This is a genomic window from Acinetobacter sp. SwsAc2 (assembly GCF_013391465.1).
GTDB lineage: Bacteria > Pseudomonadota > Gammaproteobacteria > Pseudomonadales > Moraxellaceae > Acinetobacter > Acinetobacter johnsonii.
In genome coordinates, this window is the sequence record NZ_JACBEZ010000012.1 from 1 (window position 1) to 57,671 (window position 57,671).

The window sequence follows — 57,671 nt, forward strand, 5'->3', positions numbered from 1 at the left end:
GCCACCGAATTTCTTCGCACATACAGTTGCAATTGCAGCTGTTAAAGTTGTTTTACCATGGTCAACGTGACCGATTGTGCCCACGTTAACGTGTGGCTTATTACGTTCAAACTTAGCCTTAGCCATGTTCATCTTCCTCGTTTACGTCGAACACAGGTATAAACAACTCAGTATCGACACATCGCCTAAAAAATCAAACACCAAATACTTGAAAAGCAGACTAATAAGCCTGCTTCTTTAAAAATTTGTAGAATTTCTACTAAACTGTAATCTGGAGCTCTTATCGAGATTTGAACTCGAGACCTCTCCCTTACCAAGGGAGTGCTCTACCACTGAGCTATAAGAGCAAATATAAAACTTCAAATGGAGCGGGAGACGAGGGTCGAACTCGCGACATGTAGCTTGGAAGGCTACCGCTCTACCAACTGAGCTACTCCCGCACGATGTTGGTACAAAGACCACTTTCTTGAAGTCTTAAAATTGGTGGTGAGGGAAGGATTCGAACCTTCGAAACTTTCGTAGCGGAGTTACAGTCCGCCCCCTTTGACCGCTCGGGAACCTCACCATTTTACACTTACTTCAGTGTCGCTCTTTACTTAACTCACTCAACCCCCTAAGATGGTGCCGGCACACGGATTCGAACTGTGGACCTACTGATTACAAGTCAGTTGCTCTACCAACTGAGCTATGCCGGCGTTTCTTAGTGTTTCGTACGTTTCGTATCGGAACGGTGTGCAGTTTAGCAAAACTCAAAATCCTTGCAAGTGTTTTTTTCAAAAAAAACGTCAAAAACTCACAAAATCAATCCGTTTGACGATAATTCAACCGCTTTGATCACTGCGCGAGCTTTTATTTGGGTTTCATTCCACTCAGATTCAGGATTTGAGTCATAAACAAGCCCCGCTCCTGCCTGAACATAGACCTTATTTTCACGAATAACGCAGGTACGAATCGCAATCGACATGTCCATTTCGCCATGCCAGCCTAAATAACCAACAGCACCACCAAAAATTCCACGTTTTACGGGCTCAACTTGATCAATAATTTCCATCGCACGGATTTTTGGCGCACCTGAAAGTGTGCCTGCAGGGAAAGTTGCTTTAAAAACATCCAATGCATCCACATCATCACGAACTTCACCTTGCACATTGGAAACAATATGCATGACATGCGAATAACGTTCGATCACCATTTGATCAGTCACTTGCACTTTGCCAATTTTCGAGACACGACCGACATCATTTCGACCCAAGTCAATCAGCATTAAATGTTCAGCAATCTCTTTTTCATCCGACAGCAAGTCTTGTTCAAGCGCTAAATCTTCTTCTTTGGTTTTACCACGTGGACGTGTTCCTGCCAGCGGACGTACGGTTGCAATCCCATTTTCAAGGCGAGATAAAATTTCAGGGGAAGAACCGACAATATGAAAAGGCTGATTATTTTCCAAAGTTTGCCCTTGTACCAAGAACAAATAAGGCGATGGGTTCAAATGACGTAGCGCACGATAGACTTGTAAAGGCTCACCATCAAAGTCAGAGACCATGCGATGCCCTGGTACCACCTGCATCACATCGCCCGCACGGATGTATTCTTTCACCGTTTCAATCGATTCTAAGAATTTTGCTTTGCCCGTGAGTGACTCAAAATGCGGTGCAGTATGCGGCGTGGCTTTTAGACTAATTGGCGTTGCGAGTAAATCTTCCAATGCATCCAGTTGCTGCTGGGCTTGGCTATACGCATCCGCGTCAACCACATCGGCATGCACGATCAGGAATAGCGTATCTTTTAAGTTATCAAACACAATCACTGTTTTAGACAGCATCATCCAAATATCAGGTAAACCCACTGGATCTGCTTCTGGCGCGTTGTTTAAACGCGGTTCAATATAACGTACCGCATCATAACCAAAGTAGCCCACCAAGCCCCCTGTAAAGCTTGGCAGAGCAGGTAAATCAGCTTGAGTAGGTACTTTATACCGCGACTGAAAATCCCGGATGAATTGAAACGGATCTGTACAAGGTTGTTTTTCTATGGTGCCGTCGGCTTGTTGAATGGTTAGCTCACCCGCGTTGCATGAGAACACGGTAGATTCACCTAAACCAATAATAGAATAGCGTGCCCAATTCTCCCCACCTTCCACAGATTCAAACAAATAGGCTTGCTTATGCTCTTTTAGGCGCGCAAAGACGGACAATGGTGTCTCAGTATCGGCTAAGCGCTGACGATAGACAGGAATCAGGTTATAACCCGCTGTTTTGAGTTGATCGAATTGAGTTTGCGTTGTCATGAGTGTTCTCTATTTTTTCAATATGGCGTGATCAGTTTTTAAAATTAGTGCTTGGAGTTTCGCCATCGAAAAGTCATATGTTTACTCATGTTCATTCCTTCGTTTGCAAAGTTACCCGATCAGTTCACACAGATTATCCACTACTTGCTGTGGCTGACAGTCTAAAATATTTTCACCATGATTATAGCCATAGCTGACCACAACACAATCAATACCCGCACGGCGTGCAGCCTCAACATCATTGGATGAGTCCCCAATCATTAAGACCTGATCTTTGCTTTGCGCATATTGCTCAACACAATGTAACAATTGGCGCGGATGCGGTTTGCGCTCTTCGAAACGATCGCCGCCGATGACATCCGCAAAATAATGGGCCATGCCTAAATGATCGACAATGGCGCGTGCAGGCAATTCAGGTTTATTGGTCACGCAAATCATGGTTTTCTTTTGTGCCAAGCCCCATTCTAAAAACTCCAGAATGCCATCAAAAGGCTGAGTTTCCACACATGGGTCGGCATTATAAATTTTTAAAAACGTCTCCAACAATTGTTGTTGCTGAGCAGGATCGACTTTACCCGTTAAATGTTGCAAGGTACTTTGACAAAATAGCGCCGTTCCCTTACCAACCCAGACCCGCACCTGCGCTTCAGTAACGGTAGGCAGTTGCAAAGCATTCAGGCTCATATTCATGGCACGATGCAAATCTGTTGCTGAATCCACCAAGGTTCCATCTAGATCGAAAAGTAAAACCTCTCGCTGTGCCACATTTGCAATATTCATTCACCCTCACCCATTTTTATCGTGTACTGCCCAAAAACAATCAAGGCATGCTTGTGCATGCCTTGATTGTAGTGTGATCTGCGTTTTATTTGAACATCAGCCAAGCAATAATCGCTAAAATAATCAAGACAATAATCGAGATTAACCCGAGCGAGGCATTTTTCTGAGTTTCCACCTCTTGCTCAACCTGTACTTTTGAAGCCTCGTTGTTCTCAACCTGAGGTACGCTAGGCGCATTCAAATCCACCCCTGCAGGAATAGGAGCGGGTTTCGGAATACCGACATTTTGCGGCATCCCGTCACGCGTTAAACTCACATTACCATCGCGTTCTTTTAGCTCAGGCATGCCCTGATCGCTCATATGCTGAGCTGCCGTTTTCGGCAGTTCTGGCTCAACAACAGGCGCATCAGCACTCACTTCCGCTTGAGCCGTTTCTGAAGCAGCTACTGCTTCAGATGGCTGGCTAATCGATGTTTCAACCACAGCCGCGCCCAAAGTTGCAGCCTCTACCGATTCCACCACATCTTCTAACGCTTTAGCAGGCTCAAAGACCGAAAACTTTAAGCTTGCAAACTGGACGATATCACCCTGCTTCAACAACGTTTCTGCCGCAATTTGCACATCATTTACATACGTGCCGTTTGAAGAACCCAAGTCTTGTAGCCACAAAGCCTGTTCTTTCAGTAAAAAGGCCGCATGTTTACGCGAAATTTCAGATTGTTGTAATAAAATATCCGCTGCTTGATGACGACCGACCAACATATCACGATCAATGCTTATTTCCTGACCAGTTAATTCGCCAGTAATTGCTTGTATTTTCCAAGTCATGACTTATCTCTCTATGTGCTGATTTATGATAACACAGAGAATATTCTTTACCATTTCACCTTCCCTCACAGATGAATAGTAGGACAGCTAGGCTGAACCTATCGAGACATTCTCAGTATATCGCTCAGGGATGGAATAGCTTGTCGATACCGCCTGTGCCGTGTGTGCCACGCGAGCACCTTGAACATTTTCCATTAGGTTCAAGCCAATATAAGGGTGACCCGTTGGGTATAACTGACGCGAGGTGGTATTTTTAGGAACATTAGCAATCGGCTGTTTACGAATCGCAGGTTCAATAGCCACAGGCGTTGTTTCAACCATCGGTTGCGTTGTGGTTGGACTGCTTGGCACCTGTTGATACGATTGTGGCAAGGTCGGTTTGGTTGATGTCACAGGCAAGCGCTGTTGGAAGACATCATCGACATTTTCAGGCAACTTGGCAAAGCTACCATCTTTATCCATGGCCAACTGCAAGCTATAAAGCTGACTGTAGCGCTGCTGAGAAAGGCGACGTGCAGACTCTCCATCCCCCACAATCGTCGGATGAATGAAAACCAGCAAATTGCGTTTCTGATCCGACTTACCATCTGAGCGGAATAAACGCCCCAACCCCGGTATTGCACCAAGACCTGGGATCGATTGGCGTGAATAAGACGTATTATCCGAAATCAAGCCACCTAAAACGATGGTATTGCCATGTTCCGCCAAGACCGAGGTTTTAATCGCACGCTTACTGGTGACCAAATCCTGCGCTTCACCTTTATTGGTTTTGACATCCGAGACTTCTTGTTCAATCTCTAAGCGGATGGTGCCACCTTCACCAATATGCGGCACCACCTTAAGCGTCACCCCTACATCTTTACGTTCAATGGTGGTGTAAGGGTTGGCTGTACCTGAAGAGGTCGTAGAAACTGAGCCTGTTACAAAGGGCACATTTTCACCCACGACGATATAGGCCTCTTCATTGTCCATGGTGACAATCGATGGTGTAGACAGCAAATTCGACTTGGTATTACTTTTTAATGCTTGGATCATCGCGCCATATAACTGACGCGAGCCATCACTGCCTTCTTTATAATCCCCAAGGATTAACGAACCACCCGCGCCAATTGCACTTGCAGCCCCCGCACCGCCACCCGTTAAATAGTTTGCAGCAATACTTTTGAGACTCGAACCAATATTGTCAAAATTGATAATCCCAACACCACTACTTAAATCACCCATCGCCCATTGCACGCCCAACTGGTCGGCATCATTGCCTTCCACCTCGAGAATAGTCGCCTCAATCAGGACTTGCTGGCGACGGGTATCCAACTGCTGAATAGCAGACTCGATTTCACGCATCAATTGAGGGTCAGCCTTGACCACCAACGCATTTTGCGAACTATCGGCAATAATACTGACCCCATTACTGTTAAAGCTGGTGATGTTGTTCTGATTGCGATTGGACTGGCTGTTTAAGTTAATACTTGGGGTGGAAATCTGTGAAGATGAACCTTCACTCACGCTATTATTTTGGTTATAGCTGGAATTACTATTGTTATTGCTGTCGTTAGACTCGCTAGAATTAACAGCCTGCCCTGAGACCAAACCTTGTAAAATTTCGGATAAGCTTTTAGCGCTGGCATATTTTAAGCGGAACACTTTCAATCCGCCTAGACGCTCCGCAGCAGGTACATCCAGCATCTCGATCATTTGGCGAATACGTTTACGCGTCGCGGTATCCCCTTTTAGAATAATCCGATTGGTACGGTTATCTGCAATGATTCGTATTCTGGAACCCTTTAAATCTTTGATCGAGCCTGTTCCGCTCATACTTTCCAACAACCCAATCATTTCCTCAGCCTGACTCGACTGCAACGACACCGCTTCGATGTCATTTTGTCCCGTCCCATCCAAGTTACGGATGATGGTCTCAAGCTGATAAATATTGCTGGCGCGATCTGACACAATCAGTGCATTGGTGCCATTCACTGCAGATAAATGCGCAAACTGCGGCATCAATGGACGCAGTGCAGGAATCAAGTCATTGGCATTGGTGTTTTCCAGCCAAATCACCCGCGTCACAACCTGATCGCCTGTGGCACGGTGACGAACATCATAGGGAATGCCTGAACTTTTAACATTACTGTCAGGCACAATTTTAATGGTCCGCCCAGAAGGAATCGCAACCACACCATTGACATTCAAGACCCCTAAGAACAAGTCGTAGACTTCTTGCTTATTCAACGCTTTGTTTGAAATCACCGTGACATTGCCGCGTACCCGTGGATCAACTGCAAAGTTTTTCCCCGTAATATCGGCAACTTCATTAATAAATGCAGTTAAGTCCGCATCGCGCAGATTAATTTTCCACGTTTGTGCATAGCTGGCTGTACTCACCATGGCAAGCAAAGGCGCTGCGATTGTCAGTGCCCAAGCAGGGCGGTGATTCAATAAAGCCATAAATCCAAGTCATTCCTAACTAATATTGGTGATGTTCGATCACTGAAAATTCTGTTGTACCGTAATGATACGATCACCACGTTTCACTTCTATTTTTACTTGTCCTTCACGGCGCGCACGTTCTAACAACTGCGCGTCGTTTTGCCCCTGTCCGATCGTTTGACCATTTAAAGACATAATCTGATCCCCTGCCTGTAAGCCTAAACGGCTTCGCAGTGCAGCTGGTGTTTGCTCAGTGACTTGATAACCTTGCCCTGTATTACTGGTATTTACACCCAAATCTTTTAAATATTGCTCACGATCTTGTTGTAAGTTCTGTACTGCTTGGCCTAATGCTTGCTGCTCTTGACTCACAGCAGGCGCTGCAACGGGTGCTGTTGCTGGGGGCACAATTTGCTGATCTAAATTATCAATCCCTTGAAAAAACAATTCTCGGGTTTGCCCACTGTTATTTTTGAGAATCACGCGATCCCAATACACCTCTGACAAATAATAAGCGCTGCCTTCGATGTTTTCCCCCACCCGATAGCGCTCTGCTACATTATTTGCCTTAATCACAGCAGATGAGAACTGACTGGGTTGTCCAACCACCACCCCTTGTAGCTGTAAATTGAGCTGATCATCTGCGGGATTCTTACTTTGCTCTGCAAATAACGCAAAATTGGTAATATTCGGAACTTGAGGTTGCTGCGAACCCAATTCAACGCGTGGCATTTGCATGACTTGTGGTGGCGCCACCCAAAGCCAAAATAAGCCAGCCAACTTCCAGCATAGTGCTAAGATCAAAAGCATTAAGCACAGTGGTGCTATACGTTCAAACTGTTTGAGATTTAGCTCTGGTAATTTTTGCAGATCAAAACCCATTAAAAGCCCCCACTAAGCAAAGGCTGACGTGAACTCACCACATAACTATCTAGGCCTGCTTTGCCTTGATATGACGGGACATTCAACATGAGACGCTGGGTTAATTGCACATCTAACATCAGACTTGGGTCGATGGTCAGGTTCATCAGTTTTTGTTGTCGTTGATCGCGTAAATCGACTATCAGCTTATTTTGCTCCTGCGACAAACGACCCGCCAACGATGGAATCTGCATTTGTTGTGGGCGCTGCGCAAAGATATACATGAGTTCGCCGCCTGCCCATTGTACCCCCCCATCCACTTGGTCAAATCCCTGCTCTTTTTTATAATTAAAATCAATTTCTTGTAACTGAACCGCATTACTCGGCCATTGCCAATTGGCCAACGACTTTAACGTTTCTGGTGCAATTTGTCCGTTTAAATCACGCACCATTATTTTTTTTCCAAACCCATAGGCCAAAACGCCTTCAAGCTTGGTATTGCCACTATAAATTTCGAGATTGGCACCTGCACGAAGGAGCAGTAAATCTAAAGGTCGGGTGGTCCAAAGCACCGTCCCGCGCAATTTTCCAGTTTGCCAATCAGCCTGTCCATGCCAAATATTACCGCTGACGTTATGTAAAACTTGGTTGTTTTTATAAAATTTTGCAATGAGCCATGCCGCAGGAATTTGCAGCAAAACAAAAATTAAAAACGCAACGACTGCAAACATCCACCACGTGATGTATTTAGGTTTTGTGATTCTCCCACCACGAACTTTCAATTATTCTTCCTTGCTTCATTTCTTGTCTTTCTTTGATAGACATTATGCATAATTTTACAACAACACCAAACTTTAACTATAAAAAAAACCAAGCAGATAATGCTTGGTTTTTTGAGCTTATGTCACATCTGTGACAAGGTGATGACTTAGATTAAAAAATCTTCAAGCTTCGCACCTTTTTCTAACTGAGCCACCAACCAACGTGGTTGCTTACCACGGCCAGTCCATGTCTCAGCAGCATTGCCTTTGTTACGGTAACGCGGTTCAACCGACTTACGTGTACCTTTTTTACGCTTAGTCGCGCCAAACTCTAAAATTTGTTCAATGCTTAAGCCTACATTTTCCGCAATCGCGTTAATTTGGGTATAGGCATCTTCAATTGCTTGATCTTTTTTAGATGCAATTAAAGCTTCCGCTTCGATTTGTAGACGCTTTAACTCTTCTACGGATAAATTACTAATATCTGGCATTACATTAACTCCATTAACCAACATTTTATTTACTGAGTCTATTTAATAATATTTTGATTAGACCAAAGACTCAACTCATCCATGACTTAAACAACAATACTTAGACAGTATTTATATAGTCTAGCGACTTTTAAAATAAATAAAAAGATATTTATATTTGATGACCGACCGTTAACTCAAATTCTTTGAGTTTTTGACGCACCAGTTCAGGAATTAATGTTTTCTGCATATTGGTTTTATCGACACAAACAATGACCGCTTCTGCTTCTGCAACTAATGCTTGTTGCTGTTCACTCCATAATAAATAGTGCATACGAAATGCACTATTTCTGAGTTCTTCAATACGTGCACTAATTTTTAATTGGTCTGGATAAAATACTGGTTTTAAATATTTGCACTGATTTGATGCAACAACAGTTAGTACATCCGCAGATAAAATACCCGTATGTTCAATATACGCCAAACGCGCACTTTCAACATAACGATAATACATGACATTATTAACATGACCAAAGGCATCCATATCTCCCCAAGCCACGTGTTGAGTATAAACCAATGGGTAATCTAAAACGCTCTGCATTATGCACCTATATTTTCATTTCTACAAAATTTGCATTATTTTCAAAAATTAAATTTAACTGTTTAATTAAATCTTCATCACCATTTAAGGTCGATTTGACTCTTAAATAGTTCATTAATACATTATCTGGATATAAACTTAATAACGCATCTGCCTGCTCTTGCATGCCTAAAGCAGTATAAATATGCCACTTGGCAAAACTCAAAACCGGCACACTCGTATACTTCGCTTCCCATGCTTCAATGTGTTGCTGCAAGTCCACATAATCGGGTTGCTGTTTCAAAAGTTGCTGCTGGAACCACAAATAAAATACTTCGGAATTAAACTGCTGATTGAGCAAATAAATCGACAAGTGTTCGTGCTGTTCACTCATGTCTGGCATACGTGCTAATAACTTAAGCCACAGCAGTTGAACATCATAACTGCGGCTGAAAATCTGATCAGACAAGTCTAAATAACGTTGTTTTAAATCCTCTAAATTTTCATAATTGGCTTGATCAAATTTTATCAACAAACGCTTCAGCCATGCTTTTTTCACATCTTGATCTAAATGACCATATTGAGTTGAGCGTAAATAAAGCCATGGAAACTGAATCGCAAAACGCCCCCATAGCTCTTTTAAACACGCTTCATAAGCGGTTTGCACATCTTTAAGCCAAGGTGAAAGTTCATGTTGATTGAGAAACTCTAGATGGGTTAAAGCCTGTTCTGCATCTTCTTGTGCTAAAAACAGTTCAATACGCTGCAGTTCCGCCAACTCAAAAGCCATGGCATTGCTTTGGCTCAAGGCGCTTAAGGCTTCAGGGAACTGCTCCTGCATCAAATATAAACGTGCATCGATAATACTTTTGAGCAAGCCCGACTGCGCGAAGGCATTTTGAATAAAGGCTTGTTGATCTCGGCCTGCATCCAACAACCAAATCACAGCCAGTTGTTCATAAGGATGCAAACTTTTAAAATCAAAAACAGTTTCCGCTTTGCGTTTTTCTCGACTGAGATACCGTTTTAGCCCCAACCAAACCAAATGCAAGCTAAAACTAAGCAGTGCTAGCGCAATAAATACGATCCAGAGATTGGTTTGTAACTGCCAGTCATGCCAAAACACGTAGACATAACCCGCACCATGCCCATAACTCAAGACACTCAACACAGCAATTGCAATTAAACTCACCAAACCATAAGCAATCAGTATTTGTTTCATTCCATTACCCCAACAACGCACGCGTACTTAAAATAGGCGTTGGGACAACCACCAATGTTTTCAGCTTATTCAGCTGTTTCAGCAGCTCTTTGGCTTTAGGGTCTGGAAGTTGCTGGATCAACAGCATTACTTCGGTTAAGTCTTTTTGGTATTCGGTATATTGCCCTGCAGCTAAGGCTTGGCGTGCCAACAATAAGCGTAACTGGGCTTCTTTAAGCACGATTTGTCGTTGCATTAGCGCTGTTGCAGGTGCTTGCGCAGGTTCGAGCCTCAACCATTGCTTCCAAAAGGATTCGGACGTATCGCGCGTGGTGTTTAACTGAGGTTGTTGTATTTCTCGACTTAAAGCCTGATCAATCTGTTGCAGCTGGCGGTTAATCAGCGCTTGCTGCTCATTGCGCTCAGCCACAAACTTATGAATGGTTTGCATATCTCGCGCTATGACCTGATGCAAACTTTGCTTCAACGCCACAGCCAAGTTATATTTTTCCAGCTGCATATCTAAAAAAGCCAACTTATCGGTGGCCACCACATACTGCTGTTGCTTTAAGGCAAACTCAACCAAGTCCAACTGTTGCTTAATAAACAAAATTGGATCAATACCCTCAATCACCAATTCGGCAGGTTGGCTACTCATCGTATTCACTGTTGCAGGGTTTTGTTTCAAAGTTTCTTTTTGACGCTGCATAGCCACGACTTGATCGTTCAAATTGGCGCTGCGCTGTTCGATTTGGTGCATTTCATTGAGCAAAGTAGCTTGTTGTGTACTCAGCCCCCACACGTCATAACTTAGCTTCGCAATCCACGCCAATGCAGCCATCAATACAATTATAAGAATCTTCTTCATGCGTTCCCTTGCTCACTTTGTAACAACTGTACAATCGTGGCTGTCTTTAAATCTTTCAGTACACTCATTTTAAACGGCACATGCATTTGCTGTTGATACTGCTTCAAGATCTGTGCCAAACGCTCACCCAACACCAAAAAGTGTCCTTGTTGCAGAAGCTGAATATTTGAGTCCAGCAGAACCAACCAATTCAGCCAACTGGCCTCACTGCTGATCAGTGCGACGTAGTGATTATGTTCTGATAAACATTGAATTAATTCAGCCTGTTGCTGCATCGTTTCATTTGGACAGCGACGCTCATACAAAACAAAGTTCAGTATAAGACGCCCGTGTTGCATTAAGGTGTCCATCATAAACTGACGCCCACCTTCTCCTCGCCAAAATGCAATACTCGCATCACTGGCCAAGTTCTGCAAAACAGGCAGTTGTAACATCCCTTCAGAGGTTTCTACCTCAGGCACCACACTGCCCAAACCATATTCGGCCAAAGCCTGTGCTGTTTTTTGTCCGACTGCAATCCATTGAATATGCTGTAAATCAGACACCGTTAAACCGCTTTGCAGCAAATGTGCCATACCAAACTGCACAGCACTAGGGCTGACCACCACAATCACTTGGGTCTGCGCTAACTGTCGATACAAGCGTGCCAGATCATGATCCCATGCTCTAGGCAACAACTCCAGTAACGGCAATGGATAGACCTCAACAGCCTGTTGCTCTAGTGCCATCGTGAGGCTTGCCGCGCGATCAACAGGGCGCGTATTAATAAACAGCATCGTTAAGACATATTAGTGATAAAAGGCTTTGAGTAAGTCACCTGCACCTTGAGCCAATAACTCTTGTGCAAGGACAACACCCAAATGCTCGGCTTCAGCGGCATCACCCGCCACTTGTGCTTTGAGGAGCGTTTGCCCATCGACACTCCCCACACGCCCTTCGAGCTGAATACGGTTGTCTGCTAAAGTGGCATAGCCTGCAATGGGTACCTGACATCCACCTTCAAGATAAGCATTGAAAGCACGTTCAGCGCGAACACAGGTATCGGTTTCTACATGTAATAAAGGATGAATCAAATCCAATACCGCTTGATCATTTGCACGGCACTCTAGCCCTAAAGCGCCCTGACCCACGGCAGGTAAACTCAACTCAGGTCGAATGGTATGACGAATACGTTCTGCCAACCCCAAGCGTTTTAATCCCGCACTGGCCAAAATAATGGCATCGTACTGACCCGCATCTAATTTAGATAAACGCGTTCCTACGTTGCCACGTAAATCGATAATCTCTAAGTCAGGTCGTAGTTTTAAAATTTGGCATTTACGGCGTAAACTCGAAGTGCCGACCTTCGCCCCTTGTGGCAATGCATCAAAATTCGCATAACTATTCGACACAAAAGCATCTAAAGGATCTTCACGCTCACAAATCACGGCCAGTGATAACCCCTCTGGCAGAGCCATCGGAACATCTTTCATTGAATGCACTGCCAAATCGGCACGACCATCCAACAAAGCCGCTTCAAGCTCTTTGACAAATAAACCTTTGCCACCAATTTTTGCCAATGGTGTATCTAAAATTTTGTCCCCTTGGGTAACAAAAGTCACCAACTCTACTGTGAGCCCCGCATGCAATGCTTCTAAACGAGCACGGATATGTTCAGCTTGCCAAAGAGCAAGCGGGCTTTGTCGAGTAGCGATCTTTAGGGTTTTCATAAATTTTAGTATGTGCCAATAAGAATGAAACTATCTTAAACTGAATTTCCCCCATTGGAAATGTATTCAGCCCAAAGCGTCCCATCTCATCATCAGCAGCAGAATAATTACATTAGCCTGCTAAAGCCTATGTAAGCGCTCACGCAAGCCCGGCAAATGTCGTCGACTCACCGCTAGACGCTCATCTAACTCACGGCAACGCACTTGATACTGCCCAGAGTTGACCACTTCAAGTCCTTCTAAAAAATGAACAGAAACCAAAGCATTACGGTGGATACGAATAAAGGCATCCCCAAACTCATGCTCTAAGTCTTTTAAGGTTTCATCAATTAAGACACTGCCATTTTTATGGCGTACCGTGACATATTTTTGATCCGCCAAAAAATAATAAATATTTTCAATGGGCACCAATTCCACACCACGATAGGTTTTCGCTGCGATTTGATGTCGCTTTACGTTAAATTCATCCATATTTTCTTTTTGTTTTATCTCGCTCATTTGAGCTTGGGTTAATTTAGTGAGGTGACCAAGCACCTGTTGCAATTCCTGTTGCATCACTGGTTTTAATAAATAACCTTCAGCATGTGACTTAAATGCATCGAGCGCATGTTCATCATAAGCCGTACAAAACACCAAAGCAGGCATCGGCTCAAGCTGACGCAAATAATGCGCACAAGTCAAACCATCCATTTCTGGCATTTGAATATCTAAAAGTACCACATCTGGTTCATATTGTTGAGTTAATTCAATTGCTTGTTGACCATGTGAGGCTGTTGCCACCACTTGATGTCCGAGCTGACTCACCAATCTAGACAAACGTTCGATTGCTAAAGGCTCATCATCACAAATTAGGATGTCCATTTATCTCCTCCCCAACAGTCACCTTGTTTATTTTTATAGGTTCACTGCGGCTTATTTATATTGATACTGCACAACAGTGGTATACATTCCCTCCCCTGCATAGGTTTGAAAACTCACAGTTCGCCCAAAATATGCTTCTAGACGCTGCTTCACATTTTCAATAGCAATACCATGTCCTTGTCGTTTATGAATTGTTTCCTTTGTAAATGGGTTGGTTATGACGATATTAACTTGATTTTGCAATATTTCAATCAGTACACTTATCGTACTCTTAGTTAAAAATTTTTCAACACCATGAAAAATACTATTTTCAAGTAAAGGTTGTAAAGTTAAGAGTGGAATTTGTACCTGCTTACACAATTCGGCATGCTCGATTTTCCATTCAACCTGTAAACGATCTCCCAAGCGAATTTGCTCAATCGCCAAATAACGCTGACACAACTCAATTTCATCACTGAGCTTGACCAGTTTGAGTTCTTGGAAACTGGCTCTAAACAGACGCGATAGATTGAGCAACATCTGTTCGGCTTTATCTGGATCAATCGCGATCAAGCTAATCACATTATTTAAACTATTAAACAAAAAATGCGGGTGGATACGGGCTTGCATGGCTTGCACCCGTGCATTCAGCTCACTATTTTGCTGCCTAAACCACTGTTCTCTTAGGTACAAATAACGAAAACAAAAGCTGCCTAACAACAAGCCATAACCCAAATGCAAAGCCACATCATTCCATAAGATGGCTGAAGTCAAACCTTTGAAACTAAAATTAGCTCCAAAGAAGATCAGTATATTAAGGCTGAGCGTGGTCACCAACACAATGATCTGCAATAGAAAAAAGCCTGACAATAAAGTCATACCCAGACCCAAATTCTGCAACTTTTTTTGTCCATATTGCATCAGCGCAGCAAAAGACAGTAAAACCCAATTAATGTAAAGCATATAGCCCAGCACATGCTCAAACACCAAGTTTGACCAAGACTGTGCCTCGGCCAAAGCCAACAGCATGGCCAACAAATTTCCACCAACAAATAATTCCAACAAATGCGGCCATTGCACGATTTTGCTAAATAAATAAGAGATATTTGGCTTAGCCATACTGGAAGTTAAACTTTGCGCATCTTGAACTTCGGCAAGTTGTCTTGAATTTGTTATACTCATGCGAGTTCTACCGCTTTTTATCTTATTGAGCCGACATGACCACATCTTCTAATTCCTCAAATCCGTCACAAGCCCAAACTTCGGGTATGTGGGGCGGTCGTTTCTCTGAAGCTACTGATGCCTTTGTTGCTGAATTTACAGCATCTGTACAATTTGACCAACGCTTTTATAAACAAGATATTGCAGGTTCTATTGCTCATGCGACCATGCTTGCAAAAGTTGGCGTTCTGACTGAACAAGAACGCGATGACATCATCAATGGCTTAAACACCATTCAAGCTGAAATCGAAGCGGGTCAGTTCGAATGGCGTATTGACCTAGAAGATGTGCACATGAACATTGAGTCGCGTTTGACTCAACGGATTGGCATCACAGGTAAAAAGCTCCACACAGGTCGTAGCCGTAATGACCAAGTGGCAACCGATATTCGCCTCTATGTCCGCGATGAAATCGATGCCATTTTAGAATTACTAAAAAAATTACAAAAAGGTATTTTGAGTATTGCTGCTCAAAACACGCATACCATTATGCCAGGCTTCACCCACTTACAAACAGCACAGCCTGTGACTTTTGGTCACCACCTACTAGCATGGTTTGAAATGTTAGTGCGTGACTCTGAGCGTCTCATTGACTGCCGTAAACGTACTAACCGTATGCCTCTAGGTTCAGCAGCACTTGCGGGTACCACTTACCCAATCGACCGCGCATTTACAGCAGAGTTACTGGGTTTTGAAGCCGTTTCTGAAAACTCGCTCGATGCAGTATCTGACCGTGACTTCGGTATTGAATTCAATGCTGCGGCTTCTTTGATCATGATGCACTTATCACGCATGTCAGAAGAACTCATTCTATGGACGTCTGCGCAGTTTAAGTTCGTAAACATTCCGGACCGTTTCTGTACTGGCTCTTCAATCATGCCACAAAAGAAAAATCCAGATGTTCCAGAGTTAGTGCGCGGTAAAACAGGTCGTGTCTATGGCGACTTGATGAGCTTGTTAACACTGATGAAAGGTCAACCGTTGGCGTATAACAAAGACAACCAAGAAGACAAAGAACCTTTGTTTGATGCGATTGATACCGTGCGTGGCTCGCTCATGGCTTTTGCAGACATGATTCCTGCTTTGGTTCCAAACATCGACATCATGCGTGAAGCAGCGCTGCGTGGTTTCTCAACGGCAACTGACTTGGCTGATTACCTTGTAAAAAATGGCGTAGCTTTCCGTGATGCACATGAAATTGTGGGTAAAGCCGTTGCTTTAGGTGTTCAAGAGTCAAAAGATCTTTCTGAATTGACTCTTGAACAACTTCAACAGTTCTCTGACTTAATTCAAGCGGATGTATTTGAAAAAGCACTAACCCTTGAAGCGTCAGTCAATGCACGTAACCACATTGGTGGAACTGCACCTGCGCAAGTAGAAGCTGCCATTGAACGTGCCCATGCGCGTTTAGAAAAACTTTATGCTCAATAAGGACGTCTAGATATGACTCGACAAGTTTTTTGCCGTAAATATCAAATAGAAATGGAAGGTTTAGACTTTGCACCGTTTCCTGGTGCAAAAGGCCAAGAACTTTTTGAAAGCATCTCCAAGCAAGCTTGGGGAGAATGGTTAAAGCACCAAACCACTTTAATCAATGAAAAACGCCTAAATGTGTTTGAACCTGATGCGAAAAAGTTTCTTGAAGAACAACGCGAGAAGTTCTTTAATAATGATGAAAGCTTAGAAAAAGCAGAAGGCTTAAAGCCTGAGGCGTGATAAAGCGGAGCACTGCTCCGCCACGCTGCAAGATGAAAAGCTATGCTTGGCGTGACCAATAGAGTATTGCTCTGAAAATTATCTAAAGTAAGCAAAGCACACAGTTTCACATTTGAAAAGCCCCAACATCGGGGCTTTTCTTTTTATTCATACAATGTTCTATCTAAGCACAGGTCTAACTAAACCCAAGATAGATGACATATTGATGACTCAATCAGAATATAGAACAGCTATTTGTATCTAAATAATTAAGTGTAAACATAGCGCTACATAACCATTGCAAAACTCAACATTACACTACAAGAACCTACATGACGCAGAAAAACATCTTTCCTATAATGGCATTCAAGGATAGAGGGAAACCTCTTATCTATAACGATAAATATCCCCGATTTTAGTCTCAGATTTCCCCCAAAGTCTGAGATTTTTTTTATCCGAAAATTAAGCAACCATTAAAAAGCACAACCGAAGTTGTGCTTGAAAAATAAGATACGCTTTTTTATTTTTGGATATGTTTTTCAACTTCTTCAAAACTGGTATGACGTACATCCAAACCTTTCACCATGTAAATCACTTGCTCAGAAATGTTACGCGCATGATCGCCAATACGCTCCAATGAACGTAATACCCACATCACATTAATCACACGGGCAATATGACGCGGGTCTTCAATCATATAAGTCATCAAAGTACGCGTTGCAGACTGATATTCACGGTCAATGTCAGCATCGGCCATCATCACACGTAGCGCTTGTTCTGCATCTAAGCGTGCAAAAGCGTCTAGGGCATCATGAATCATGACACGGACTTGGTTACCAATATGACGCGTTTCCATATAACCGCGAGGGGATTCACCGTCTTCACATAAGCTTTGCGCAATACGAGCAATTTTCGCCGCTTCATCACCAATACGCTCTAGGTCGGTATTGGCTTTCGACATCGCAATTACCATACGCAAATCAATCGCAGCAGGATGACGACGCGCCAAAATCAAGGTCAAGGCTTCATCAATTTCACGTTCGAGCTGATTCACCGCATTGTCTTTAAACTGAACATCGACCGCTAAGTTGGCATCGGTGTCGAGTAGCGCATGAATTGCATTTGCCACTTGTTGTTCTACCAAACCACCCATGGTCATAAATTTGGTGTTCACATCCTGCAAATCTTCATTGAACTGCGAAGAAATGTGATGGTTTAAAACAGGACTATTTGGCAAAGGACGTACTCCACAGCAACATCATGAGGGACTAAAGATTGAGCGATATTAAAGCATAGCAATTGTGAAGATTTGATGACAAGACCCTTTTATAAGCGTGCTTTGTCCACCAACCATGCATTCATTTCTTGAATATCTTGTTCAGTCAACTTACCCACAGATGCCTTTAAATGCAAGACATTGATCAGATAGTCATACTTAGCATTGACATAATCCTGCTTGGCCGAAAAGGCATTGCGTTGTGCCAGTAAAACATCAACCATGGTTTTTAAGCCTTCTTGATACTGCGCTTGTGAGGCACGAGAGACGAGGCTGGATGATTCCATGGCAGCTTTACGTGCTTGCAACTTGGCTTGGTCTGTTTCCACTTGTAAATAGGACTTTTTCACCTCTGTATTGGCTTTACGGATAACGGCATCCAATTCGGCTTCAGATTTTTTGACGTTGACGGCAGCTTTTTGAATCGACTTCTTGGTTCGTCCCCCCGTATAGACATTCCAATTCATCTCAATACCAATCTGATCAAAGTTGCCTTTGGCCGACATAATATTCTCAGGCGTCTGCTCACTATAACCATAGCTTCCCACAGCTTCAATTTGAGGATACAACGCAGCTTGTTCAACCCGTTTTTGATCTTCAGCATAGCGCTGTTGCAAGCGTGCCTGCTGAATGCCTAGGTTCTGTGCGAGAGCTAAATTAGTCCATGCTGAAAGTTCTGCAGGATAAGGCTTTTGAAACTGAAAGTCTTCACGCAACACTGCCAAGTTTTCTTGATAAGGCCCAATAATTTGCGCCAGTTGTTCCTGCGCCAAGACCAGTTGTACATGCGTCGCAATGCGGTTAGCCTGTGCGCTTTGGTACTGTGCATTAGCTTCACTCACATCACTTTTTGCCACCAAACCCTCTCTGAGTTTGGCATTCATCATATTCAGTTGTTCAAGTAAGGCTTGTTCTTCTTGTAAATTGGCTGCGGTTAAACTTTGTTGGCGCAGTACATTAAAATAGGCTTCCGTCACGTCTAAAATGTGTTGCTGTCGCTGTAGCTGTAAATTGACTTCACTTAAACTGAGGGAGGTCTTGACTTGTTTTAATCCTTCCCACGCATCCCAACGAAAAAGGGGTTGGCGCGCCGTAATCGCCACTTGTTTGGTGGTGGTCGCATCGGGCATGGAAAGAACCGAACTCACTTGCCCAATGGGTTGATTTTTTCGAGTCACATTGCCAGACAGACTAATGGTAGGTAGTAAGTTGCCTTGAGCAATGCCTAAATTGAGTTGATCTGCTTCATATTGGAGTAAATTGGCTTGCCAGTTGGGATCATTGACTTTGGCGCGTTGTAAAGCGTCGACCAAATCCAAGGCATGACTCCACGGCGCGAAAAACAAAACACAGCTGGCTAGGACACATTTAATCTTCATTTTTTTTGGTCCACCTTTTCACCTCACTGGCCTCGTTCTGAGCAACGATATACTAAAACGAGTTGTCATTATTTTCGTATATTTTTTATTGCACTGGTTACAATAGCACCCAATAATTTGTTCATTATGAAGTAAATATTGAACAGTGTCACAGCCGGTTCAACAAAATCATTCACAATACTACACATTAAAAACTCCATCCCCCCTATAAAATGAGGTACGGAGAAAAGGAGTTTCTCTACTGTGTAGTCGCTGAACTGAGTTTTTGATCGAGTCGCTGTGAATCATTCTTCTTTATTTTCGCTTAAACCTTACGTACTGATTTTCATGTGCGCGCTGTTGGCTGCCTGTCAAAAACCTGAACCTGTCAGCTTTCAAGAGCCCGCACAAATTGAAGCGTCTTCAACTCAAACCTTAGACTTAACCGACTTGTGCCAAAAAATTGACAAAAACATGTCAGAAATAGGTGCGCAGCGTACGACTTTTGCTTTAGAGCAAATCAATCAAGATCTTAAGCTGTGTTTGCCTTTACTCGGTTTTCCACAACAAAAGCATTTATTGGGTTTATCCAATAAAATGTATCATGACTTTTTATCGGTCGAACGTACGCCGCAACAGCAGCGCGCTTTTGAAAGTTATGCTCTAGAAATGGCGCAACATCCGACCATTCAACAAAGTCTTTTTGAGCAACTGACCATTCGTGACCAATACCTCATCAAACACCAAGGGCAGTCTTATGTCGAGTTGTTTGATGCAGGCGAAGGACAAGTGCATTACCGCCGTAGCCCTGAGTATTTAGCCAAAATTTTTGCGCCTTATCTCCCTGTCGCGGAGCAAGAGTTTATTGAACATCTGGCAACACAGAATCAATACCCTGCCGTGATTGGAAGTCAGGTCAAAATTGATGCCAAAGAAATTGTGGATCGTGCGCTGTATTGGGAAAGTTATTTACAGCAATACCCAAAAAGTAGCTACCACCAAGATGCACGTCATCTGTTGAACCTATATAGCACCCTCTTGTTTATCGGACTGGATGCTCAACGCATTTACGACGGCTATACCGTGCAAAGCAATTATTTGGAAGAAATTGAGCGCCTAGCCGAATTAAAAAATTCAAGTGTGACGGATCAAGCGCGCTTATTTTTAAAGTTCGTGAAACTCAGCCCTGAACAAAGAGCGGCTCAAATCATCTTGCCTGCTTCCGCCCATGCGCAGCGCCTAGGTGCAGATCAACTCTTACAAAGACAATTGGCGCATTTTATCCAATTGCGCATGGTCCAACCCGATCAAGGCAAAGACTGCTTAAGCGATGCCATTTGCTTAGAACGTTGAACATATCTCCTTTCACACTTTGAATAAAAAGGTCGCTGTTTTTAACAACATTGCATGTTAAGATGATGCATCGCTTGACGGAGCGCGAGTAATTGCTCGCTGAGATCAGCTAAGACTTTTCAATAAAGTTTTGAAGCTGAGTACCGTTGAACCTGATCAGGTTAAGACCTGCGTAGGAATCAAGCCATCTAAAAACTGAACGCCTTTCATTGAACTATTTCCAGTAGAAATACATCCGTTGCATTTGTATCATCAAATTAACAACACACAGAAATAGCTTCAATTGCCATCGTTTTTGGTCGTGCTTGATTCGTTGATGTCATTCATAAGGATCATTGCAATGAACCAGTTAACGAATCTTTCCGCTGAAATTTCAGCACAACATGAACAAGATGCCAAAGATCTGACCCGTATCTTGCCTGCCTCTAAAAAAGTTTATATCCAAGGTTCACGCCCAGACATTCAAGTCCCCATGCGTGAGATTGAACTGACCGAAACCCCAACAGGCTTAGGCGGTGAGTATAATCCACCAGTGATGGTGTATGACACCTCTGGTGTGTATACCGATACCAATGTCAGTATTGATCTGAACAAAGGTCTACCGAATGTTCGCGAAAATTGGATTGAAGAGCGCAACGATACCGAAATGTTAGATAGCCTGAGCTCAAGCTTTGGTCAAGAACGTTTACGAGATATACGTACCGCTGATATTCGTTTTGCTCACATCCAGAAACCACGTCGCGCCAAAGCAGGTCACAATGTCACGCAGATGCATTATGCCAAACAAGGCATCATTACTCCTGAAATGGAGTACATCGCTATTCGTGAAAATCAGCGTCAACGTGAAGGGGTCGATGCACGTCAACACGCGGGGCAAAACTTTGGTGCGCATAACCTGATGGAAATCACGCCTGAATTTGTGCGCAAAGAAGTGGCTGAAGGGCGTGCCATTATTCCTGCCAATATTAACCACCCTGAAATCGAACCCATGATCATTGGCCGAAACTTCTTGGTGAAAATCAATGCCAATATTGGTAACTCAGCTCTCGGCTCTTCAATTGATGAAGAAGTCGCAAAAATGACCTGGGCAACCCGTTGGGGTGCAGACACCATCATGGACCTATCCACAGGGAAGAACATCCATGAAACCCGTGAATGGATTATCCGTAACTCACCTGTTCCGATTGGTACCGTACCGATCTATCAAGCTTTAGAAAAAGTTGATGGGGTGGCGGAAGACCTGACGTGGGAAATCTTCAAAGACACGCTGATCGAGCAAGCTGAGCAAGGCGTAGATTACTTCACCATCCATGCAGGCGTCTTATTACGTTATGTTCCAATGACGGCGAATCGCCTCACTGGTATCGTGTCTCGTGGCGGTTCGATCATGGCACAGTGGTGTTTGGCCCATCATCAAGAGAACTTCCTCTATACACATTTTGATGAAATCTGCGAAATCATGAAAGCCTATGACGTGTCATTCAGCCTCGGCGATGGCCTACGTCCGGGGTGTATCCAAGATGCCAATGATGAAGCACAGTTCTCTGAATTACGCACTTTAGGCGAACTCACCCATCGCGCATGGAAACATGATGTGCAAGTGATGATTGAAGGTCCGGGGCATGTGCCTATGCATATGATTAAAGAAAATATGGATCTACAACTTGAAGTCTGCCAAGAAGCGCCCTTCTACACGTTAGGGCCATTGACCACCGATATTGCCCCAGGTTATGACCATATTACTTCCGCGATTGGTGCGGCGATGATTGGTTGGTATGGAACTGCCATGCTGTGTTATGTGACGCCAAAAGAACACTTGGGCCTGCCGAACAAAAAAGACGTCAAAGATGGCATCATCACCTATAAAATTGCAGCACATGCGGCAGATTTGGCCAAAGGTCATCCGGGTGCGCAAGTTCGTGACAATGCTCTGTCTAAAGCACGTTTTGAATTCCGCTGGGAAGATCAGTTTAATCTCAGCCTTGATCCAGACACGGCGCGTAGCATGCATGATGAAACCATGCCGAAGGAAGCGCACAAGTCTGCGCACTTCTGTTCAATGTGCGGTCCCAAGTTTTGCTCGATGAAAATCACACAAAACGTGCGTGATTATGCACAAAACCAGCAAAACGCTGCACTGAATAAAATTCAGCAAGAAGAGGTCGAAACCGGTCTCGATAGCATGAAAAAACAATTCCATGCAAGTGGACAAAACTTGTACCAAAAAGTGTAAGCTGATAAAAAACCTTTTGTAATCATGCGATTCTCAGTTAGGATGAAATGATAAATTTCATCCTGATTGCGCTTTATGAACATAATTAAGCAAGCTACATATCACCGTGAAGATGTCCAAATTGTAGACAGAGCCTTTGTTTTTCAGGGTTTTGTTCAAGTAGAAAAAGTAAATTTACGTCATCGCCTGTTTAATCAAGCTGAGTACACCGCTGTGATTTCACGTGAGCTTATTCAGCGCCCTGAAGCGGCAGGTGTCTTAATTTATGATGATGCACAACAAAAATTTGCCTTGATTGAACAGTTTCGTATTGGTGCTATGGATGATCAAGATTCAGCTTGGCAGCTGGAGATTATTGCGGGAGTATTAGATGGTGATGAATCACCTGAAAGCTGTATTCGCCGTGAAGCATTAGAAGAATCAGGCTGTCAGATTGAACACTTACAACATCTGTTTAGCTTTTATCCTTCAGCAGGTGCCTGTGCGGAACTGTTTCATCTGTATAGTGCTGCGGCCAATTTACCCGAACAAGGTGGTGTATTTGGTATGCCCGATGAAGGTGAAAATATTTTATTACACCTGATTGATTATGCGCAGATCGATACATTACTTTCCAACGGTCGGCTCAGAAATGCGCCTGTCATAATGGCCTTGCAATGGCTACAACAACAGATTAAAACGACAAGGAATGTCTAAGGGGTCAGACATGACTTTAAATAATGAAAAAAGTTGGAACATTATCCAAATTTCAGATACGCATTTGATGGATCAAGATCATCTGGAGTTTGTACGTATGAATCCAGAACAAAGCTTTCATCATGTGATGCTGCATATTGTTGAGCGTCACCCACAGCTGAATGCCATCGTCCATACGGGCGACTTGGCACAAGTACCTGTGTCTCGAACCTATCAACGCTATTTAGACTTTATGCAGAGCTTAAAGAGGCCGTTTTATCAAGTTCCGGGCAATCATGACAATGCCGAGCACTTCCCTTTTCATCAGCAGCAAAACAAAGTTCATGTGATTCACTTCGGCCCTTGGAGCTTGGTTTTACTCAATAGTGCTGTCAAAGGTAAAATTGATGGCTGGGTCGATGAAGCACAATTGAACCAACTGCAACAAATCCTACAAGAATTTGCCCAGCAACACATTGTGATTGCCTGTCATCATCATCCTTTTGAAATGCAGTCAAAATGGATTGATCAACATAAACTCAAGAACACCCAAGACCTCACTGCGGTTCTTGCCAAATACCACAATGTCAAAATTGTGCTGTCGGGACATGTCCATCAAGAATCATGGCGTGAATGGCATGGTATTCAGTTTTACTCGACGCCATCTACCAGTGTCCAATTTAAGCCTTTAAGTGATCATTTTGCCTTAGATGAGCAAGCACCAGGTTATCGTATTTTACAATTAAACGCAGATGGCAGCCATGAAACCCACGTAGAACGTGTCTTACACGCACAGCAAAAAATAAATGTTGAAATTTCAGGTTATTAACTTTTCATTTTTGTCGTTTTCAATTACCTTAGTTGCTCTTACGAAAAAGTGATCAATTTAATCCAAACATCAAAGACTATCAAAATACTTAAAAAGTCTATATGATGACGACCCCCGAGGGTGAATCTCCTCGAGGGTGGATAAAAACACTTGCATATCACCATATTTTTTGCGTATTAAAGATACGTATATGATGAGGATTGCCCTAAATGGCGAATGACAACCAAAATACTGTCTTAGACGAACAAACTGATGTTGTAGATGAAAAATCTACAAAACGTGTGCGCAAAACTAAGCCTAAAGCGACTGACGGTGGTTCTACTGCAAGCTTATTTGGTATTGAACCTTATCAGCCGAAAAAAAATGAAGAATACATGTCTGAAGGTCAGCTTGAGCACTTCCGCCAAATTTTGTTGGCATGGAAAGCAGAGCTGATGTCAGAAGTTGACCGCACACTCAACACCATGCAAGACGAAAACACCGCTTTGCCTGATGTGAATGACCGCGCGACACAAGAAGAAGAGTTTGCAATTGAATTACGTACACGTGACCGTGAACGTAAACTCATCCGCAAAATCGAGCAATCAATTGAAGCGATTAAAAACGATGACTATGGTTTCTGTGAAACCTGTGGTATCGAAATTGGTCTGCGCCGTTTAGAGGCCCGTCCAACAGCAACTTTATGTATTGACTGCAAAACACTGGCAGAAATCAAAGAGAAGCAAAATAACGGTTAATCATGTTATTCAATAATCCTCCCCCAACCCCTCCTTTACATAAGGAGGGGGACAACAGGATGGCTTATGTGGGTCGGTTTGCGCCATCGCCAACCGGCCCTTTGCATTTTGGTTCACTCATCACAGCCGTTGCCAGTTATTGCGAAGCTAAAGCACATCAAGGCACATGGTTGGTTCGTATTGAAGATACCGATATCCCGCGTATTTACCCCGGCAGTGAAAGCCATATCTTGCATTGTATCGAGGCTTTCGGCTTTCAGCCCGATGCGGAGATCATATTCCAAAAAGATCGTCTCGACCTATATGAAGACGTGATTCAGCAACTGCATCAACTCAAACTGGTCTATGCCTGTCAGTGCACCCGCAAAATGCTCGGTTCTAACCACATTTATGCAGGCACCTGCCGTGACCTTGCTCTGCCTTTTGAGCAACAAGCCATTCGCGTCAAAGTAGAAGATGTCGAGATTTGTTTTGATGATGCTCTGCAAGGCCGACACTGCTCACAACTGGCACATGAGCTCGGTGACTTTGTACTGAAACGCCGCGATGGCATTATCAACTATCAATTAGCGGTAGTGGTAGATGACTACCTACAAGGCATCACCCATGTGGTTCGTGGTGCAGATCTATTGGATAATACCGAGCGCCAAATTTATTTAGGTCAGCTCCTAGATTACCCGCGCCTTAGCTATATGCATCTGCCTTTAGCTATGAATGATCAAGGGCAAAAGTTGTCTAAACAAAACATGGCACAGGCGCTGGATCTTAACCAAGCATCTACACTACTCGCTCAAGCGATACATGCTCTAAATCAGCCAACTGTTGAGCTAGACACCCCTGAACAAATGTTACAACAAGCCATTGCACAATGGGATGTTTCGCTGATTCCACACCGTACTACCCTGCATGGTACCTATTTATAGCAAAACCATCGCGGCAGAAATTCAACGCGAGGTATAGCGCTCAACGTTTCAATTGAAGCAAATTCAAAAAATTTAGACCATTACAGTCACATTCATCATAAAAGAATGACAGATAGATACGCTGATGAGAAACACAATTTAGGAAGGGCTCAAACGCTATCCGCATAACGAAAAGTACGTTTCGTCTGCGGAAAACGTGATGAAAGAACAACCTGCTTAGAAGCTGGATTCTTCTTTGGTTGGATTGGCACTTTGTGTTGTTGCATCAATTTTCAAAATCAAACTGATCATCACTGCACACATAATCAGTGATGAACCGCCATAACTAATAAAAGGTAGCGTCAAACCTTTGGTTGGCAGCATACCCATGTTCATACCTGCGTTTACCAAAATTTGCAGTAAGAAAATAATCGATACCCCATATGCCAAATAACCCGCACGCAGGTACTGATTCTTCAAGGCACGATGACCCACTTTGATACAGCACAGCAACATGGTAAAGGACAGAATCAAGACCGTAGTGATCCCGAAAAAGCCAAACTCTTCGCCTAAAATGGCCAACATGAAGTCGGTATGCGCTTCAGGCAAGTAGGCCATTTTCTGTACACTGTGGCCAAGTCCTACACCAAACCATTCACCACGCCCAAAAGCCATTAAGGCATTGGAAAGCTGGTAACCAGTACCTAGCGGATCTTCCCAAGGGTTTGAGAAAGACATTAGACGTTCAAAACGGTAAGGCTCAAATACAATCAGAAAGACAAAGGCCGCAAAAATTGCACCAAAAGCCATACCAAACTGAATCAACGGCGCGCCAGCAAGGAAGAAGATACCGAGCATCATCAAACTAATGACCACGGTTGCACCCAAGTCGGGCTCCGCGATAATCAAACCCACCGTCAACAGCATAATAATACCGAGACGGATCAAGCCTTTGATGTTATTTCTTACTTCTTCGGCACGGCGTACCACATAGTCCGCTGTGAAAATCGCCATCATTACTTTGGCGACCTCAGAAGCCTGCAAGGTGAAGCCCGCAACACGAATCCAACGGGTCGAACCATTAACCTCGGTACCAACAACCAATACGGCAGCCAGCAGTAAGATGGTCAAGATCCACAGTGGGAAGGTGTTATTGAACCAAACATTGAGCGGAACTCGGTATACCGCATAGGCCAAAACGCCCGCCACCGCGATTGAAATCCCGTGACGAAGGACATAGTGAAATGAATTCTCATGAAGGCGTTCAGCATAAGGCATCGACGCAGATGCAACCATGATCGAGCCTAAACACAACAAAGCAATGACGCAAAAGATCAACACATTACGCGGTGTCACTTCGCTGGGTACACGCGGCGCCCAACGGCTATAAAACTGATTCATTTTATTGATCGTTGTCTGAGCAAACTCAGCCATCTCAATTTCCTTATTATTTTTAGTGGAGTTCTTGCACACAAGCGACAAACTGATGTCCGCGCTGTGGGTAACCACTGAACATATCAAAACTTGCACATGCAGGTGACAATAACACGACATCATGGGCTTGGGTATGGGCTTGGCAAAGTGCAATTGCCTGCTCTAAAGTCTCAGCATGCAGTAAGGTGGTTGTTCCTACCACAGCTTGTTCAACTAACGCCGCATCTTCACCAATCAACACAGCCACTTTCACGTATTTGCTCAAAGCCTCACGTAAAGCACTAAAATCTTGTCCTTTGCCTTGACCACCTAAAATGATCGCGACCTTACCACCTTTGGCTTCAATCGCAGCACCTAGACCATCAATCGCAGCCAGTGTTGCGCCTACATTGGTGCCCTTTGAGTCATTATAGTAACGAACACCCTCAACTTCTTTCACAAACTCACAGCGATGCTCTAAGCCTTTAAAGCTTTTCAGTGTTTCCAACATCGACTCCAGTGGCAAGTTGATTGCCTCACCCAAAGCCAAACAGGCCAAAGCATTGGCAACATTGTGTGTACCTTGAATATACATCTCTGCACTGTTCAATAAACGTGTGCGGCCACGGGCCAACCAGATCGTACCGTCGTCATCTCTTAACACACCGTATTGATTCATATCAGGTGCATTTAAACCAAAGCTTTGCATTGGCGTAGCATCAGGGACCAAAGGACGAGTAAGTGAGTCATCACGGTTATGAACGACTTTTTTCACGCCTTGGAAAATGCGATGCTTCGCGGTGTGATAACCCATCATGTCGCCATGACGGTCAAGATGGTCTTCACTCATATTCAGCACTACCGCAACTTCAGCTTGTAAATTTGAAGTGGTTTCTAACTGAAAGCTGGATAGTTCTAAAATGTATAAATCTGGCTCATCTTTGGTTAAATCCAACGCTGGGCGACCAAGGTTACCGCCTACCGCGACTTTCACGCCTGCATGTTCAGCCATCAGACCAATTAAGGTCGTCACGGTACTTTTTGCATTCGACCCAGTAATGGCCATGATCGGCTTGTCGGTTGCACGGCGTAAAATCTGAATTTCACTCACCACGGGGATGCCTTTGGCAATCGCAGCTTGAATTTCAGGTAATTTCGGATCGAGCCCAGGGCTAATAACGATTTCTTCAGCAGACAACAACAGTTCTGCGTCAAACTGACCAAAACTGGTTTGTACCTCTGCTGGAATTTGGTCATGACCGGGCGGGGTTGATCGAGAGTCCGTTACTGCAACGCGGTAGCCTTGGTTATGTAAAAAATTGACCGCTGCAACACCAGAAATGCCGAGCCCTGCAACGACCTTAAGTCCACCACGTTGTATTAACATTTTCGCCCCATGCTTGGTCTGAGATTTATCTGCGGAAATGTTAGCACTTTGCTGTTTTGAATGCTTTTTCTGTTTTGACTTTCCTGCACTTTTTTTGTGTCAGTGCGTAAAAAAGCCGTCCCTCTTGGACGGCTTTTTTATTTGTGAACAAAAATTGTTTTATTTCCACTTCACCGCTTGAACTTCAGGCTTTTTCGCATTGCTGTCTTCTGTTGCTGGACAAGCACAGTTTCCGCCACAGCCACCCGCCATTGACGGTTTTAACCACCTTGCTAAACGCGTCCAACCGCGTCCCTCACATAGGTCAGCCAAGGACATGAAAACTGAACCCGATGTCTTAGGAAATACTTTCTTAAATACCACCACTGCACTCCAGATCACTAGAGCAGCAACAATTAGAATTTCAATCATCTCAATCTCCTCGCCTATTTACGCCGATTAGCCCAAATAGTGCGTTGCAATTTGATAAGTCAGGAATGACATGAAATAAGCCAAACCAAACAAGTAAATGGTCATAAAACTCACGGTTTTCCATGAACCTGTTTCACGTTTGACCGTCGCTAAAGTCGCCAAACAGTGCGGTGCATAAATAAACCACACCAATAAAGACAGACCAGTCGCTACCGACCAGCCGAGCTCACCGCCACTACTGATGAGTGAAGCCAAACCTTGTGACATGGCATCTTCATCAACAGCGGATAAGGCATATACCGTACCTAAAGCTGCCACCACGACTTCACGAGCAGCCATGGCTGGAATCAAGGCAATACAAATCTGCCAGTTGAAGCCCAGCGGTGCAAAAATTGGTTGCAGTAAATGACCGAGCATACCGGCAAATGAATAATCAATTTCAGGTAAAGTCGCGCCTTCAGGAGCTTGCGGGAAGGTACACAAGAACCACAGCAAAATAGACAACGCGAAAATGATGCCACCCACGCGACGTAAGAAGATCTTGGCACGGTCAAGTAAACCAATCCAAATATTCTTTAAGTCAGGGAAACGATAGCTTGGTAACTCCATCATCAACATATGTTGTGACTTGTCTTTCTGGAAGAATTTCAGAACGAAAGATACACACAGTGCACTGACAATCCCGGCCATATATAAAGCAAACAACACTAAACCTTGCAGATTAAAAATCCCCCAAACAGTTTGTTCAGGAATAAAAGCAGCAATTAACAAGGCATATACAGGTAAACGTGCAGAACACGTCATTAACGGTGCCACAAAAATCGTAGTCAAACGGTCACGCGGATCACTAATGGTACGCGATGCCATGATGCCCGGAATTGCGCAGGCAAAGCTAGACAAGAGCGGAATAAAGGCACGCCCAGAAAGACCTGCTTTAAACATCAGCTTATCTAGCAAAAACGCGGCACGCGGTAAATAACCCGACTCTTCCAATACCAAGATAAAGAAGAACAAAATTAAAATCTGTGGTAAGAACACCACGACACCACCCGCACCCGCAATAATCCCGTCCACCACCAAACTGTTAAGTAAAGGGTGGCTAATGGATGCACCAATGGTTTCACCTAGCCAACCAAAGAAGGTTTCAATCCCATCCATAAACGGCGCTGCCCAAGCAAAAACGGCTTGGAAGACAATAAACATCATCACTGCAAGGCTAACTAAACCCAAAACTGGATGTAGGAAAATCTTATCTAGAAAATCAGTTCGCTTGTCTTCTTCATCGACGTACTGCACAGCGTCATGTAATAAATTTTCTACTTTCTCATGTGCAGTGTCGCCTTTTAAACCCGTCAGCTCGGTATAAGGCACGGCATATTTGCCCTGCTCTAAAGCGCTAAGCAGGCTTTCAATACCCGAGTTACGCACCGCAACGGTTTCAACGATCGGCACACCCAAGCGCTCAGAAAGCTTTTGGGTATTGATTTGCATGCCACGGCGACGTGCTTCATCCATCATGTTTAAAACGATTAACATTGGACGGCCCAATGCAATCAGTTCAATCACTAAACCGAGGTGAAGTTTGAGGTTAGTTGCATCAACGATACATAAGAAAGCATCTTGCTGACCTTCGTCTGCAATTTTCCCCATCACCACGTCACGGGTAATCATTTCATCAGGACTAGTCGCATCTAAGCTATACGTCCCTGGCAAATCCAGAACGCGAACTGCTTGACCCGAAGGAAGACTAAATTGACCAACTTTACGCTCAACCGTTACACCCGCATAGTTACCTACTTTTTGGCGTGTTCCAGTGAGATGGTTAAATAACGAAGTTTTACCGCAGTTTGGATTACCTACAAGGGCAACACGCAAGGCATCACTCATCTAGGTGCTCCTTCGACTTGAATTTCAATTTTTTCAGCTTCAACTTTTCTTAAGGCGAAACGTGTAAAACCCACTTGGATTAAAATTGGATCGCCACCAAAAACACCTTTGGTAATCACCTGTACTTTTGTACCTGCGACAAAGCCTAATGTTTCAAGACGACTAGCCACCAAATCAGTCTGAGCTTCGCCATCCAAAGTATGATTCACTTTGTTAATGATGGCAGTTTGTTTGACTTTTAAATCAGATAAACGCACCGCATCCAACCCTTTAATATTTTGAACAGTATACAAACAAATGAGAATAATTACCAAATCAGATTCGATAATGATTCGCATCTGTTATAACACATCGACAAGCGAGAATGATTACACTACATTGAATAAAACCCCTATTCCTTGTTTTTATCTTTCCGTGATGATGTGCTTGAGAGCTTTATGTTAAATAAAAAACCGCGTGTGCCTGCGCCTGTTCAAATCCCAACTCAGCTCAGTTTTTTACACGGCTTTAAAGATTATCTCATTGCACAAACCGTGAGCCCACACACCCGAAATGCTTATCTCTCTGACTTATTGCAGTGCAGCGAGTGTAGTCGGGTGAGCATGCCTGAATGGAGCAGTGACGATGTCGCCGATGTTCTGCTGACTCTCACCAAGCAAGGTAAAAGCCCGCGCTCCATTGCGCGCTGTCTGTCTGCTCTGCGTTCTTTTTTTAAGTTTCTACGGGAACAAAAACTGCGCTCAGACAACCCTGTCGCGCTACATAAAACACCCAAAATTGGCCGCGCACTGCCTAAAGATTTGTCTGAGCAAGACGTAGATGCCTTAATTCAAGCTCCAGATATTGAAACCGCTCTTGGACTTCGTGATCGTGCCATGTTTGAAGTCTTATATGCCTGTGGACTGCGTGTATCTGAACTACTAAACTTACGCCTAGACTTAATCAATTTAAAACAAGGCTACTTAAGAATTACGGGTAAAGGCAATAAAGAAAGACTGGTACCTTTGGGGCAAATCGCAGTGGAATGGGTCGAAAAATACTTAATTGAATCCCGTCCGCAATTATATAAATCTGCAACTGACTATCTGTTTTTAACTCAACATGGCGGCATTATGAGTCGGCAAAACTTTTGGTACGCCATTAAACGCTATGCCTTACAAGCAGCGATTCAGGCTGAACTGTCTCCCCACACCTTACGACATGCTTTTGCAACGCATTTACTCAATCACGGTGCCGACTTGCGTGTGGTACAAATGCTATTGGGACATAGTGATCTGTCCACGACACAAATTTACACCCATGTCGCACAAGTGCGTATGCAACAACTACACGCCAGCCATCACCCAAGGGCTTAAGGTCTTGATCATCCATAACTTAAGGCTGTTTTTAGCACGAAGACTACGAAGTATTACCGAGTCCTGTACTTTTTTTGCTATGCTTGGCGCTCTGTTTTTATAAAGTCAAAAGAAAAAGGGTTATCTATGTTATTTACCCGTAAACCAGTGTTCATTGCCTGTGCCATTGCTTCAAGTGTTCTATTTACAGCATGTTCAAATAACACTGAAGAAAAAAAACAAGACTCTTTAACGGCAAGTGCACCAGCCACAGGCGAAGCGTCAACTTTGACGGAACGTAATGCAAAGCAACGTTTAATTGACACTCTTCAAAAGCATTTCAAAACAGCCAATATCAATGCCAAAATCATCGATATCAAAACCACTGAAGTGCCAAATTTATTTTGGGTCAATCTTGAAGGGATGAGCTCGGTTTATACCACAGCAGATGGTAAATATATTATCCAAGGTGATGTGATTCGCTTGGGCGATAAAACCCTCCACAACGTCAGCGACAACCTGCAAGCTGAAGCCAACAAAAAGCTTCTAGCAGAGCTCAAAACTGAAGACCTACTGGTTTATAAAGCCAAAGGCAAGACCAAACATGTGGTTTATGTCTTTACCGATGCTAGCTGCCCTTACTGCCATAAACTGCACGAACACATCCCTGAAATCACAGGTCAAGGCATTGAAGTACGTTACATTGCATGGCCGCGTGGCGAACAGTTCATGCCAGCCATGGAAAGTGTGTGGTGTAGCGCAGACCGTCAAGCTGCCTTTGATCAAGCGATTTCAGGTGCTCAACTTCCACCAGCGACCTGTAAAAACCCAGTGCGAGATCAATACCAGTTGGGTCTGAACATGGGCGTAAATGGGACACCTGCGATCTACAATGAAGATGGTGAATATCTCGGTGGTTATTTGGCCCCAAGTGAATTATTAAATCGCCTTAAATAACTAATTTTTATTTGTTATTTAACTAATATTTATAGTTGAACATAAAATGATTTCTTTCCTAGAGTCTCACAGTTTTTTTAGCTATGATCTAGACTTCGTTCAATATATATAAGTAAATTGGAGTGTGACGTGAAACCAGTTCGTCTGGCAATCCTCGGTCTTGGTACTGTGGGTGGTGGTGCCCTTAAACTACTAAAAGAAAATGCTGCTGAGATTAAACGTCGCACCGGTCGTGAAATTCAAATTACCTATGTCGGCACACGCCGCCCTCGCCCAGACTTAGATTTAGGCGACGAGGTCAAGCAAAGTGCTGACTTACTCGACATTGTGCGTCAGCCTGATGTCGATGTTGTGGTTGAAGTCATGGGTGGCATCCACCCTGCATATGAAGTGATTAAAGAAGCCATTTTACATGGTAAACAAGTGGTCACCGCGAATAAAGCTTTACTTGCTGAACATGGTAATGAGCTGTTCAAACTGGCGGATGACAATGCCGTGCAAATCGCCTATGAAGCTGCGGTTGCAGGAGGCATTCCCATCATTAAAGTGATGCGCGAAGGTCTAGCTGCAAACAAGATTAATTGGTTAGCGGGTATCATCAATGGTACAGGCAACTTTATTCTGACTGAAATGCGTGAAAAAGGTCGTGCCTTTGCCGATGTGCTCAAAGAAGCCCAAGAGCTGGGTTATGCCGAAGCTGATCCAACTTTTGATGTCGAAGGCATTGATGCTGCACATAAACTCACGATTTTAGCATCGTGTGCTTTTGGTATTCCGCTACAGTTTGACAAAGTCTATACCGAAGGCATCAGTAAAATCACAGCGCAAGACGTGAAGTATGCTGAAGAGCTGGGTTTCCGTATTAAACATTTGGGGATTGCGCGTCGCGCCGCGAATGGCATCGAACTTCGTGTTCACCCAACCTTGATCCCTGCTGAAGAACTAATTGCCAATGTCAACGGTGTTAAAAATGCTGTCTTGGTACAAGCACATGCTGTCGGCCCAACCTTGTACTATGGAGCAGGAGCAGGCGCAGGCCCAACGGCTTCTGCAGTCGTTGCAGATGTCATTGATATCGTCCGTGATATCTCGTATACCGAAGATGGCGCTGGAACGATTCCACAACTGGCCTTCGAAGCACTGACCAATGTGCCCATTTTAAGCCGTGAAGAAATGACTACAGGTTATTACATCCGGATTAATGCAGAAGATCAAACTGGCGTCTTGGCCGATGTGACCACGATTCTCAGTCGTGCAGGCATCAGTATCGATGCCATCATGCAGCAACCGCGTTTAAAAGACCTTATTCCAATCGTGATTTTGACTGATCCTGTCGTTGAATCAAAAATGGACGAGGCACTTGCCCAAATTCAAGCCTTACCCGTCATTCATGGCGAAATCGTGCGAATTCGTTTAGAATCGCTTGATAATTAATCGGGTGGAGGAAAAGAACGCTCTTCTCTTCCTCACCAAGCTCTACACACAATTGGAACATCATCATGTCGAATGCCAATCGTTATACTGGTTTAGTTGACCGTTATCGCGACCGTTTACCAGTGTCTGCAACTACTCGCGCTATTTCTTTAGGTGAAGGTAATACGCCACTGATTAAACTCGAGAACATTCCACGTTTAATTGGCAAAAATGTTGAAATTTATGTGAAGTACGAGGGCTTAAACCCGACTGGTTCATTTAAAGACCGTGGTATGACCATGGCAGTCACTAAAGCCGTTGAAGAAGGCTCAAAAGCCATTATCTGTGCCTCTACAGGTAATACCTCAGCTGCGGCTGCGGCTTATGCAGCACGTGCAGGCATTAAAGCGTTTGTGTTAATCCCAGAAGGCAAAATTGCCATGGGTAAAATGGCACAAGCGATGATGTATGGTGCCATCACCATGCAAATCCGCGGTAACTTCGATGACGGTATGCGTCTGGTCAAAGAAATTGCAGATAAAGCCCCTGTAACCATCGTAAACTCAATCAACCCGTACCGTTTGCAGGGTCAAAAAACCATTGCTTACGAAATCGTAGATGAGTTAGGCCGTGCACCAGATTACCACTGCTTACCCGTGGGTAACGCAGGGAACATTACTGCACACTGGATGGGTTATACCGAAGCAGTTGCCAACCAACCTGCAGATCAATTTGAGCAAGTGATTTACGACGCTCAAACAGATCAATTCACAGGTCCTAAACCTGAAGGCTTACCAACCATGGTTGGTTACCAAGCAGCAGGTGCTGCGCCATTCTTACGTGGTGCACCCGTTGAGAACCCTGAAACAGTTGCAACGGCAATCCGTATTGGTAATCCACAAAGCTGGAACCATGCTAAAGCAGTGGTTCGTGACTCTCAAGGTTGGTTCGATGAACTGACTGATGCTGAAATACTAGAAGCACAGCGTTTACTTTCAATGTATGAAGGTGTCTTTGTAGAACCTGCTTCTGCAGCGTCGATTGGCGGTGCAATCCGTGACATCAAAGCAGGTAAAATTGCGGAAGGTTCTGTGATTGTCTGTACCGTGACAGGTAATGGTCTAAAAGACCCAGATACTGCGATCAAACAGTGTTCTGATGCGGTCATGCTTTCAATCGATGCAACTTTAGAACAAGTTCGCGATTCCATTCTTTCAAACATGTAATTAAGAGAAGACAAAAAAAGCCCTGCATATGCAGGGCTTTTTTATGACTCAATTTTTGTTGTTGAGTGAACAAAAACAAAGTCGGGTTAAATACGTTTTGGTAATTGGCTTGCCCAGTTCATTAGGCGCGTTGCATCATTGGTACGTGCTGCAGATGAGTCCGCGCCCAATAACACCACCACTGCTGGACGGTTATTTAAAGTGGTATGCATCACCACACAGCGACCGGCTTCATTAATGAAACCTGTTTTTGAAATATTAATATTCCAACCACCATTACGAACCAAGGCATTGGTATTGTTTGATTTCAATACACGATAGCCCAAGTTAAAGTCATAGCTTGCTGTGGTTGAGAACTGACGAATCAGACCATACTGAGACGCAGCATTGACCAAAATACCCAAGTCACGTGCTGAAGCGACATTGCCTGGATGCAGACCAGTCGATTCCATATAATGGGTTGAATTCATACCCAAAGATTTTGCTTTGGCATTCATCGCCGAAACAAAGGCTGAGCGACCACCCGGATACGTCCGTGCAAGCGCTGATGCTGCTGGGTTTTCTGACTTCATTAATGCAAATAACAATGCCTCTGCACGGTTCATACTATCCCCTGCACGCAGTGACGAGCTTGAACTTTTACAACCCGAACACGAAAAGTCCGCTTGCTGTAAAGTAATGTTTTCAGACATATTTAAACGCGCATCTGAAATCACCACCGCCGTCATCAGTTTAGTAATCGAGGCAATCGGCAGCGCGGTATTACTGTTTTTACTGTACAGTACTTCACCTGTATTGCCATCCATCACCAGTGCTGCACGAGCATTGACACTAGGTTGGTTGGAATATTTCGAGGTATCGAAAATTTGTACTGTTTTCGAGGTACTGTTGTTCGTCACCACACCGTTGGAACTGCGAATACTGGTGGTGACTTTTGTTGAACCCTGAGGAGCGTACTCTTCAGGATCTTCCATGAGATCATCATTCAGAAGCTGTTCTGCATCTGCCGCAGACCAGCTCATGCTTGCTTGGCTAGGCCCCGAGCCCGGGTTCATCACCAAGTCTGCAAAGCTATGGGTACTGGCCGTCATTGCAATCGACCATCCCAATAGATGCATTAAAAATTTATTTGATTTTTTCACTTTTCTTCACTCAACTTCATAACCCATAAGATACATTTGCGTATTCACGCCAATATGCCTTACATTTTTACACAATGCGAACAGCATTGCCGTCGACAGCGTGCATATCTTTTCAAATAAGCCTAAGAATAGGATTGCTAATTTTGTCGTTTCATTGCAAGCTTATTTTGCTTTATGTAACAAAAAATATGGTTTTTATAGTGAGGAAGAGCTAGGTGATCACAGTTTTAGTGGTAGATGACCATGAGTTAGTACGTACAGGGATTTGTCGAATGCTCGAGGACCATGCCGATGTTCAAGTTATTGGCCAAGCTGAATCTGGTGAAGAAGCAATTAATCTCGTCCGTCAACATCACCCAAATGTGGTTCTGTTAGATGTCAACATGCCAGGAATTGGTGGTGTTGAAACCACACGCCGCTTACTACAAACTGCACCCGAGACCAAAGTACTGGCGGTCAGTGGTCTAGCTGAAGAACCTTATCCGTCCCTGTTACTCAAAGCTGGCGCCAAAGGCTACATTACCAAAGGTGCACCTGTGACCGAAATGGTACGTGCGATTAATAAAGTGATGCAAGGCGGCAAATATTTCAGCGCTGATATTGCTGAACAACTGGCCAGTTCTTATCTGTCTGATACACAAACCTCACCTTTTGATGCTCTGTCTGAACGTGAAATGCAGGTGGCGATGATGGTCGTGAATTGCATTAGTGCACAGGAAATTTCTGACAAGCTTTTTGTCAGCGTAAAAACGGTCAATACTTATCGTTACCGAATTTTTGAAAAGCTCAACATCGACAGTGATGTGAAGCTGACTCACCTTGCTATTCGCTATGGTTTAATTAAACCCTGATGCAAGCTGACTAACACCCGCATGCTGCAATACTCAACCAATATTCAGTTAAATCAATACCGTCTAGGTGTTTGGTATGCGTCTTATCGACTGTTTATTGGCTGTTGTTTGTTGTTGGTTTATCTACTGACCTATGAGCAGCTGTTTTCAAATTATCAATATCCAGTATTGTATCGTTCCGTCCTGATTGGCTTTATTTTTATCAGTGCCTTTCAGCTATTGAGCCTCAAGCATGTGCGCAAGCGCATACCACTTCAGCTCACCTTGTTGTTTATCGTCGATGTCATTAGCCTCAGTTTACTCACTTTTGCCACCGATGGTCCAAACTTACAGTTAAGCTTATTGTTTGTGATCACGATCTTTGCCGCTTGTGTATTGGTCGATAAACAAAAAGCGCTCATCATTACCTTGATTGCAGTGATTACACTGGTTTATCAACACTTTATTGGAACGCTCTTTTCAATCAGTTCACTGAATACCATTGGCAACAGTGCCGTGCTCGCCTTTTTGTTCTTTGTGGTTTATGGGTCTGGACAAATTGCGGTACGACGTTTTCAAGTCCTTGAAAATTTAAACTTCTATCAGTCCCAAGAACTGGACCAACTGCAAAACATTAACCGTTATATTTTAGAGCAAACCGAGCTCGGCTATTTGGTGCTCGATGAAAACTGCCACATGGTGCTGAGTAATCCTGCCGCATGTACATTATTGGGCATCTCTCCAATTTATGCCTATGACAAATATCCTTTATATAAGGCACAGCCTGATTTATTTGAACTACTCAAATTCGACCAACTGAAGAATGGGGAAAAATTCCAATTTACATCGCAACTGAGTCGCTTTCAGATTCAGATCGAAATTCAAAAACTTCAAGTCCCGAATCAGACACTGACCTTATTCGTGCTGCAAGATGCACAAAAAATTAATCAACGTGTACAACAACTCAAGCTGGCTGCACTGGGTCAACTTTCTGCCAGCATTGCACATGAAATTCGCAACCCACTGGCAGCCATCACACAAGCTAATGAACTAATGCAAACCAATGATCCACAACAAGAACTGTTGCAGAACATGATTGCCAAACAAGCCTCAAGGATTGATAAAATTATTGGTGATACACTGAGCATGGCACGCAGTAAAGAAACCTATCCGACCTTAATTGATGTCGCCGCTTTTTTAGAACGTTTTATCGTTGAAGATTTGCCCGATGTCAAAGATCAAATTGATTACCGCATTTCCGATCAAGCTCAGATTCAGTTTGATGAACAACAACTGAGACAAGTGCTGATCAACCTGATTCGAAATGCCATTCGTCATAATGCAGCTGAAGCCGAGCACATTCAAATTCGTATCTATAGCTACAAAAACCTCGTCCATATTGAGGTCTGCGATTTTGGTGAAGGGGTCGCCACTCAGGATCAAAGCACCCTGTTTCAACCGTTTTTTAGTACCTCCATCAATGGAACTGGGTTAGGATTATATTTATCCCATAGTTTCTGCGAAGCCAACCAAGCTAAGCTATACTATGTAGAACAAAAAATAGGGGCATGCTTTAGGATTGAATGCCCCCGTATAAACAATGACGTGTAATTTTTGGGGTTAATCGTGGAAAAAAAACCACTTGTTTTATTGGTGGATGACGAACAAGACTTATGTACACTGATGCAAATGTCTTTAAGTCGGATGGGGATTGATACACATATTGCCTATCGCTTACAAGAGGCGGTTCAAGCCCTGAAAACGCATCAATATGATGCCTGTCTAACCGATCTTAATTTACCCGATGGTAATGGTCTGAGCTTGGTCGATTTTATTGCTCAAAATTATCCTAATTTGCCTGTTGCAGTGCTGACTGCTTACGGCAATATGGATATTGCGATTGCAGCACTTAAAGCTGGTGCTTTTGATTTTGTCAGTAAACCAATCAACCAAAAACATTTAGAGCAACTTTTACAAAAAGCCTTTAATCAGCCCATCAGTCAACTGCATATCCAAGAAGATACGCTTGAACATCGCCTGCTGATTGGTCAATCCCTTCCTATTCAGCAGCTACGCATCACCTTAAAGAAAATTGCACGTTCGCAAGCCCCTGTCTTTATTACGGGTGAATCGGGGACCGGCAAAGAAGTGGTGGCTAATCTGGTACATCGCCTGAGCAACCGCAATGAAGGGCCATTTATTGCCATTAACTGCGGTGCCATACCGACTGAACTGATGGAAAGTGAATTGTTTGGACACCGTAAGGGTAGCTTTACAGGGGCGACTCAAGACAAACAAGGGCTGATTCTGTCTGCGCATGGCGGCAGTTTATTTTTAGATGAAATTGCTGAGTTACCACTCACTATGCAGGTGAAACTGCTGCGCGCGGTACAAGAAAAACGCATTCGTCCAATTGGGAGTGACACCGAAATTGATGTCGATTTCCGTGTGATTAGTGCCAGCCATCAAGACTTAGAAGCACTGGTGCAACAAGGCAAGTTCCGTCAGGATTTATACTTCCGCATCCATGTCATGGACATTGTGCTGCCTGCCCTACGTGAGCGTGGCAATGACATTATTCTTTTGGCACAACATTTCATTCAAAAAATCTGCCAAGAATGGGACATCCCAGTCAAACCACTGAGTGAACGTGCACGTGAGTTTTTATTGGCCCAATATTATCCAGGCAATGTGCGTGAATTACGCAATATGATGGAACGTGCCATCACTTTAAGCGATGAAAGCAGTATCGACTTACCGCACTTGCAAACAGCCCCACTGCGACCCATTGCTCAGACCAACTATGCCAATGCCACCCAACAAGGTACTGTTGGCAATGATCAACTCAGTCATATGCCTTCGCGTAAATTACCCGAAGAGGGTTTAGAGCTGTATCTAGAAAAAATTGAAAAAGAAATTTTGATGAATGCGCTCAATCTCACCCACTGGAACCGAACACTAGCGGCTAAAAAGCTCGGCATGTCTTTCCGTTCTTTACGTTATCGCTTGAAGAAATTCGGACTAGATGGCGAAGACGATCCCGTTTAAAGACTTAACGACGGTTAATTAGAATCTCTGCCACATGTTCAACATAGCTTTCGTCTTTGAGTTCATGTGGCATTGGATACACCTGATTTGGCGCAATCCCTACCCCTTCAATCATCCGACCACTTGGGGTGTAATAATGCGATACGGTCATTTGCAAAGATGCACCATTCGATAACGGAAATAGTTTTTGTACCACGCCCTTACCATAACTTTTTTCCCCAATCACCCACGCCCGTCCATGCTCCTTCAGCGCAGCGGTAAACACCTCCGCGGCCGATGCAGAGCGGTCATTAATCAGAATCCCCACTTTTAAATTTTGAAACTCGAGGCTAGGTAAGGCCTGAAACTGCTGATCGCCCTCGGAACGACTTTTAGTCGAAACAATCACCCCTTGGTTTAAGAATAAATCGGCAGATTCAACTGCGGCAGACAACAGTCCTCCGGGATTATTTCTAAGGTCAATCAAGACCGCTTTTAAACGCGAAGACTGATGCTCTTCAATCAGTTGCTGAATTTCATTGGCCGTATCCTGCTGGAATACCCGCACCTTGAGCACCAAAACTTGGTTATTCAACAGTTGCGCCTGGATATCGGTTTCAACTTTTTTGGTTCGGACTAAATTGATCGGCGTTGAGTTGGCTTTCAACTGCAAGCTGACGGTACTACCAATCGCCCCACTGAGTAATTCATTGACTTGAGCATGGTTGAGCTTGCGTAGCTCTTGATCATCTACTTTAAAAACGGAGATCCCATTTTTTAAGCCCAGTTTGCTGGAATCTGAGTCAGGTTTTAATCCACGAATCAGCCATTGTTGTAAGCGAGAATCAAACTCTAAGCTGAAGTCAACTGAAGCCAAATCCCCTTCGGTATATTGCACCAGTTGTTTATATTCTTGAGGAGATAAATAGCGAGAATAACGGTCTAAGCCACTGACTAAACCTTTAATGGCCTGTTGAAATAGTGCTTCATCACTACGTTCAGCCACATAATTGGCTTTGACTAAACCGTAGATTTGCACAAATTGTTGAATTGATTCAATCGGAACCTCAACATAACCTTGTTCTAATTCATCATCAAAAGCGGGTGCTGCCGCAGTTTTTGCAACAGCCCCCATCGGGTGGATCAGACTCAGACCTAAAGCAATCACTACACCTATTGAAGTCCACGATGCTTTTGCCATTTACCCACCCAAATTGATTTATACGTCTAATGTAATTAAGTTACGACCTTGCATGTCTGCTGGAACAGGAAGATGCATCAAGCTTAACAAGGTTGGTGCGACATCGGCCAATACGCCACCCTCAGCAATGGTTGCTTGAGTTGGACCGACATAGATAAAAGGCACCAATTCTGTCGTATGCTGGGTATGCACCTGACCACTGTGATAATCCTGCATTTGTTCAACATTACCATGGTCAGCCGTAATTAACATATGGCCTTTTTGTGCCATCACCGCTTCATAGACACGGCCTAAGCATAAATCAACGGCTTCAACAGCTTTCACTGCAGCATTAAACACGCCCGTATGACCAACCATATCGCCGTTGGCATAATTCACCACCAATAGATCAAACTCGCCTGAGTTAATCGCAGCCACCAATTCATCGGTTACTTCATATGCGCTCATTTCTGGCTTGAGGTCATAAGTAGCCACATTCGGTGACGGAATCAAAATACGTTTTTCACCTGGATATTCATCTTCACGACCACCACTGAAGAAGAATGTCACATGTGCATATTTCTCAGTTTCAGCAATACGCAATTGAGTTTTACCAAGGTCTGAAAGATATTCACCTATCGAGTTATTTAATGCTTCAGGCATATATGCCACAGGTGCATCAATACTGGCTTGGTAGCGTGTCAACATCACAAACTTAGATAAGTTTGGTACAACTTTACGCTCAAAGCCTGCAAAATCTTTTTCAACAAACGCTTTGGTAATTTCACGCGCACGATCCGCACGGAAATTCATAAAGACAATGCTGTCACCATCTTGAACTTTTACGGCATCGCCAATGCGTGTTGCTTTGACAAACTCATCAGATTCATCTGCTGCATACGCCAAGGCTAAACCTTCAACTGCTGTAGCTGCAGTACGTGTTGCTTCAGACTCAGTGAGTAAACGATAGGCTTGTTCCACACGGTCCCAACGGTTATCTCGATCCATCGCAAAATAACGACCAATCAGACTCACAATACGACCTTGATTTGGATATTGAGCAAACAATGCATCTAATTTTTCTAAAGAGTGCTGTGCGCTGCGCGGCGGGGTATCACGACCATCTAAGAAAGCATGGAGATAAACGGTTGCACCGCGTTTTAACGCAAGTTCAGCCATGGCAACAATATGATCTTCGTGTGAATGCACCCCACCTTCAGACAACAGCCCCATAATGTGCAACGCACCACCCGCTGCTTTGGCTTTTTCAACAGCATCAACCAAAACTTCATGCTCGAAAAAAGCACCCGTACGAATGTCTTTGGTGATTCGGGTAAAGTCTTGATAGAGCACACGCCCTGCACCCAAGTTCATGTGGCCCACTTCAGAGTTGCCCATTTGGCCATCTGGCAGACCCACGTCTTCACCAGAACCTGAAATTAAGCTATGCGGATGCTTTGCTTCAATCGCTGTTAAATTCGGTCGATTCGCTGCTAAAAAAGCATTGTCTTCAATCGCTTCACGGTGTCCCACACCATCCATAATGACCAGTACGTGAGGGATTTTGCCAGCAGTTGCATCCGCCATAATAAGCACTCTTTTTTTGTCTACAAATTCATCGCCCTATCTTACCGAATTTTCGGTCAAGACTCTATGCAGGCATGATGGTTTAACACCATCATGCGCATTGTTTTCTTCAATATCGTACAGTTATCGTGCACGTTGTAACAAATAACCACCTGCGACAAACATCAGTAAAATCGGCACAAAAACAAACCATGCGGGTGAAGGTGAATACACCAAACTTGCATAACCCAAGAAGTCTTGTAGGTAAAAGAAACCTAGGCCTGTAAACAGTGCAATCACCAAACGAAAGCCCATCGATTGTTGGCGCAGTGGGCCAAAAATAAAGGAACAAGCAATCAACACCAAAGCAATCAAGGCAAATGGAGACGCCACTTTCTGCCAAAAAGCCAACTGATAAGTTTTTGGTACTTGGCTGTATTCATGCATATAGCTCATGAAACTGACCAATTGACTCGGTGAAAGGTCTTCAGGATCAATCGTCACCATGTGCACATATTTCGGCTGCAGTGCCAATGCCAAAGGCGTTTCAGCGGCCTTTTGTGCCGTAGCATTGCCTGTCGGCAGCAAATCAACTTGGGCCGTATTTTCTAAAATCCAATGACCATCTTGCACAAACTGACCTTGCTCAGCATTTAAAACGCCTTTCAAACGAGCATTATTATCAAAGTCGACCACTTGCACATTTTTCAGCTGACCTTGAGAGTTGGCATAATCGACATAAATAAAACGCTGCCCTTCTCGTGTCCAGTAACCACGTACTTCACCAAGTTCAGCCGCAGTTCGATGGCTTTTCACACCTTTGGCTTGCTCATTGGTATAAGGAATCACCCATTCACTTAAAGCGAATGACAGTACCACCAAAATTAAAGCCGAACGAATCACCCAACCAACAATCCGCCAAAGACTCACCCCCACCGAGCGCATCACAATCAGCTCACTGTTTGAAGCCAAAGTGCCGAGGCCCAATACCGAGCCAATTAACGCGGCAATCGGTAGAATCTCATAGAGATATTGCGGTGCTCCCCACAGTACATAACGTAAAGCATCCCAAGCACCATAATCTTCTTTAAGGGAGCCTAGCTCACCCAAATAGGTAAACAGAATTTGCAAGACCGATAAAATAGCGGTAGCACCCAGCATCGCCATCGCGGTGGTTTTGGTCACATGTTTTGCGACTATACGACGTGCGAACATGATTAAGACCCCGCTCGTTGTAATGTTTTCTTAATTTTCGGGGCCAGCTTTTGTTTACGCGAAAACAAAGCCGCTGCTATCGCATAGATCACCAAGATCATTGGATAAGCCCAAATCCCCATTTCTTCTTTACTGACTCGGGTTTTAATGGCCATCAGCGCCACGATTAAACTGGCAAAAATAAGCAATGCAGGGAACAGCTTTAAGTAACGGCCTTGGCGCGGACTCACTTCAGATAAAGCCACAGCGAGGAGTAAGGCCACCACAATGGCAAACGGCACAAAAATACGCCAGCCCAATTCACTCGCCACGACAGGATCATGACGATTATCCCAAAGTTTCATGGTGGACAGTGCTTCAACATCGGCACTTTCAAACTTCGCTTCTTTATCATTTTCTAAACGTAGGCGATAAGACTGAAACTCGGCTTGGCTATAACGCGGCTGTCCCGGATAAATTTCATAACGGCGACCTTGCACCAAATCCACCACATTGGCGGGATCATTTTCAATTTCAACCCGCGTGGCTTCTTTGGCCAAAATCATCACATCAGGCTTACCTTCTGCTTCAGCGCGTTGATAGAAGAAGATATCTTTGAGGTTCTTACGGTCTTCGGATAAGTCACCCGCATAAATGGTATAAGGCCCCGATGAAATAAACTCTTTGGGTCGAACCAAATCAAAACCAGTACGCACCGCCTGACTGGTGGTGAGCTGCTCAAACTGACGAACACCCCACGGCGCCATCCAAAGCATCAGCACGGCTTGAACAGCAAGAAACACCACGGTCATAGGAATCAGCAGTCGCCCCAATTGGTTACGACTGACGCCACTGCCATTGAGTACTGCCATTTCATGATCGACATACAGACGACCAAAAACCAGCATCAGCCCAATAAAAAAGCCTAGAGGAAGAATCAGCGTTAAAAATTCAGGCAAACGATAGCCAATAATGCTAAATAAAATACCTGCATCTAAGCGACCCTGCGCGGCTACGCCAAAATACTTGATCAAACGACCGCCCATCATGATCAAGGTCAATAAGGCGATCACAACCAAGGATGTCGACACCACTTGTTTGACCAGATAACGCCGAATAATCAAATTAATTCTTCCAAAAATAGGTGAATAAAAACTAGCGCTAGTTTACCCGAATAGTGAAAATATAAAACCTGTACTCTTGTTGCACTTTGCAACTCTATTCATGTTAATGTTTCAGTGGTTTAATCATTTTCAAACTTTATAAGGCTTAAATAAAACTTATGAAACTCTCTATTAATACGTCATTCACAGAGAATACGTCTAGCCAATTTTTGTTGATATTAGTAGATTCTGAAAACACGCAACACCTTGCAAATGCTTATCAAATTAATGATTTAAACAACTTAATTGAAGCGACTCAGTTTAAAGCCGCATTTAATGAAACTTTGAGCCTAATTGGTCAAATTCCAGCAAGCCCCAATGCAGCCTTGATCGGGGTGGGTAAAGCCGCTGAATTACAAGCAGCAAAGCTGGTGAAAATTGCTCAAACCATTATCAAAGCTTCACAAAAAAAATTCAAACACATCAGTCTTGACCTTTCAGCTCTTCCAGCTGAACTCCATTATTTATTTGCCCTCAGTTTGACGCAAGCGGCATATGCTTTTGATGAATTCAAATCGAAAAAAGCCGACAACGCGCTTGAACAGATCAGCCTGATTGCCGCTGAGTCGCCGCTGAATGCTGCGCAACTTAAATTGATTGAAGCCGTGCAATCAGGTCAGAGCGTTGCACGTGACTTAGGCAACCGTCCGGGCAATATCTGCTTCCCAGAATATTTGGCAGAGCAAGCCTTAGAACTGGCAGCCCAATACCCTGACCTGCTCCGTGTTAATGTCCTTGATGAGCAGCAAATGGCGGATCTGGGCATGCATTCCTTCCTTGCAGTGAGCAAAGGTTCAGACCGCCCAGGCCGTATTATTACCCTTGAGTATCAAGCTGAACGTTCTGAAGCCCCAGTGGTCTTGGTCGGTAAAGGGATCACTTTTGATACAGGTGGCATTTCATTGAAACCGGGCGCTGGTATGGATGAAATGAAATATGACATGTGTGGTGCAGCATCGGTTCTAGGGACGCTCCGTGCTCTATGTGAATCGCGTTTAGCCATTCATGTCGTAGGTACGATTGCGGCAGCTGAAAATATGCCGTCAGGCAAAGCTACACGTCCGGGTGACATCGTAAGCACCATGAGCGGTCAAACCGTTGAAATTTTAAATACCGATGCAGAAGGTCGTTTGGTGCTGTGTGACACATTAACCTATGTAAAACGCTTTAACCCTGAACTGGTCATTGATATTGCAACCTTAACAGGTGCCTGTGTCGTGGCACTTGGTTCAGTCTTAACGGGTATGTTTACCCCAGACGACAAACTGGCGGCCGAACTATCGGAAGCAGGTCAAAATAGCTTTGACCGCGTCTGGCGCATGCCTGTGATTGATGACTATCAAGAACAGTTAGACTCCCCATTTGCCGATATTGCCAACATTGGCGGGCCTAAAGCTGGTGCTGTAACTGCAGCGTGCTTCTTGCAACGTTTCACCCGTGATTACCGCTGGGCACATTTGGACATCGCAGGTACAGCATGGAACTCAGGTGCCAATAAAGGCGCAACCGGTCGCCCAGTACCCTTATTGATGCAATTCTTAGCTCATCGTGCGCAGTCTAATGGCTAATATTAGCTTTTATCTGTTTGAACAAAGTCCTGAACGACAAGTCGAAAGTGCTTGTCGTTTGTGTCGTAAAATTTTGCGTCAGCCAGAGCGAATCTGGCTGTATGCAAGCGACACTGAACTACAACAGCAACTGGATGAGCGTTTGTGGAGTTTTGATGATACGAGCTTTATTCCACATGGCATTGATCAAATCGATGCCCGCATTTGTATCTCAGCGCAACTGCCTGAACAATCCGACTGGATTGTGTTCAATTTTAACGATCAAGCTCTTGAACAGTTCGAAAAATTTAGCCACATTATAGAAATTATTGAAAATAACGAATCGGCCAAACAACAAGGTCGTGAAAAATTTAAACAATATAGACGTCTCGGGGTTGAAGCTCGAACCTTCAAGCTTTAATTGATTCCCCGTCTAAATAAGGAGATGCGTAGTGGCATTGAATGTTGGTCCAGATTTTAAACAGCGCTGGTTAAATGTACCTGATGCTGTTCGTCAGGCCTTTATTGATGACCTGAGTCGCGTCTGCGATGTACTCAAACCTGAAACAGGTTTACACAGTTGGATTGAACAAGACCAACGCGCTCAAGCCGTCTCTACCCAAAGAATTGAACAAGCGTATGCCGATCTGAAAGCACAGCTGATTGAAGAAGCGCGAATTCGCAAACAACAAGCGTTGGAAAAATCACTGGCAGACAAACGCGCAGCGCAGGAAGCTTATGCGGAAAGCCTCAAAAAAGACGAAATCCGTCAGTTCAATGAGCAAACCCAAGCTTTAAATGTGATGCGTCAAAGTGTCGATCAGGAAATTTTGAGCTACACCGCACGCTATGAAAAAACGCCTGAACAAGCTCTGGACTATGCCAAAGGTAAATTTGGCATTGATGATTCACAAATTTTGTCTGAGTTAGAAAGTGTGCGTTTACGTTTAGAGCTTGAAGCGGAAACCTTAATTGAAGAGTCCGTCGCCAGCTATCGCAGTAAGCTACAAGCCGCGGCTCAAGAAGAAATTGACTATATTTTGAAAAATTCAGACTTTTCTAATGAAGTGGTATCCAACTCTGCCTAACAGGCCTTGGCTTCCACTTAAACTCACTTCGGTGAGTTTTTTTATGCACCCTTGTTTTGCTCGGCTGATGTGGTCTGTCTCAATCTCAAACCAACACATCAACCATAAATGATAAGGTATTGCCCACACCATAACCAATCGCCAACAAACTACCAATCCAAATCAGGCCACCAGTCACGTTGTACCACATAAAAGTCGCCAAACTCATATGCCCTGCGCCCGCAGCAAAAGGCGCGAAAGAACGTACAAAAGGAATAAAACGTGCTACTAAAATGGTTTTACCGCCATGCTTTAAGAAATATTGATTGGTCTTCATCATATATTCGGGTTTCAGCCAACGCGAATGCTGATGGGCAAATTTAAAGCCCAGCTTCTGACCAGTATAATAATTGACGATATAGCCCAATACGGCAGCAATCATCATCAAAATACCCATGGTATGGATATGGATTAAATCCGAGCTGGAACATAAGGCACCAATGGCAATCAGTAAACTGTCACCCGGCAAAAAGAACATAAAAACGAAGCCCGTTTCTGCAAAAATAATCAGAAAAAGAATCGCATAAATCCAAAGGCCGTATTCTGCAAGCAGTACGGGCAATAATTGTTCTAGATGGAGAAAAAAATCAATCATTGTCACCTATCCGTGCAATGAACTGCGTACTATCTTTCATCATACTCAATTGCTTACCTATTCATTTCAAAAGAAAAACTCCCTCATTTTGGGCAAATAGGGAGCTCATCTTTTGTCTATTCTTGCTGCAATCTAAACGATTTTTCTATTTCAAGAAACCATTTTGTGCCAAAAAGTCTAAACTAATTTTAGATTGTGGGGTAGTTTCCGCAGCTTTGTCACCCATCATCAGACGTTCAATGTAGCGTGCTAACACATCCACTTCAAGGTTCACTTGACTGCCTGCCTTCCACGTTCCAATGTTGGTTCGTTCAGCCGTATGCGGAATTAAATTGAGGCTTAAAATACGGCCACGCAAATGATTAATGGTTAAACTGATCCCATCAACCGTGATCGAGCCTTTTTCTGCCAAGTAACGTGCAATCTCAGCTGGCGCAGTCACTTCAAAATAAAGCGAACGTGCATCTTCACGCACAACGGTGATTTCACCCACAGCATCGACATGACCTGACACAATGTGTCCACCAAAACGTGTGGTGGGCAACATCGCCTTTTCCACATTTACACGTTGGCCAACTTTCCAGTGGGTCAGTGTGGTTCGGTTCAAACTCTCACGTGAGACATCGGCAGCATACCAGTGCTCACCCCAGTCAATCACCGTGAGGCAAATGCCATTGGTGGCAATCGAGTCACCCAAATGTACATCTGACATATCAAGATCCGTACCAATGCGCAAACGCACATCGCCACCGACATTTTGTACGCTTTCAACTGTGCCCAGACTTTCGATGATCCCTGTAAACATTTCTGATTTCTACCTCTATATTTTTACCACAGCGCCAACTGTGTCGTGACCCCAGATGTATCGACCCCACCCAATTCGGCATAATGGTACAACTGCCCAAGCAACTGACGAATTGGCGGACCTGACTTGGCATGGGTATCAGTGATCACAATAAACTCTAGCACACGCGCACGCTCAGACTGACGCTGTTTACTCACGCGATAACGCGGTACATCCTGCGTTAATAAAGTCACGCGACCTCGCTCCAAATTGGCTTTGAGCAAGTCCCCCGCTTCAATATTACCATCGGTTGAATAACTGGTCAGAATGTAACGTGCATTGATGGTGGAAAGTAATTTTTCATATGCCTCTTTGGCATACTTTGACGAGTTATAAGGACTCGGACGCTCTTTGCGCCACGCACGGTCAATTCCGCTTTTAAAACCTTTGGTGTCTGGTGTCGGTAAATCTACCTGATCCCATAAGGTTAAAGCATTTAAGACATGATAATTACTACTGTAAGCATGCTGGTTATAGGGTGGATCTAGATAGGCTACATCGACCTCAAAACTACTCATTTGGTTTGCCAAATGCTGCGCATCGACACACCACATTTCAGCCATCGGGTTCTTTTGTTTATTATCACCCACTTCACTAAAACGACTTGGGGTCAACCACAACAAGGATTCAATCCGCTCTAACGCTGTTTGGGTTTTACCGCCCCAACCGTGGTGGAAGCTTTTAAAGACGCCGGAAGTATTGCTGACAAAACTTGCAGAATACAGCAGCGGTGCCAGTAAAGCAGACATCTCCACATCATCGATTGCCCCTTGTGCCTGCCATGTGGCAATTTGCTGACGAATCGCATCAATGCGCATGCCGTTGCGACGTTTGAAGAACAAACGATCTCGGCTTGGATCATAAATCTCATCATTTCGCGGACACAGATTATGCGTTACCCAGCCCTTAACTTCAGGCAAGCGGTTTAAATAATCAATGGCTTTTTGATAACCACCCAACTCTTTAAATGCAGGCGCTTCGGTACAAGCCAAAATGGCATGGTTCAGCGCATGGCTATACGGTTCCCAGTCGTTGGCAATCACGCGATAACCATTTTGACGCGCCAAACGCGAGACCACGCCCGAACCCGCAAAGAAGTCGGCAAAAATAGGCGCACGACCATCTGCACGGTTTAAAGTCCCTGTACTCTCAAGCGCCTCTAAAATCAGATGCAACAGACGGCGCTTATTCCCCAAATAAGGAACAAGTTGATGAAAGAGATATTCATCGGTGGTACGTGCCGCGTGACGACGTTTATGATAAACCGTAGACTCTGAACTCATAATGACTCTTGAGAAGGGATAAGCGTTAAGCGCACATCATCACCCAATTGTGTGACATCCATGAGCTTAAAGCGGAGTTGCTCTGCCATCTGAGAAAACTCAGCATTGAACATTGCACGTGCAGACTGACCCAATAAGGTCGGTGCCACATAACTAATCATTTCATCGACCAACTTTTCTTGTAAAAAAGCCGTCGATAACGTTGCACCCGCTTCAACCATGACATCGTAAATTTGATGTGATTGAACCAACTGCTTTAATAACTGATCTAAAGGTTGTACAGCAAGCTGTAGCACACCTAAATCGGCCAATGCTTGACGATAAGGCCCCATTACCATCACGGTATCTGGTTGCTGTAAAATTTGGGCCGTCAAAGGCAAGCGGCCTTGACGGTCTAACACCAGACGTTTCGGTTGTACAACCGTTGTCAGATCCGCAACACCCTGCAGCTGTCTAACATTGAGCTGAGGATCATCGGCCAATACGGTTTCAATGCCCGTGATCACGACACCAGAAATGGCACGAAAATGCTGAACATCCAACCGTGCAGCTGGGCCTGTAATCCATTTTGACTCACCTGAAGCCATCGCCGTTCGACCATCTAAACTAGAGGCAACTTTTAAACGCACATAAGGTCTACCTGTAGCCATGGCTTTTAAAAAGCCCGCATTCAACTGATGTGCTTCGGCTTGACAAATACCGACATCAACCTCAATGCCTGCTTCTTTTAAAATTTGTACCCCTTTACCGGCCACCAAGGGATTGGGATCTGGACAGGCAATCACAACACGCGCCACACCTGCCTCGACCAAACCTTTGGCACACGGCGGTGTACGCCCATAATGCGCACACGGTTCTAAAGTGACATAAGCCGTTGCACCCCGGGTCTGTTCGCCCGCTGCACGCATGGCAAAAACTTCTGCATGGGGCTGACCCGCTTGAGGGTGATAACCTGTCCCCAGCAACTGCCCATCTTTGACAATGACACAGCCTACATTTGGATTTGGCTTGGTGCTGTATTGACCTTGCAGTGCTAAAGCAATCGCTTGTTTCATCCAAGCTTGGTCAGCTTGTAAAGCACTAGACTGTAATTCAGACATGGATGCCAACTCGCTTAATGTTCACGTTGTTGCATTTGTTCAATTTGGTGACGAAAGGCATCGACATCTTGAAAGTCTTGATAGACCGATGCAAAACGCACATACGCAACATGATCCAAAGAAAATAAAGATTGCATGACAATTTCACCAATGGTGCGTGATTTCACATCACGCTCACCTAAACGGCGGATTTGCAGCTGAATATCGCTTAAGACGGTTTCAATTTGCTCTTGTGTCACGGGACGTTTTTGTAAAGCATGCATCAAGGAACGACGCAATTTTGCTTCATCAAAAGGTTCACTTTTGCCATCCGACTTAATCACACGCGGCATGACCACTTCATAACTTTCAAAGGTTGTGAATCGCTCACCACAGCTAATACATTCACGACGTCGACGAATTTGACAACCTTCAGCGGCCAAACGTGAGTCGATCACCTTACTGTCTTCAGCGTTGCAAAATGGACAATGCATAGGGCTTAAATTGAACAAATTTGAATGGTTTTAGAGTGTAGCAAAAATTCGGTGTTTTGTAGAGTTTTACGCTAGATATAGAAAAAAAACAGCCCTTTCGGGCTGTTTCACACAATATATTGATTATACTGTTGATTTATTATTCTCTTGATTAGTCTACACGTTCACCATGTTGACTTAAGTCCAGACCCATACGTTCATCATCCGATTCAACACGAATGCCAATCACAAGGTCAATCACTTTTAAAATGATGAAGGTTAATACTGCTGAGTAGGCAATTGTTGCCAACACACCTTCAACTTGCACCCAAAGCTGATGCATTACATCACTTGGCGCATTGTCACCCATGATGAAATCACTGGCAAAGAATGCGGTTAAGATCGCACCGACAATACCACCAACACCATGTAAACCAAACGCATCTAAAGAGTCATCGGCTTTTAAAGCACGTTTCAATGCGGTAATACCCCAGAAACAAACCACACCACCAATGAGACCCATCGCCAATGCACCACCGACCGTCACAAATCCTGCTGCTGGTGTAATCACTACAAGACCAGCAACCGCACCAGATGCAGCACCGAGTACTGAACCTTTACCACGTGCAACTTTTTCAGTAATTAACCAAGAGATTGCCGCTGCTGCTGCTGCTACTTGAGTCACGAGCAATGCATAACCTGCTGAACCGTTGGCACCCAATGCAGAGCCACCATTGAAACCGAACCAACCGACCCAAAGTAAGCTTGCACCTACGACAGTTAAAGCCAAGTTGTGCGGTGCCATAGATTCACGGCCCAAGCCCATACGTTTACCCAGCATATATGCAGCCACCAAACCTGCAACACCTGAGTTAATGTGAACCACAGTACCACCCGCAAAGTCGAGGGCACCGTCGTTACCTAACCAACCACCGCCCCAAACCCAGTGGGTAATTGGTGCGTAGACCACGACCACCCAAATCGCGACGAATGCGACAAATGCGCCGAATTTCATACGTTCTGCAATGGAACCACTAATAATAGCAACGGTGATGATGGCAAAAGTCATTTGGAAAATGACGAATAAAATTTCAGGAATAGTCCCTGTCAGCGCATCCGTGGTAATCCCTGTCAGCATGAACTTATCTAAACCACCGATAAAGGCATTGCCCTCACCAAAGGCCAATGTATAACCAATGATAACCCATGCAATACTCACCACTGCCGCAGCAACAAAGCTATGTGCCATAGTGCTTAAGACGTTTTTCTTACGAACCATACCGCCGTAGAATAACGCTAAACCTGGAATGGTCATCAATAAAACCAGTGCTGTGGAGACTAAAATCCACGCCGTATCACCTGTATCTAATGTTGGTTCTTCTTCTGCAGGTGCGGGTGCTTCTACTGGAGCAGCAACGGCTTCAACCGCTTGTACTGCTGGAGCAGCCACATCCGTTGTTTCAACCATTGTGACTTGTTCTGATGGAGTTGGCGCTGTTGCTGCTTCTTCAGCCCAAGCAACAGAACCACCTAAAAGTGCGCCAGATAAGCTCAGCGCGAATAGCATCTTTTTCATTCGTATCCCCCAACCTAATTTGTGCGAGTTATGTGTTACTCAGCAAACTTCATGCCAAATTAAACGGCATCGGCACCTGTTTCACCTGTACGGATACGGATGACTTGCTCTAAATTTGTGACGAAAATTTTACCGTCGCCAATTTTTCCTGTGCTAGCCACACGTGTGATTGACTCAATCACCGCGTCGACCATTTCATCACTGATCGCGATTTCGATTTTTACTTTTGGTAAGAAATCAACAACATATTCAGCGCCACGATAAAGTTCAGTATGACCTTTTTGACGACCAAAGCCTTTGACTTCGGTTACCGTGATCCCTTGAACACCAATTTCAGACAGTGCTTCACGCACATCATCCAATTTAAACGGTTTTACAATTGCAGTTACGAGCTTCATGTTTGTTTTCCTTCGGCTTATTTCACCAGTAAGGTTTTATGTTCAAATTTCATGCCAAAAATTCTTAGGTTGGGGGGAAAAGAAAGTCTGACATGAGTTTTCTTTATACCCTATTCTATACATTTAAATGCGTTTTGAGCTTCAAAATTCAGGTTTTTTAGTCGAAGATTTATGATTTTTTTACAATCGATGAAATCATATTTCATCTGAAAGGCTATAGAGTCAGAAGCAGCAATGGTACACTGCTGTCACGTCTCCAACTGTTGGATATAGAAATGATTGAAACTTTATTACAAGCCATACTGGAACAAGTCGAACAACCTAAACAAGACTTAGAACATAATTTACGCGCACTGCTGAATGAAGCGGTGACCAAGATGGATTTGGTTTCCAAAGATGAAATTGAGCGTCAACGTACTGCACTGAATAATGCCAATTTGCGTTTAAATGACTTATTGAAACAAGTGGAAGCTTTAGAGTTACGCATTCAGAACAAAAAATGAGCACCTGTTTGGTGCAACAAAAGACGCATAACGAATTAAAATAATGCACTATAATGGAACAAAAGATGTCTTTTGCCAAAATTTACACTCGAGCTTTGCTCGGTTTACACGCACCTTCGGTTGAAGTTGAAGTTCATCTGAGCCAAGGACTACCCTCTTTAACCATTGTGGGGCTTCCTGAAGCAGCCGTTCGGGAAAGCAAAGATCGGGTGCGCTCCGCCATTATCAATAGTGGTTTTCAGTTTCCGACCAAACGCCTCACCATCAACCTTGCACCCGCAGACCTGCCCAAAGACAGCTCACGACTGGATTTGCCGATTGCACTGGGTATTTTAATTGCCTCTGGTCAGCTCCCTGAGCAAGGAACTGAAAATTTTGAATTTATAGGTGAGTTGGCACTTGATGGGCAACTGCGACCAATTTCAGGTACTTTAAGTATTGCGATTGCCTGCCAGCAAGCTGGGCATCAACTGATTTTACCTGAGGCCAATGCGCAAGAAGCCTCTCAACTGCCTAACTTCCAAGTGTTTGCAGCGCAACATTTAAAACAAGTCTGTGACCATCTGTCGCAAAACCATCTCATCCAACAGTTTCAACCCACGGCGCTAAAAGCCTCCCAACATTACAAATTTGATTTGGCCGATGTTAAAGGTCAACTACGTCCGAGACGTGCCTTAGAGATTGCGGCAGCAGGTGGTCATTCTTTGCTATTTAAAGGACCGCCAGGAACAGGGAAAACCCTATTGGCTTCACGTTTAGCCAGTATTTTACCGCCCTTGAACACGCAAGAGAATTTGGAAGTGGCGAGTATTTACTCGGTGGCCAATCATCAACATCCTTTTGGGCAGCGGCCATTTCGTGCACCGCACCATACAGCTTCTGCTGTTGCCTTAGTCGGTGGCGGGTCACAACCCAAACCCGGTGAAATTACTTTGGCACATAAAGGCGTGCTGTTTTTAGATGAACTACCAGAGTTTGACCGCAAGGTTTTAGAGGTTTTAAGACAGCCGATTGAAGCCAAAGAGATTGTGATTTCGCGTGCTTCACGGCAGATCACCTTTCCAGCCAATTTCCAACTGATTGCTGCAATGAATCCGTGTCCCTGTGGTTATGCTTTTAATCAAGATAGCCGTTGCCAGTGCTCAGCCGAGGCGATTAAACGCTACCAAAACCGAATTTCGGGGCCTTTACTAGATCGCATTGATTTACATATAGATGTGCCTCCCCTGCACGCCTCGGAGTTGCAAGACACACAAGCCGTTGAAGATTCTGCGACTGTGCGGAAGCGTGTGATTGAGGCCTATCAATGGCAACTACAGCGCCAAAGCTGTCTGAATATGGCCTTATCACCCAAACAACTGGAACAGTTTGCGCCACTCAATGAACAAGCCGCGCTGATCTTTGAAAAGGCACAACAGCGCTTAAACTTATCTGCTCGGGGGTATCACCGTATTTTAAGAGTGGCCAGAACCATTGCGGATTTGGCCCAGTCAGAGCATATTCAAACGGGACATTTGACTGAAGCTCTCTCCTACCGACAGCAAAATGCCTAAAAATCGCTAAATTCCACATAGAAAAACCCCTCTAGTCCTTAGGACTAGAGGGGTTTTAAAGATGCTAAAACTTAGAAAGTTTTAGTTAAGGTAAACACGGCACCTGTTTCTACACCACGTGCTGTCACATGATCCAGATTATCAGTATCGATATTGGTTCCTACCGCTGCTAACTCTGCTGTTGCACCAGGAATAGACTGGAATGCATAGGTCACACCTACTTTCCAATCGACATAATTGTCATCATCACCAAATGAATATTTATCTTCATCACTGACCACGGTATAACCCACATTCGCAACGCCACCAAAGCCCGTTGAACCAAATGGAATTGCATAACCCGCATTAATGTTCCAGCTGTCTGTATCTGCTGCAACATAGTCATTGGTATAGTTCACATTGGTCAGTAGGCTATCCCCTTCAGTGAAGACACTCGCAAAGGTTAATTTGCCATAAAACTCTAACCAGTTCAGATCATCTGCGCTTGGATAGTTGTAGTACACCATACCCACATCAAGCACTGGCTTGCTGGCAAAGCTTTCTAATGTTGTTGCAAAACCAATCGATGGATCGAGCTCTAAACTCGGTGAACCTTCACCAAAATCAACATTTGAACCCCAAAGACCCAAATACAAGCCTGAGTCATGCGCCAAAGTAAAGCCCGCTTGTACC

55 protein-coding genes, 4 tRNA genes and 1 riboswitch (1 of these 60 running past the window's edge) are annotated in these 57,671 nt (G+C 44.1%); of the genes, 20 read left to right on the forward strand and 39 right to left on the reverse strand.

What is annotated here, in order from left to right; translation table 11 throughout:
• The 19 genes from HYI04_RS07155 to HYI04_RS07245 all read right to left on the reverse strand — a co-directional run.
• A partial coding sequence (locus tag HYI04_RS07155; protein ID WP_227518531.1) for a GTP-binding protein occupies positions 1 to 126 on the reverse strand: 126 nt, incomplete at its 3' end.
• A 146-nt stretch (positions 127 to 272) separates the two neighbouring features.
• Positions 273 to 347 (reverse strand) — tRNA-Thr (locus HYI04_RS07160).
• A 17-nt stretch (positions 348 to 364) separates the two neighbouring features.
• Positions 365 to 440 (reverse strand) — tRNA-Gly (locus HYI04_RS07165).
• Positions 441 to 481: 41 nt separating this feature from the next.
• Positions 482 to 565: transfer RNA gene (locus tag HYI04_RS07170), tRNA-Tyr, on the reverse strand.
• 54 nt (positions 566 to 619) lie between these two features.
• Positions 620 to 695, reverse strand: a tRNA-Thr gene (locus HYI04_RS07175).
• A gap of 98 nt (positions 696 to 793) precedes the next feature.
• Positions 794 to 2,287, reverse strand: a complete 1,494-nt coding sequence (gene trpE / locus HYI04_RS07180; protein ID WP_062033221.1) for an anthranilate synthase component I — start codon at positions 2,285 to 2,287, stop codon at positions 794 to 796.
• 111 nt (positions 2,288 to 2,398) lie between these two features.
• A complete protein-coding gene (locus tag HYI04_RS07185) occupies positions 2,399 to 3,067 on the reverse strand; it encodes an HAD-IA family hydrolase (RefSeq protein ID WP_160361881.1) in 669 nt (222 codons plus the stop codon).
• Positions 3,068 to 3,152: 85 nt separating this feature from the next.
• Entirely contained in the window at positions 3,153 to 3,896 is a 744-nt protein-coding gene (locus HYI04_RS07190; RefSeq protein ID WP_160361882.1) for an FHA domain-containing protein, read from the reverse strand.
• Between the two features lie 87 nt (positions 3,897 to 3,983).
• Positions 3,984 to 6,341: a type II secretion system secretin GspD gene (gene gspD / locus HYI04_RS07195; protein ID WP_178896038.1), complete on the reverse strand. Its 2,358-nt coding sequence runs from the start codon at positions 6,339 to 6,341 to the stop codon at positions 3,984 to 3,986.
• Positions 6,342 to 6,380: 39 nt separating this feature from the next.
• Positions 6,381 to 7,205, reverse strand: a complete 825-nt coding sequence (locus HYI04_RS07200) for a type II secretion system protein N (RefSeq protein ID WP_159153591.1) — start codon at positions 7,203 to 7,205, stop codon at positions 6,381 to 6,383.
• Positions 7,205 to 7,915 (reverse strand): type II secretion system protein N, encoded by a 711-nt coding sequence (gspN, locus tag HYI04_RS07205; protein ID WP_171518793.1) that lies wholly within the window; start codon positions 7,913 to 7,915, stop codon positions 7,205 to 7,207. Before gspN ends, HYI04_RS07200 begins: the two co-directional genes overlap by 1 nt.
• 197 nt (positions 7,916 to 8,112) lie before the next feature.
• Positions 8,113 to 8,436 (reverse strand): H-NS family nucleoid-associated regulatory protein, encoded by a 324-nt coding sequence (locus HYI04_RS07210; RefSeq protein ID WP_004692786.1) that lies wholly within the window; start codon positions 8,434 to 8,436, stop codon positions 8,113 to 8,115.
• A gap of 151 nt (positions 8,437 to 8,587) precedes the next feature.
• Positions 8,588 to 9,016: a thioesterase family protein gene (locus HYI04_RS07215; RefSeq protein ID WP_159153593.1), complete on the reverse strand. Its 429-nt coding sequence runs from the start codon at positions 9,014 to 9,016 to the stop codon at positions 8,588 to 8,590.
• A gap of 7 nt (positions 9,017 to 9,023) precedes the next feature.
• Positions 9,024 to 10,217, reverse strand: a complete 1,194-nt coding sequence (locus HYI04_RS07220) for a heme biosynthesis protein HemY (protein ID WP_159153594.1) — start codon at positions 10,215 to 10,217, stop codon at positions 9,024 to 9,026.
• A gap of 4 nt (positions 10,218 to 10,221) precedes the next feature.
• Positions 10,222 to 11,064: a hypothetical protein gene (locus tag HYI04_RS07225; protein ID WP_148826894.1), complete on the reverse strand. Its 843-nt coding sequence runs from the start codon at positions 11,062 to 11,064 to the stop codon at positions 10,222 to 10,224.
• Positions 11,061 to 11,840 carry a uroporphyrinogen-III synthase gene (locus tag HYI04_RS07230; RefSeq protein ID WP_159153595.1) on the reverse strand — a complete coding sequence of 260 codons (780 nt, stop codon included), beginning with the start codon at positions 11,838 to 11,840 and terminating at the stop codon, positions 11,061 to 11,063. Before HYI04_RS07230 ends, HYI04_RS07225 begins: the two co-directional genes overlap by 4 nt.
• Positions 11,841 to 11,852: 12 nt before the next feature.
• On the reverse strand, positions 11,853 to 12,773 hold the full coding sequence (gene hemC, locus HYI04_RS07235; RefSeq protein WP_062033245.1) for a hydroxymethylbilane synthase: 921 nt from the start codon (positions 12,771 to 12,773) through the stop codon (positions 11,853 to 11,855).
• A 120-nt stretch (positions 12,774 to 12,893) separates the two neighbouring features.
• A complete protein-coding gene (locus HYI04_RS07240) occupies positions 12,894 to 13,634 on the reverse strand; it encodes a LytTR family DNA-binding domain-containing protein (RefSeq protein ID WP_114837602.1) in 741 nt (246 codons plus the stop codon).
• A gap of 51 nt (positions 13,635 to 13,685) precedes the next feature.
• Positions 13,686 to 14,840, reverse strand: coding sequence for a sensor histidine kinase (locus HYI04_RS07245; protein WP_171518781.1), 1,155 nt, complete (start codon positions 14,838 to 14,840; stop codon positions 13,686 to 13,688).
• Here HYI04_RS07245 and argH point away from each other — a divergent pair.
• Entirely contained in the window at positions 14,831 to 16,264 is a 1,434-nt protein-coding gene (gene argH / locus HYI04_RS07250; RefSeq protein ID WP_004692796.1) for an argininosuccinate lyase, read from the forward strand. The two genes, HYI04_RS07245 and argH, sit on opposite strands and share 10 nt — an antisense overlap.
• A 12-nt stretch (positions 16,265 to 16,276) precedes the next feature.
• Positions 16,277 to 16,549, forward strand: a complete 273-nt coding sequence (locus HYI04_RS07255) for an oxidative damage protection protein (protein WP_131229861.1) — start codon at positions 16,277 to 16,279, stop codon at positions 16,547 to 16,549.
• 499 nt (positions 16,550 to 17,048) lie between these two features.
• On the opposite strand, the gene phoU is transcribed toward HYI04_RS07255, so the two are convergent.
• Positions 17,049 to 17,765 carry a phosphate signaling complex protein PhoU gene (gene phoU / locus HYI04_RS07260; protein WP_004692799.1) on the reverse strand — a complete coding sequence of 239 codons (717 nt, stop codon included), beginning with the start codon at positions 17,763 to 17,765 and terminating at the stop codon, positions 17,049 to 17,051.
• Between the two features lie 89 nt (positions 17,766 to 17,854).
• Complete coding sequence (locus HYI04_RS07265) at positions 17,855 to 19,183, reverse strand: TolC family outer membrane protein (protein WP_159153597.1); 1,329 nt, start codon at positions 19,181 to 19,183, stop codon at positions 17,855 to 17,857.
• A 279-nt stretch (positions 19,184 to 19,462) separates the two neighbouring features.
• On the opposite strand from HYI04_RS07265, the gene HYI04_RS07270 reads away from it, so the two are divergent.
• The 6 genes from HYI04_RS07270 to gluQRS all read left to right on the forward strand — a co-directional run bounded on the left by HYI04_RS07270 (position 19,463) and on the right by gluQRS (position 25,912).
• Positions 19,463 to 20,515 (forward strand): hypothetical protein, encoded by a 1,053-nt coding sequence (locus HYI04_RS07270; RefSeq protein WP_201707069.1) that lies wholly within the window; start codon positions 19,463 to 19,465, stop codon positions 20,513 to 20,515.
• A gap of 68 nt (positions 20,516 to 20,583) precedes the next feature.
• Positions 20,584 to 20,711, forward strand: a riboswitch (TPP riboswitch).
• A 144-nt stretch (positions 20,712 to 20,855) separates the two neighbouring features.
• Positions 20,856 to 22,748, forward strand: coding sequence for a phosphomethylpyrimidine synthase ThiC (gene thiC, locus HYI04_RS07275; protein ID WP_010325711.1), 1,893 nt, complete (start codon positions 20,856 to 20,858; stop codon positions 22,746 to 22,748).
• Between the two features lie 75 nt (positions 22,749 to 22,823).
• Positions 22,824 to 23,444 carry an NUDIX domain-containing protein gene (locus HYI04_RS07280; RefSeq protein WP_178896039.1) on the forward strand — a complete coding sequence of 207 codons (621 nt, stop codon included), beginning with the start codon at positions 22,824 to 22,826 and terminating at the stop codon, positions 23,442 to 23,444.
• A 10-nt stretch (positions 23,445 to 23,454) separates the two neighbouring features.
• Entirely contained in the window at positions 23,455 to 24,252 is a 798-nt protein-coding gene (gene cpdA, locus HYI04_RS07285; protein WP_178896040.1) for a 3',5'-cyclic-AMP phosphodiesterase, read from the forward strand.
• Between the two features lie 209 nt (positions 24,253 to 24,461).
• Positions 24,462 to 24,989 carry an RNA polymerase-binding protein DksA gene (dksA, locus tag HYI04_RS07290; protein WP_004692816.1) on the forward strand — a complete coding sequence of 176 codons (528 nt, stop codon included), beginning with the start codon at positions 24,462 to 24,464 and terminating at the stop codon, positions 24,987 to 24,989.
• 2 nt (positions 24,990 to 24,991) lie between these two features.
• Positions 24,992 to 25,912, forward strand: a complete 921-nt coding sequence (gene gluQRS, locus HYI04_RS07295; protein ID WP_228276924.1) for a tRNA glutamyl-Q(34) synthetase GluQRS — start codon at positions 24,992 to 24,994, stop codon at positions 25,910 to 25,912.
• 216 nt (positions 25,913 to 26,128) lie between these two features.
• Here the strand turns inward: gluQRS and ftsW are convergent, their stop codons facing one another.
• The 5 genes from ftsW to HYI04_RS07320 all read right to left on the reverse strand — a co-directional run bounded on the left by ftsW (position 26,129) and on the right by HYI04_RS07320 (position 31,246).
• Positions 26,129 to 27,325, reverse strand: coding sequence for a putative lipid II flippase FtsW (gene ftsW, locus HYI04_RS07300; RefSeq protein ID WP_114837823.1), 1,197 nt, complete (start codon positions 27,323 to 27,325; stop codon positions 26,129 to 26,131).
• 19 nt (positions 27,326 to 27,344) lie between these two features.
• Complete coding sequence (gene murD / locus HYI04_RS07305; protein WP_010325706.1) at positions 27,345 to 28,691, reverse strand: UDP-N-acetylmuramoyl-L-alanine--D-glutamate ligase; 1,347 nt, start codon at positions 28,689 to 28,691, stop codon at positions 27,345 to 27,347.
• A gap of 159 nt (positions 28,692 to 28,850) precedes the next feature.
• On the reverse strand, positions 28,851 to 29,102 hold the full coding sequence (locus tag HYI04_RS07310) for a DUF6587 family protein (protein ID WP_178896041.1): 252 nt from the start codon (positions 29,100 to 29,102) through the stop codon (positions 28,851 to 28,853).
• 27 nt (positions 29,103 to 29,129) lie between these two features.
• Positions 29,130 to 30,989 carry a ferrous iron transporter B gene (locus tag HYI04_RS07315; RefSeq protein WP_159153603.1) on the reverse strand — a complete coding sequence of 620 codons (1,860 nt, stop codon included), beginning with the start codon at positions 30,987 to 30,989 and terminating at the stop codon, positions 29,130 to 29,132.
• A complete protein-coding gene (locus tag HYI04_RS07320; RefSeq protein WP_010325703.1) occupies positions 30,986 to 31,246 on the reverse strand; it encodes a FeoA family protein in 261 nt (86 codons plus the stop codon). Before HYI04_RS07320 ends, HYI04_RS07315 begins: the two co-directional genes overlap by 4 nt.
• 180 nt (positions 31,247 to 31,426) lie before the next feature.
• Between HYI04_RS07320 and xerD the strand changes: the two genes are divergently transcribed.
• The 4 genes from xerD (at position 31,427) to thrC (ending at position 35,919) form a co-directional block, all read left to right on the forward strand.
• Entirely contained in the window at positions 31,427 to 32,344 is a 918-nt protein-coding gene (gene xerD, locus HYI04_RS07325) for a site-specific tyrosine recombinase XerD (RefSeq protein WP_159153604.1), read from the forward strand.
• Positions 32,345 to 32,470: 126 nt separating this feature from the next.
• Positions 32,471 to 33,280, forward strand: a complete 810-nt coding sequence (locus HYI04_RS07330; protein ID WP_159153605.1) for a DsbC family protein — start codon at positions 32,471 to 32,473, stop codon at positions 33,278 to 33,280.
• 129 nt (positions 33,281 to 33,409) lie between these two features.
• Positions 33,410 to 34,714, forward strand: a complete 1,305-nt coding sequence (locus HYI04_RS07335) for a homoserine dehydrogenase (protein ID WP_010325700.1) — start codon at positions 33,410 to 33,412, stop codon at positions 34,712 to 34,714.
• Positions 34,715 to 34,779: 65 nt separating this feature from the next.
• Positions 34,780 to 35,919, forward strand: coding sequence for a threonine synthase (gene thrC, locus HYI04_RS07340; protein ID WP_125273422.1), 1,140 nt, complete (start codon positions 34,780 to 34,782; stop codon positions 35,917 to 35,919).
• Between the two features lie 86 nt (positions 35,920 to 36,005).
• Here thrC and HYI04_RS07345 read toward each other — a convergent pair whose 3' ends face one another.
• Positions 36,006 to 37,061: a serine hydrolase gene (locus HYI04_RS07345; RefSeq protein ID WP_159153606.1), complete on the reverse strand. Its 1,056-nt coding sequence runs from the start codon at positions 37,059 to 37,061 to the stop codon at positions 36,006 to 36,008.
• A 215-nt stretch (positions 37,062 to 37,276) separates the two neighbouring features.
• On the opposite strand from HYI04_RS07345, the gene HYI04_RS07350 reads away from it, so the two are divergent.
• From HYI04_RS07350 to HYI04_RS07360, 3 genes are read left to right on the forward strand one after another with little or no spacing between them, the layout of a single operon-like run.
• Positions 37,277 to 37,912 carry a response regulator gene (locus HYI04_RS07350; RefSeq protein WP_004692836.1) on the forward strand — a complete coding sequence of 212 codons (636 nt, stop codon included), beginning with the start codon at positions 37,277 to 37,279 and terminating at the stop codon, positions 37,910 to 37,912.
• Positions 37,913 to 37,933: 21 nt separating this feature from the next.
• Positions 37,934 to 39,502, forward strand: coding sequence for a PAS domain-containing sensor histidine kinase (locus HYI04_RS07355; RefSeq protein WP_159153607.1), 1,569 nt, complete (start codon positions 37,934 to 37,936; stop codon positions 39,500 to 39,502).
• A gap of 12 nt (positions 39,503 to 39,514) precedes the next feature.
• The gene (locus HYI04_RS07360) at positions 39,515 to 40,939 is read left to right on the forward strand and encodes a sigma-54-dependent transcriptional regulator (protein ID WP_372239162.1); all 1,425 of its coding nucleotides are present in this window, start codon (positions 39,515 to 39,517) and stop codon (positions 40,937 to 40,939) included.
• 4 nt (positions 40,940 to 40,943) lie between these two features.
• Here HYI04_RS07360 and HYI04_RS07365 read toward each other — a convergent pair whose 3' ends face one another.
• From HYI04_RS07365 to lptF, 4 genes are all read right to left on the reverse strand, one after another.
• Positions 40,944 to 42,119, reverse strand: coding sequence for a S41 family peptidase (locus HYI04_RS07365; protein ID WP_159153609.1), 1,176 nt, complete (start codon positions 42,117 to 42,119; stop codon positions 40,944 to 40,946).
• An 18-nt stretch (positions 42,120 to 42,137) separates the two neighbouring features.
• Entirely contained in the window at positions 42,138 to 43,685 is a 1,548-nt protein-coding gene (gene gpmI / locus HYI04_RS07370; protein ID WP_159153610.1) for a 2,3-bisphosphoglycerate-independent phosphoglycerate mutase, read from the reverse strand.
• A 123-nt stretch (positions 43,686 to 43,808) separates the two neighbouring features.
• Positions 43,809 to 44,879 (reverse strand): LPS export ABC transporter permease LptG, encoded by a 1,071-nt coding sequence (gene lptG, locus HYI04_RS07375; protein ID WP_159153611.1) that lies wholly within the window; start codon positions 44,877 to 44,879, stop codon positions 43,809 to 43,811.
• A 2-nt stretch (positions 44,880 to 44,881) separates the two neighbouring features.
• On the reverse strand, positions 44,882 to 45,982 hold the full coding sequence (lptF, locus tag HYI04_RS07380; RefSeq protein WP_004978580.1) for an LPS export ABC transporter permease LptF: 1,101 nt from the start codon (positions 45,980 to 45,982) through the stop codon (positions 44,882 to 44,884).
• Positions 45,983 to 46,140: 158 nt separating this feature from the next.
• Here lptF and HYI04_RS07385 point away from each other — a divergent pair, with 158 nt between their 5' ends.
• From HYI04_RS07385 to HYI04_RS07395, 3 genes are read left to right on the forward strand one after another with little or no spacing between them, the layout of a single operon-like run.
• A complete protein-coding gene (locus HYI04_RS07385) occupies positions 46,141 to 47,589 on the forward strand; it encodes a leucyl aminopeptidase (RefSeq protein ID WP_178896042.1) in 1,449 nt (482 codons plus the stop codon).
• Entirely contained in the window at positions 47,582 to 47,989 is a 408-nt protein-coding gene (locus tag HYI04_RS07390) for a DNA polymerase III subunit chi (RefSeq protein ID WP_078425943.1), read from the forward strand. Before HYI04_RS07385 ends, HYI04_RS07390 begins: the two co-directional genes overlap by 8 nt.
• A 31-nt stretch (positions 47,990 to 48,020) precedes the next feature.
• The gene (locus HYI04_RS07395) at positions 48,021 to 48,656 is read left to right on the forward strand and encodes a hypothetical protein (protein WP_159153614.1); all 636 of its coding nucleotides are present in this window, start codon (positions 48,021 to 48,023) and stop codon (positions 48,654 to 48,656) included.
• 85 nt (positions 48,657 to 48,741) lie between these two features.
• Here the strand turns inward: HYI04_RS07395 and HYI04_RS07400 are convergent, their stop codons facing one another.
• The 7 genes from HYI04_RS07400 to glnK form a co-directional block, all read right to left on the reverse strand.
• Complete coding sequence (locus HYI04_RS07400) at positions 48,742 to 49,290, reverse strand: VTT domain-containing protein (RefSeq protein WP_004692848.1); 549 nt, start codon at positions 49,288 to 49,290, stop codon at positions 48,742 to 48,744.
• Positions 49,291 to 49,435: 145 nt separating this feature from the next.
• On the reverse strand, positions 49,436 to 50,095 hold the full coding sequence (locus HYI04_RS07405) for a riboflavin synthase (protein WP_004978564.1): 660 nt from the start codon (positions 50,093 to 50,095) through the stop codon (positions 49,436 to 49,438).
• Positions 50,096 to 50,118: 23 nt separating this feature from the next.
• The gene (locus HYI04_RS07410) at positions 50,119 to 51,417 is read right to left on the reverse strand and encodes a DNA adenine methylase (protein ID WP_004692850.1); all 1,299 of its coding nucleotides are present in this window, start codon (positions 51,415 to 51,417) and stop codon (positions 50,119 to 50,121) included.
• Entirely contained in the window at positions 51,414 to 52,517 is a 1,104-nt protein-coding gene (gene ribD, locus HYI04_RS07415; protein ID WP_160361884.1) for a bifunctional diaminohydroxyphosphoribosylaminopyrimidine deaminase/5-amino-6-(5-phosphoribosylamino)uracil reductase RibD, read from the reverse strand. Before ribD ends, HYI04_RS07410 begins: the two co-directional genes overlap by 4 nt.
• Positions 52,518 to 52,531: 14 nt before the next feature.
• The gene (gene nrdR, locus HYI04_RS07420; RefSeq protein WP_004692852.1) at positions 52,532 to 52,990 is read right to left on the reverse strand and encodes a transcriptional regulator NrdR; all 459 of its coding nucleotides are present in this window, start codon (positions 52,988 to 52,990) and stop codon (positions 52,532 to 52,534) included.
• Between the two features lie 151 nt (positions 52,991 to 53,141).
• Positions 53,142 to 54,545: an ammonium transporter gene (locus HYI04_RS07425; protein WP_087014496.1), complete on the reverse strand. Its 1,404-nt coding sequence runs from the start codon at positions 54,543 to 54,545 to the stop codon at positions 53,142 to 53,144.
• Between the two features lie 59 nt (positions 54,546 to 54,604).
• A complete protein-coding gene (gene glnK / locus HYI04_RS07430; RefSeq protein WP_004281042.1) occupies positions 54,605 to 54,943 on the reverse strand; it encodes a P-II family nitrogen regulator in 339 nt (112 codons plus the stop codon).
• Positions 54,944 to 55,218: 275 nt separating this feature from the next.
• Between glnK and HYI04_RS07435 the strand changes: the two genes are divergently transcribed.
• Complete coding sequence (locus HYI04_RS07435) at positions 55,219 to 55,446, forward strand: accessory factor UbiK family protein (RefSeq protein ID WP_004692854.1); 228 nt, start codon at positions 55,219 to 55,221, stop codon at positions 55,444 to 55,446.
• Between the two features lie 65 nt (positions 55,447 to 55,511).
• Positions 55,512 to 56,999 carry a YifB family Mg chelatase-like AAA ATPase gene (locus HYI04_RS07440; protein WP_087014498.1) on the forward strand — a complete coding sequence of 496 codons (1,488 nt, stop codon included), beginning with the start codon at positions 55,512 to 55,514 and terminating at the stop codon, positions 56,997 to 56,999.
• Positions 57,000 to 57,070: 71 nt separating this feature from the next.
• On the opposite strand, the gene HYI04_RS07445 is transcribed toward HYI04_RS07440, so the two are convergent.
• Positions 57,071 to 57,671 carry the 3' portion of a TorF family putative porin gene (locus HYI04_RS07445; protein WP_159153616.1) on the reverse strand. Its footprint extends 170 nt past the window's final position, so 601 of the gene's 771 nt are visible here — the last part of the coding sequence; its start codon lies beyond the right edge, outside the window; its stop codon occupies positions 57,071 to 57,073.

Coding starts and splice junctions, on each gene's coding strand:
- HYI04_RS07365 (WP_159153609.1), bottom strand. CDS start 42,119: ATGGCAAAAGCATCGTGGACTTCAATAGGTGTAGTGATTGCTTTAGGT.
- HYI04_RS07220 (WP_159153594.1), bottom strand. CDS start 10,217: ATGAAACAAATACTGATTGCTTATGGTTTGGTGAGTTTAATTGCAATT.
- HYI04_RS07310 (WP_178896041.1), bottom strand. CDS start 29,102: ATGATTGAAATTCTAATTGTTGCTGCTCTAGTGATCTGGAGTGCAGTG.
- HYI04_RS07405 (WP_004978564.1), bottom strand. CDS start 50,095: ATGTTTACAGGGATCATCGAAAGTCTGGGCACAGTTGAAAGCGTACAA.
- HYI04_RS07255 (WP_131229861.1), top strand. CDS start 16,277: ATGACTCGACAAGTTTTTTGCCGTAAATATCAAATAGAAATGGAAGGT.
- HYI04_RS07400 (WP_004692848.1), bottom strand. CDS start 49,290: ATGATTGATTTTTTTCTCCATCTAGAACAATTATTGCCCGTACTGCTT.
- HYI04_RS07225 (WP_148826894.1), bottom strand. CDS start 11,064: ATGAAGAAGATTCTTATAATTGTATTGATGGCTGCATTGGCGTGGATT.
- HYI04_RS07245 (WP_171518781.1), bottom strand. CDS start 14,840: ATGTGGTCATGTCGGCTCAATAAGATAAAAAGCGGTAGAACTCGCATG.
- lptG (WP_159153611.1), bottom strand. CDS start 44,879: ATGTTCGCACGTCGTATAGTCGCAAAACATGTGACCAAAACCACCGCG.
- HYI04_RS07435 (WP_004692854.1), top strand. CDS start 55,219: ATGATTGAAACTTTATTACAAGCCATACTGGAACAAGTCGAACAACCT.
- gspN (WP_171518793.1), bottom strand. CDS start 7,915: ATGTTTGCAGTCGTTGCGTTTTTAATTTTTGTTTTGCTGCAAATTCCT.
- thrC (WP_125273422.1), top strand. CDS start 34,780: ATGTCGAATGCCAATCGTTATACTGGTTTAGTTGACCGTTATCGCGAC.
- hemC (WP_062033245.1), bottom strand. CDS start 12,773: ATGAAAACCCTAAAGATCGCTACTCGACAAAGCCCGCTTGCTCTTTGG.
- cpdA (WP_178896040.1), top strand. CDS start 23,455: ATGACTTTAAATAATGAAAAAAGTTGGAACATTATCCAAATTTCAGAT.
- HYI04_RS07425 (WP_087014496.1), bottom strand. CDS start 54,545: ATGAAAAAGATGCTATTCGCGCTGAGCTTATCTGGCGCACTTTTAGGT.
- HYI04_RS07230 (WP_159153595.1), bottom strand. CDS start 11,840: ATGCTGTTTATTAATACGCGCCCTGTTGATCGCGCGGCAAGCCTCACG.
- HYI04_RS07210 (WP_004692786.1), bottom strand. CDS start 8,436: ATGCCAGATATTAGTAATTTATCCGTAGAAGAGTTAAAGCGTCTACAA.
- dksA (WP_004692816.1), top strand. CDS start 24,462: ATGGCGAATGACAACCAAAATACTGTCTTAGACGAACAAACTGATGTT.
- HYI04_RS07280 (WP_178896039.1), top strand. CDS start 22,824: ATGAACATAATTAAGCAAGCTACATATCACCGTGAAGATGTCCAAATT.
- glnK (WP_004281042.1), bottom strand. CDS start 54,943: ATGAAGCTCGTAACTGCAATTGTAAAACCGTTTAAATTGGATGATGTG.
- gluQRS (WP_228276924.1), top strand. CDS start 24,992: ATGTTATTCAATAATCCTCCCCCAACCCCTCCTTTACATAAGGAGGGG.
- trpE (WP_062033221.1), bottom strand. CDS start 2,287: ATGACAACGCAAACTCAATTCGATCAACTCAAAACAGCGGGTTATAAC.
- HYI04_RS07355 (WP_159153607.1), top strand. CDS start 37,934: ATGCTGCAATACTCAACCAATATTCAGTTAAATCAATACCGTCTAGGT.
- gpmI (WP_159153610.1), bottom strand. CDS start 43,685: ATGGCGGATGCAACTGCTGGCAAAATCCCTCACGTACTGGTCATTATG.
- HYI04_RS07315 (WP_159153603.1), bottom strand. CDS start 30,989: ATGAGTGATGCCTTGCGTGTTGCCCTTGTAGGTAATCCAAACTGCGGT.
- gspD (WP_178896038.1), bottom strand. CDS start 6,341: ATGGCTTTATTGAATCACCGCCCTGCTTGGGCACTGACAATCGCAGCG.
- argH (WP_004692796.1), top strand. CDS start 14,831: ATGACCACATCTTCTAATTCCTCAAATCCGTCACAAGCCCAAACTTCG.
- ribD (WP_160361884.1), bottom strand. CDS start 52,517: ATGTCTGAATTACAGTCTAGTGCTTTACAAGCTGACCAAGCTTGGATG.
- HYI04_RS07385 (WP_178896042.1), top strand. CDS start 46,141: ATGAAACTCTCTATTAATACGTCATTCACAGAGAATACGTCTAGCCAA.
- xerD (WP_159153604.1), top strand. CDS start 31,427: ATGTTAAATAAAAAACCGCGTGTGCCTGCGCCTGTTCAAATCCCAACT.
- HYI04_RS07185 (WP_160361881.1), bottom strand. CDS start 3,067: ATGAATATTGCAAATGTGGCACAGCGAGAGGTTTTACTTTTCGATCTA.
- HYI04_RS07440 (WP_087014498.1), top strand. CDS start 55,512: ATGTCTTTTGCCAAAATTTACACTCGAGCTTTGCTCGGTTTACACGCA.
- HYI04_RS07200 (WP_159153591.1), bottom strand. CDS start 7,205: ATGGGTTTTGATCTGCAAAAATTACCAGAGCTAAATCTCAAACAGTTT.
- thiC (WP_010325711.1), top strand. CDS start 20,856: ATGAACCAGTTAACGAATCTTTCCGCTGAAATTTCAGCACAACATGAA.
- HYI04_RS07190 (WP_160361882.1), bottom strand. CDS start 3,896: ATGACTTGGAAAATACAAGCAATTACTGGCGAATTAACTGGTCAGGAA.
- murD (WP_010325706.1), bottom strand. CDS start 28,691: ATGTTAATACAACGTGGTGGACTTAAGGTCGTTGCAGGGCTCGGCATT.
- nrdR (WP_004692852.1), bottom strand. CDS start 52,990: ATGCATTGTCCATTTTGCAACGCTGAAGACAGTAAGGTGATCGACTCA.
- HYI04_RS07390 (WP_078425943.1), top strand. CDS start 47,582: ATGGCTAATATTAGCTTTTATCTGTTTGAACAAAGTCCTGAACGACAA.
- HYI04_RS07330 (WP_159153605.1), top strand. CDS start 32,471: ATGTTATTTACCCGTAAACCAGTGTTCATTGCCTGTGCCATTGCTTCA.
- ftsW (WP_114837823.1), bottom strand. CDS start 27,325: ATGGCTGAGTTTGCTCAGACAACGATCAATAAAATGAATCAGTTTTAT.
- HYI04_RS07265 (WP_159153597.1), bottom strand. CDS start 19,183: ATGAAGATTAAATGTGTCCTAGCCAGCTGTGTTTTGTTTTTCGCGCCG.
- HYI04_RS07240 (WP_114837602.1), bottom strand. CDS start 13,634: ATGGACATCCTAATTTGTGATGATGAGCCTTTAGCAATCGAACGTTTG.
- HYI04_RS07410 (WP_004692850.1), bottom strand. CDS start 51,417: ATGAGTTCAGAGTCTACGGTTTATCATAAACGTCGTCACGCGGCACGT.
- HYI04_RS07215 (WP_159153593.1), bottom strand. CDS start 9,016: ATGCAGAGCGTTTTAGATTACCCATTGGTTTATACTCAACACGTGGCT.